Annotated in this window: 37 protein-coding genes and 4 tRNA genes (1 of these 41 running past the window's edge); 28 read left to right on the plus strand and 13 right to left on the minus strand. The window is 66.0% G+C overall.

Annotation, left to right across the window (positions count from 1 at the left end):
- From IG65_RS0118875 to IG65_RS0118905, 7 genes are all read right to left on the minus strand, one after another.
- A protein-coding gene (locus IG65_RS0118875; RefSeq protein ID WP_030516256.1) for a hypothetical protein crosses the window boundary here: on the minus strand, positions 1–1,175 show its 5' portion. Its footprint begins 928 nt before the window's first position; only the first 1,175 of its 2,103 coding nucleotides appear in the window; the start codon lies at positions 1,173–1,175; its stop codon lies off the left edge, out of view.
- Positions 1,175–3,166, minus strand: coding sequence for a type VII secretion target (locus IG65_RS36965; RefSeq protein ID WP_081879582.1), 1,992 nt, complete (start codon positions 3,164–3,166; stop codon positions 1,175–1,177). The genes IG65_RS0118875 and IG65_RS36965 overlap by 1 nt, the downstream gene beginning before the upstream one ends.
- 31 nt (positions 3,167–3,197) lie before the next feature.
- On the minus strand, positions 3,198–3,587 hold the full coding sequence (locus tag IG65_RS0118885; protein WP_063833662.1) for a YbaB/EbfC family nucleoid-associated protein: 390 nt from the start codon (positions 3,585–3,587) through the stop codon (positions 3,198–3,200).
- A gap of 220 nt (positions 3,588–3,807) precedes the next feature.
- Positions 3,808–8,085: a bifunctional nitrate reductase/sulfite reductase flavoprotein subunit alpha gene (locus IG65_RS0118890; RefSeq protein ID WP_030516259.1), complete on the minus strand. Its 4,278-nt coding sequence runs from the start codon at positions 8,083–8,085 to the stop codon at positions 3,808–3,810.
- A 161-nt stretch (positions 8,086–8,246) separates the two neighbouring features.
- On the minus strand, positions 8,247–8,951 hold the full coding sequence (locus IG65_RS0118895) for a demethylmenaquinone methyltransferase (protein WP_030516260.1): 705 nt from the start codon (positions 8,949–8,951) through the stop codon (positions 8,247–8,249).
- Positions 8,952–9,029: 78 nt separating this feature from the next.
- Entirely contained in the window at positions 9,030–9,722 is a 693-nt protein-coding gene (locus IG65_RS0118900) for an SGNH/GDSL hydrolase family protein (protein ID WP_030516261.1), read from the minus strand.
- A gap of 11 nt (positions 9,723–9,733) precedes the next feature.
- Positions 9,734–11,149, minus strand: coding sequence for an MFS transporter (locus tag IG65_RS0118905; protein WP_081879584.1), 1,416 nt, complete (start codon positions 11,147–11,149; stop codon positions 9,734–9,736).
- Between the two features lie 125 nt (positions 11,150–11,274).
- Here IG65_RS0118905 and IG65_RS0118910 point away from each other — a divergent pair, with 125 nt between their 5' ends.
- Complete coding sequence (locus tag IG65_RS0118910; RefSeq protein WP_030516263.1) at positions 11,275–11,904, plus strand: TetR/AcrR family transcriptional regulator; 630 nt, start codon at positions 11,275–11,277, stop codon at positions 11,902–11,904.
- A 48-nt stretch (positions 11,905–11,952) separates the two neighbouring features.
- On the opposite strand, the gene IG65_RS0118915 is transcribed toward IG65_RS0118910, so the two are convergent.
- Both IG65_RS0118915 and IG65_RS0118920 read right to left on the minus strand, forming a co-directional pair.
- The gene (locus IG65_RS0118915; protein WP_030516264.1) at positions 11,953–13,092 is read right to left on the minus strand and encodes a glycosyltransferase family 1 protein; all 1,140 of its coding nucleotides are present in this window, start codon (positions 13,090–13,092) and stop codon (positions 11,953–11,955) included.
- Positions 13,093–13,166: 74 nt separating this feature from the next.
- On the minus strand, positions 13,167–13,643 hold the full coding sequence (locus IG65_RS0118920; RefSeq protein WP_030516265.1) for a DUF3592 domain-containing protein: 477 nt from the start codon (positions 13,641–13,643) through the stop codon (positions 13,167–13,169).
- 40 nt (positions 13,644–13,683) lie between these two features.
- Here IG65_RS0118920 and IG65_RS0118925 point away from each other — a divergent pair, with 40 nt between their 5' ends.
- Positions 13,684–14,190, plus strand: a complete 507-nt coding sequence (locus tag IG65_RS0118925) for a DUF2505 domain-containing protein (protein ID WP_030516266.1) — start codon at positions 13,684–13,686, stop codon at positions 14,188–14,190.
- A gap of 63 nt (positions 14,191–14,253) precedes the next feature.
- On the opposite strand, the gene IG65_RS0118930 is transcribed toward IG65_RS0118925, so the two are convergent.
- The 3 genes from IG65_RS0118930 to IG65_RS0118940 all read right to left on the minus strand — a co-directional run bounded on the left by IG65_RS0118930 (position 14,254) and on the right by IG65_RS0118940 (position 16,553).
- On the minus strand, positions 14,254–14,703 hold the full coding sequence (locus IG65_RS0118930) for a VOC family protein (protein WP_030516267.1): 450 nt from the start codon (positions 14,701–14,703) through the stop codon (positions 14,254–14,256).
- 9 nt (positions 14,704–14,712) lie between these two features.
- On the minus strand, positions 14,713–15,174 hold the full coding sequence (locus IG65_RS0118935) for a helix-turn-helix transcriptional regulator (protein WP_030516268.1): 462 nt from the start codon (positions 15,172–15,174) through the stop codon (positions 14,713–14,715).
- A 98-nt stretch (positions 15,175–15,272) separates the two neighbouring features.
- Positions 15,273–16,553: a geranylgeranyl reductase family protein gene (locus IG65_RS0118940; RefSeq protein WP_030516269.1), complete on the minus strand. Its 1,281-nt coding sequence runs from the start codon at positions 16,551–16,553 to the stop codon at positions 15,273–15,275.
- Between the two features lie 374 nt (positions 16,554–16,927).
- Here IG65_RS0118940 and IG65_RS0118945 point away from each other — a divergent pair, with 374 nt between their 5' ends.
- Together IG65_RS0118945 and htpX are read left to right on the plus strand one after the other, a co-directional pair.
- Positions 16,928–17,950 (plus strand): polyprenyl synthetase family protein, encoded by a 1,023-nt coding sequence (locus tag IG65_RS0118945; protein ID WP_030516270.1) that lies wholly within the window; start codon positions 16,928–16,930, stop codon positions 17,948–17,950.
- 124 nt (positions 17,951–18,074) lie between these two features.
- Positions 18,075–18,953 carry a zinc metalloprotease HtpX gene (gene htpX / locus IG65_RS0118950; protein WP_030516271.1) on the plus strand — a complete coding sequence of 293 codons (879 nt, stop codon included), beginning with the start codon at positions 18,075–18,077 and terminating at the stop codon, positions 18,951–18,953.
- Here htpX and IG65_RS0118955 read toward each other — a convergent pair.
- Entirely contained in the window at positions 18,950–19,441 is a 492-nt protein-coding gene (locus IG65_RS0118955; protein ID WP_030516272.1) for a YajQ family cyclic di-GMP-binding protein, read from the minus strand. The two genes, htpX and IG65_RS0118955, sit on opposite strands and share 4 nt — an antisense overlap.
- A gap of 163 nt (positions 19,442–19,604) precedes the next feature.
- Here IG65_RS0118955 and IG65_RS0118960 point away from each other — a divergent pair.
- From IG65_RS0118960 to rpoB, 24 genes are all read left to right on the plus strand, one after another.
- Positions 19,605–19,685, plus strand: a tRNA-Tyr gene (locus tag IG65_RS0118960).
- A gap of 340 nt (positions 19,686–20,025) precedes the next feature.
- Positions 20,026–20,098 (plus strand) — tRNA-Thr (locus IG65_RS0118965).
- A 77-nt stretch (positions 20,099–20,175) separates the two neighbouring features.
- A tRNA-Met gene (locus tag IG65_RS0118970) sits at positions 20,176–20,248 on the plus strand.
- Between the two features lie 46 nt (positions 20,249–20,294).
- Positions 20,295–20,465, plus strand: a complete 171-nt coding sequence (gene rpmG / locus IG65_RS0118975) for a 50S ribosomal protein L33 (protein ID WP_011211653.1) — start codon at positions 20,295–20,297, stop codon at positions 20,463–20,465.
- Positions 20,466–20,684: 219 nt separating this feature from the next.
- A complete protein-coding gene (locus IG65_RS0118980; protein ID WP_030516273.1) occupies positions 20,685–21,755 on the plus strand; it encodes a fused (3R)-hydroxyacyl-ACP dehydratase subunits HadA/HadB in 1,071 nt (356 codons plus the stop codon).
- Positions 21,756–21,995: 240 nt separating this feature from the next.
- Positions 21,996–22,068, plus strand: a tRNA-Trp gene (locus IG65_RS0118985).
- 31 nt (positions 22,069–22,099) lie between these two features.
- Positions 22,100–22,516 (plus strand): preprotein translocase subunit SecE, encoded by a 417-nt coding sequence (secE, locus tag IG65_RS0118990; protein WP_030516274.1) that lies wholly within the window; start codon positions 22,100–22,102, stop codon positions 22,514–22,516.
- A gap of 141 nt (positions 22,517–22,657) precedes the next feature.
- A complete protein-coding gene (gene nusG, locus IG65_RS0118995) occupies positions 22,658–23,464 on the plus strand; it encodes a transcription termination/antitermination protein NusG (protein WP_030516275.1) in 807 nt (268 codons plus the stop codon).
- Between the two features lie 70 nt (positions 23,465–23,534).
- Complete coding sequence (gene rplK / locus IG65_RS0119000) at positions 23,535–23,969, plus strand: 50S ribosomal protein L11 (RefSeq protein WP_030516276.1); 435 nt, start codon at positions 23,535–23,537, stop codon at positions 23,967–23,969.
- 94 nt (positions 23,970–24,063) lie between these two features.
- Entirely contained in the window at positions 24,064–24,777 is a 714-nt protein-coding gene (gene rplA / locus IG65_RS0119005; RefSeq protein ID WP_030516277.1) for a 50S ribosomal protein L1, read from the plus strand.
- 428 nt (positions 24,778–25,205) lie between these two features.
- The gene (gene rplJ / locus IG65_RS0119010) at positions 25,206–25,760 is read left to right on the plus strand and encodes a 50S ribosomal protein L10 (protein ID WP_030516278.1); all 555 of its coding nucleotides are present in this window, start codon (positions 25,206–25,208) and stop codon (positions 25,758–25,760) included.
- 75 nt (positions 25,761–25,835) lie between these two features.
- The gene (gene rplL, locus IG65_RS0119015) at positions 25,836–26,222 is read left to right on the plus strand and encodes a 50S ribosomal protein L7/L12 (protein ID WP_030516279.1); all 387 of its coding nucleotides are present in this window, start codon (positions 25,836–25,838) and stop codon (positions 26,220–26,222) included.
- Between the two features lie 236 nt (positions 26,223–26,458).
- The gene (locus tag IG65_RS0119020) at positions 26,459–27,547 is read left to right on the plus strand and encodes an ABC transporter ATP-binding protein (RefSeq protein WP_051756448.1); all 1,089 of its coding nucleotides are present in this window, start codon (positions 26,459–26,461) and stop codon (positions 27,545–27,547) included.
- Between the two features lie 11 nt (positions 27,548–27,558).
- Positions 27,559–28,353 carry an ABC transporter permease gene (locus IG65_RS0119025; protein WP_051025193.1) on the plus strand — a complete coding sequence of 265 codons (795 nt, stop codon included), beginning with the start codon at positions 27,559–27,561 and terminating at the stop codon, positions 28,351–28,353.
- Between the two features lie 41 nt (positions 28,354–28,394).
- Positions 28,395–29,222, plus strand: coding sequence for an ABC transporter permease (locus IG65_RS0119030; RefSeq protein ID WP_086006975.1), 828 nt, complete (start codon positions 28,395–28,397; stop codon positions 29,220–29,222).
- 82 nt (positions 29,223–29,304) lie between these two features.
- The gene (locus IG65_RS0119035) at positions 29,305–30,660 is read left to right on the plus strand and encodes an MCE family protein (protein WP_030516283.1); all 1,356 of its coding nucleotides are present in this window, start codon (positions 29,305–29,307) and stop codon (positions 30,658–30,660) included.
- Positions 30,657–31,736: an MCE family protein gene (locus tag IG65_RS0119040; protein WP_030516284.1), complete on the plus strand. Its 1,080-nt coding sequence runs from the start codon at positions 30,657–30,659 to the stop codon at positions 31,734–31,736. Before IG65_RS0119035 ends, IG65_RS0119040 begins: the two co-directional genes overlap by 4 nt.
- A complete protein-coding gene (locus IG65_RS0119045; RefSeq protein WP_030516285.1) occupies positions 31,736–32,746 on the plus strand; it encodes an MCE family protein in 1,011 nt (336 codons plus the stop codon). Before IG65_RS0119040 ends, IG65_RS0119045 begins: the two co-directional genes overlap by 1 nt.
- On the plus strand, positions 32,746–34,032 hold the full coding sequence (locus IG65_RS0119050; RefSeq protein ID WP_081879585.1) for an MCE family protein: 1,287 nt from the start codon (positions 32,746–32,748) through the stop codon (positions 34,030–34,032). The genes IG65_RS0119045 and IG65_RS0119050 overlap by 1 nt, the downstream gene beginning before the upstream one ends.
- Positions 34,029–35,267 carry an MCE family protein gene (locus IG65_RS0119055; RefSeq protein ID WP_030516287.1) on the plus strand — a complete coding sequence of 413 codons (1,239 nt, stop codon included), beginning with the start codon at positions 34,029–34,031 and terminating at the stop codon, positions 35,265–35,267. The genes IG65_RS0119050 and IG65_RS0119055 overlap by 4 nt, the downstream gene beginning before the upstream one ends.
- The gene (locus tag IG65_RS0119060; protein ID WP_030516288.1) at positions 35,264–36,505 is read left to right on the plus strand and encodes an MCE family protein; all 1,242 of its coding nucleotides are present in this window, start codon (positions 35,264–35,266) and stop codon (positions 36,503–36,505) included. The genes IG65_RS0119055 and IG65_RS0119060 overlap by 4 nt, the downstream gene beginning before the upstream one ends.
- Positions 36,506–36,554: 49 nt before the next feature.
- A complete protein-coding gene (locus tag IG65_RS0119065) occupies positions 36,555–37,286 on the plus strand; it encodes a hypothetical protein (protein WP_156055681.1) in 732 nt (243 codons plus the stop codon).
- 13 nt (positions 37,287–37,299) lie between these two features.
- Positions 37,300–38,061 carry a hypothetical protein gene (locus tag IG65_RS0119070; RefSeq protein WP_030516290.1) on the plus strand — a complete coding sequence of 254 codons (762 nt, stop codon included), beginning with the start codon at positions 37,300–37,302 and terminating at the stop codon, positions 38,059–38,061.
- A gap of 508 nt (positions 38,062–38,569) precedes the next feature.
- On the plus strand, positions 38,570–40,771 hold a 2,202-nt coding region (gene rpoB, locus IG65_RS0119075), incomplete at its 3' end, for a DNA-directed RNA polymerase subunit beta (RefSeq protein WP_036525155.1).

Consider the following 40,771-nt stretch of genomic DNA (forward strand, 5'->3'; position numbering starts at 1 on the left):
TCTTTGAAGTCCTGCGGGGTGGCATCGGCCGCTGCGGGGGTCGGCGTCGGGGTGGGAGTCGGTGTCGGAGTGGGTGTGGGGGTTGGCGTGGGAGATGGCTTGGGCTTACCGCCAGGGCCGTCATCGCCGTCCTTGGGAGGCGGATCGGAGTGCACGCGAATGTTGAGAGCGTTCTTCTCGATCTCTTTTACTGCCGCATCGTACTTCGTCGACCAGTCCTCTTTCGCTGTGGTCAGGGCGACACGGTAACGATCCTCTGCGCTCGGGGTGAGATGATATAGTCCGTCTTTCCCCTTTTCGTACGCAACCGTGCCATTGTCTTTGGTTACATCGTCGCCATGCCAGTAGATCTTGCCGTCGACAGCTTTTCTATCTTTTCCCCCGTAGTTGAATGACAAATCATCCTTGAGCTTGTTGTATACTTCCTGTAGCGCCTTATATGTCTTCAAATTTTCGATCTTGGTGTTCACTGTTTTATCTTGAACTTCTGCATGCGCCTTTTCGTACTCGGTCTGACGCTTGTCCAGCAAGCTCTTCAGATCCTCGTAGTCGTCGACGGATTTCGCCCATCCGTCCGACGTGGTCACCTGCGTGCTGTCGAAAACTTTTGAGAAGTCGAGCTTGTCCTCGATATCCCCCACGCCTAAGGTGTCGAATCCCCACTGCATCGAGAACTCGGCATCTTTGATAAGCAGATCCAGTGACCTGCTGCAACCGTCGGGGCGAGGCAGGGATATGGGTTCGTGTCCCTTTTCATCGCCCCATTTCGAAGGCGGCTTGTCGCCGTTGTCCTTCGTAGGATCGTAGAATTTCGGGTCGGCGTCGTCGTTCTTCTTCTTGTCCCGCTCCTCCTTTGCCTGCACTATTTTGTCCGGATTCCCGGACATCAGCGCCTCGGCCATGTCGCTGTACTTCTTGTCCTTGTCGTCTCTGAAATCCCAGTCCGTACCAGCGTCGCTGCGGGCCATATCCTCTCTGGTGTCCGAGCTGAGCTTTCCGTAAACATACTTGAAGTCGGCGGCGCTCAGGCTGTCCAGTTTGTCAATGGATTTCTTGGCGTCGTCATAATTGAAGTAGTCGTTCCAGGACTTGCTGTGGGCATCGTTGATCTCCTTGACGACCTTGTCCAGGTCATTCAAATGCTCAACCGAGAAAGTCTGATCCGTATCGCCCATCAAGCTCTCCTCTGTTCATCGGACGCCTCGGGCGCCACCGGGGTCCTCATGAAGTTGATAACGGGGACCGACGCATTCTCGTGCTCGGCGGATACCGCACTCCGGAATGGCGAGCCCATGGTGTCGGTCTGTCCGATATTCCCTATTGCGACACCAGTGTCGAGCGCCTTCGTCGTAACGGTAGAGGTTTCCGCGGCCAGTGACGGATGCTCGACGATTTGACTGTAGCTGTAGAGCACATCGCGAAGTGTCTGTCGATCGGGCCGAGTCGCTGACGACAGCAGCAACAATTCATCGGCTCGCCGCTCGAACATTGCGGCGCGCAACGTCGTGGTCGCGGGTAGATCCACCCGGCTGCCGATCGGAATGCCGGACAGATCTATTCGCCGAGACGATACCGCCGTTGCTTGCATACCGACGGCCCCACGTATTTGATCCCACCAGTTCGAAGGGACGGATCGACCGGCATGGAGCGCATCGAAGATCTGTGCTCTCCACGCGCGGCGGGTGACGGTTTCCCGGTCTGCCATGGGGATTACCGTGCGGAGCCGAAGGTCTGCGGCGGTTGCCAGCCTGAGGCACTCAACCGCGATTCGGTCTTCTGGGATCGTTGTCGCTCGTCGGAGGAATTCGTCCGAGCCGGCCATCGCGAGCCGATCGACCAGCCCCCCATTCGGCTTGGTGAGGTCGATGGTCGATTCTTCGGAAGACACGCTTTCCGTGACGCCGACGTGCGCACCGAGTGCCGTGCGAATCTCATCCGAGACAGCTGTAGAAGACGCCAGCGCGGTGATTTCGAAATTTGCTCGTTGGGAAACCCTGGAACCGAACTCGACGAGGAACCGAGCCGGATCAAGGGTGCCTTCCAAGGCTGCAATAGCCCTTTGTCCGCCAGGGCCGAGGACGGAGTCGTGCTGCCACGGGATCATCACCTCGCGGGGCAAGAACAATCCGGGGGGTAGCCACCCACGTCCTTCGTTGGACGTCAGTGCGATAACGAGACGACCCTGTTTGCGCGGGTTTCGCGATATCGCCACCGCCCATTCCAGGCCTGGAGCAGACTTCGCTGCCGCCGCAAGCACACCCGCGAGCAAGGCACGGGCGAGCGCCAAGTCCTCAGGTACCGGCTCATCCGCAGCGTGTCGCCGTTTGGCGTCGGAGATCGCTGCCGCGAGGCCGTGGGGAAAGCCGGCCGAAGTACCACCGGGGGCTGCCTCCATTCCGCCAGCAGCAACTGTCGCCCCCGCCGGTGGCCCGAACGATATGCCGGGCGCCGTGCCGAGCGAGCCTGAGGAATCCGTGGGCGCGGAGTCCCAGGCCCCTGTGCCGGTCGCATCCACCCGGAAGACGCGTGGGTCGGCTTCGCTGGTCGAAGGAACCACGTCACCGACGGGAACACTCTCCTCCGGCATCACAGCTCCAGCGGGCGCCCCGCTCATTGCCGCCGTGGGAACCCCAGCAAAGGTCTGTGCCATCGTGGCGGCGGGCATCGGGCCGGCAGGACCGGGACGTTCGTTCGTGTCCGCCGCAGGAATCTCGGGGACGGTGGCCGGAGGCCGTCCGGGGCGAACCGGACTCTTGGACTCGGGGGGTATGCCGTTTCGGCTCGGCGTATCCCGACCCGAGCCCGCTGGAACTATCGGTGCGGGCTGAATCGGGCCCGTTCCAGCCGGCGCTCCGCCGCCGCCGACGCGATGGATATCGCCCCCACCGGTACGATCCCCCTCTTCGAGCGCCGCAGCCGTGGCAAGCAGTTCATCTCGGGTTCGCAGATGCTTACGGACGAGGAATTCGGCCTTCTCGTGCCGGTTCTGGTAATAGGTGTTCAGTTCGTGTCGGACCGGGTCGGCGATGGTGCCGTACTCCGACTGGAAGCGTTTGAGCCACCCCTCAGGGACTTTCCCCCACTCATGCAGCGACTTAGCCCACTGCTCGTGTTGCCAAGCCATCTTGCGCAGCTGATCGGGATCGATATCGAGGTAATTGGGCATGCTCAGTTGGTCCCTCCCCGGATCCCGGACTTTATGCCTCCCGCTTCCCGAAAACGGGAAGCGGTTGGTCCGGGGTACTACCGGCCTGCCATTCCCGAACGATCTCTTCCAGAGGCCGCGGCAAGCTGTCGGGATCGTTCATCGCGTTGTCGTGCTGCCGTCGTGCGTCCTCGGTGCTTTCGACAATGGCGGCCATGATCTCGGCACTCAGTTGCCCGCTGTCGAACCGATCGCAGGTTCCGGGTGCCAGATACAGGTCGGTCAATCGACCGCGCGCATCCACCTCGGGAATGACCAGTCCGCTCGGGGAAGGGCGGCGGGCCACGATCCGGTCCACCCGCTCACCCATTTCGGCGATGCGGTTCCCCAGCTCTCGGTTCAGCTCGAGCGCGATTCGCACGTTGGGGTGGATTTCAACCATCTGTCCTCGCTCATCCGCTGCCGAACGCTCACCTGCGCGATGGCGGCCCGGCCGACAGTTCCGCAGACACCTCGTCACCACACGTTTCGGTTACCCATTCTGCCAATGCGGGCATTGGGCAACTCCCCGCCGAATTCCCAGCAACGGGAAGTATCGGCCGCTGCGAGCATGCTCGATCACTCATCTCGTACGGCTCTATGACGAACTGTGAGTCGATGAGTCAGTACACGTCGCGCACGTACCGCTTCTCCGCGGTCAGCTGCTTCTTGAAGGCCAGCGCCGCATCCTCGTCGAGGTTGCCGTGGATGCGGGCGATCTTCAGGAGGGCGTCGTCGACGTCGCGGGCCATGCGCGCGGCGTCACCGCAGACGTACAGGTGGGCGCCGTCGCGCAACCACGCCCACAGCTCCGCGCCGTGCTCGATCATGCGGTGCTGCACGTAGATCCGCTCGCGCTGGTCCCGAGAGAAGGCGAGGTCGAGCCGGGTGAGGAAGCCCGAGCGGAACATGTCCTCGAGTTCGGTGCGGTAGTAGAAGTGGTCCTGGGCGTGCTGATCGCCGAAGAACAACCAGTTGCGGCCGCGGCATCCCAGCGCGCGGCGTTCGTGCAGGAACCCGCGGAACGGCGCGATGCCGGTGCCCGGGCCCACCATGATCATCGGCGCGTTCGGATCCAACGGCGGCCGGAAATGCGGTGCGCGCTGCAGGAATACGGGTACGCCACCGGTCTCGTCCCGGTCGGCGAGAAAGGTGGAGCAGACTCCGCCGCGCGGGTCCTCGGTCGCGCCGTAGCGCACCACGCCGACGGTGAGCTGCACCTCGCGCGGACTCACCAGCGGGCTCGACGAAATCGAATATTGCCGCGGTTGCAGCTTTTTCAGCACCGAGAGCCACTCCACCAGATCGGCCCGCACGGGAAAGTCGCGCAGGACGTCGACGGCGTGGCGATCCCACAGATAGCGGTCCAGTTCGTTGCGGTTGTCGCGGCGCAGCAGTTTCGCCAACTGCTGACCGGGATTGCGTGCGGCGATGAAGGACAACAGATCGGCACTGATCTTGGTGATGTCGAAATGCGTGCGCAGTGCCGATTCCAGCGGCATGTCGCGCCCGTCGATCTCCACCGGCCGGGCGCCGTCGAGCCCGGTCGCCGCCAGCCAATTCCGCACGGCGGCAACCCCGTTCGAGGGCCATATGCCGAGGCTGTCGCCGACCTCGTAGCCGGCGTCCAGACCGCGCAGGTCGAAACCGAACTGCCGCACCTCCTTGCCGGATCCGGGCCGCGACAGCAGTTCGTTGCGGACCAGCGGGGCCAGGACCGGAGCGTTGCGGGTGAACGGCGCGGGGATCGAGCGGGGGGCGCGGGTGGGCGCGGGGGAGCGGACCTCGACGCGGTCGAGCACGCGCACACCGAGCCCCGCGGGCGCGCCGGCACGACCGCCGCCGGTGGACGGCACCACACCCTCGGAGCCGCCGGACGTCTCGGCCACACCGCTGCCGCTGGGTGCGCCGGCACCATGGCCGTCGGTGGGCGCATTCCCGCGACCGTCACCCAGCGCGGCGAGGACCGCGGTGATCCACTCGTTCGACAGATCCTCGTGATCCGGTTCGCTGTCGACGCGATCCAGCAAGCGGACACCGCCCCGTTCGGACAGCAGCCGATCCACCTTGCGGCCGTAACCGCAGAAATCGTCGTAGGAGGAGTCGCCGAGGGCGAAGATGCCGTACCGCAGACCGTTGAACCGAATCCCACTGTCCTGCAGTCGGTCCCAGAAGTCGGCGGCATTGTCCGGTGGGCCGCCGTCACCGAAGGTACTGGTGACGAGCAGTACGTCGCCGGTCAGCTCGGGCAGATCGCACGCATTCATCTCGACCAGCCGGGGCGCGTGCCCGTGTTCGGCGAGCGCCGCCGCCACCGTCGCGGCCAATTCTTCGGCGGTACCGGTCTGGGAAGCCCACAGCACGGTCACCGGCCGTTGCTGTGAGCCGGCCGGCGCGGCGGGTGAGGGCGCTGACACTGTGGCGCCGGGCGGGGAGCCCGCCGCCCGCGAGTACATCCCCGCCAGCAGCCCGTCGATCCACCAGCGGCTGCGGTCGGACAGCGGCGCCGATTCCGGGAGGACGGGCTGCCCCTGAACCGGAAGCGATTGCAGCGCGGCCAGGTACCCGCCCAGATAGATCCGCTCCGCCTCGCTGAGCATGGGCGCGGGCGCGGAATCGAGTCCCAGCATGGCGGCGAGCGGATGCGATGCCGGCGCGCCGCCGGACGTGATCGGGCTGCCGCCCGCGGCGTCGACACGGTGGTCCGGTTCGGTGCCGCCCCGGTTGTCCTCGTCGATGCCGTCGCGGGTGTCCCGAGCGGGGCCGACGCGTCGCAGCGTCACCGCGCACACCTTGAATTCCGGTTGTAGCGAATCCTGATCCACAGCATCGTTGGTCACGGCATTGATCGTCAGATATTCGCCCTGCTCGTCGTTCCAGTGGAACGGTGCGAAACACGAACCCGGTCGCACCCGATCGGTGATCCGTACCGGCAGCACGGCTCGGCCACGGCGAGAAGCGATGTCGATCTGGTCGCCGGGACGCACATCCAGCGTGCGCGCATCGTCGGGATGCACTTCGAGAAACGGCGCCGGATTCAATTTGTTCAACTTCGCGACCCGGCCGGTTTTGGTCATCGTGTGCCATTGATGTTGGACGCGACCGGTGTTCAGGACGAAGGGATAGTCGTCGTCGGGCATTTCGGCGGCCGCCATATGCGGCCGCGGCCAGAACACGGCGCGGCCGCTCGCGGTGGGAAAGGCCGGCGCACCCGCATCGCCGGTGCGATAGCGAATCGGATTGCGGCGCTGCGCGGAATCGGCACAGGGCCACTGCATCGGCCCTTCGCGCAGTGCGGTGTAACTCATTCCGCTCAGGTCGTATCCGGTCGCCGGATTCGCGAAGTCACGGATTTCGTCGAAAATCTCGGCGCTGGAACGGTAGTCGAATCCGGCGAAGCCCATCGCCGTCGCGATCCGCGCGATCCATTCCCAATCCGGCAGCGCCGCGCCGAGCGGATCCACCGAATGCTGCAGGAGGGTGACAGTGCGTTCGGAATTGACCATCACGCCGTCGGATTCGGCCCACAGCGCCGCCGGCAGCAGCAGATCGGCGTAGGCATTGGTCGCGGTGTCGAGATAGGCGTCCTGGGTGATCACCAGTTCCGCCGCCTCCAGACCGGCGATGACGGTTTTGCGATTCGCCACCGAGGCCACCGGATTACTGCAGATGATCCAGCACGCCTTGATGGTGCCCTCGGCCAGTTCCCGGAACATCTCGATCGTGCCGCGTCCGGATTCGGCGCGAATCGTGCCGGGCGGCAGGTGCCATGCGGTTTCGACGAACCGGCGGTCGGCCTCCACAAGGGCACTGCGCTGGCCGGGCAAACCCGGACCCATGTAGCCCATTTCCCGCCCGCCCATGGCGTTCGGCTGCCCGGTCAGCGAGAACGGACCGCTGCCGGGCCGGCAGATGGCGCCGGTGGCCAGATGCAGATTGCAAACGGCATTGGTGTTCCACGTGCCGTGGGTGGACTGATTGAGTCCCATCGTCCACAGCGTCATCCAGTCACCGGCCGCGCCGATCCACGCGGCGGCGGTGCGAATATCGTCCTCGGCCAGCCCGGTGATCTCGGCGACGCGGTCCGGTGGATAGTCGGCGAGGAACTGCGGCATCGCCTCCCAGCCCTCGGTGTGCGCGGCGATGAATTCGGTGTCGATATCGCCGTTGCCGACCAGCATGTGCAGCAATCCGTTCAGCAGCGCCAGATCCGTGCCGGGTCTGATCTGCAGGAAGAGATCGGCCCGGGCGGCGGTGTCGGTCCGCCGCGGATCCACCACGATCAATTTGGCCCCGGCCTTGAGCCGATCGGCCATGCGCAGGAACAGAATCGGATGACAGTCGGCCATATTCGAGCCGATCACGAAGAACAGATCGGCTCGGTCGAGGTCGTCGTAGGAACCCGGCGGGCCGTCGGCGCCCAGCGATTGTTTGTATCCGGTGCCCGCGCCTGCCATGCACAGCCGTGAATTGGATTCGATATTGATCGTGCGCAGGTAGCCCTTTGCGAGTTTGTTCGCCAGATACTGCGCTTCCAGCGACATCTGCCCGGAGACGTAGAGCGCGACGGCATCGGGACCGTATTCGTCGACGATCGTGCGCAACCGCTGTGCCGCCTGCCGCACGGCCTCCTCGACGGCCAGTTCGACCGGTTCCCGTCCGCGCTGGGGCCGGTGCAGGGCGGTCGTCATCCGCCCGGGCGCACGCATCAATTCGAGGTGGGTGGCGCCTTTGGTGCACAGCCGCCCGGCGTTGACCGGATGCAGTTTGTCGCCGCTCACCTTCGCGATGACGGGTGCGCCGGCCGCGTTCCGCTCGGTCTGCACCGTGATGCCGCAGCCCACGCCGCAGTAGGAGCACGCGGTCCGGACGGTGCTCGTGGAGTTCTCGGCGCTCGACACATCCCCGATGATGGCGAGCCGCCGTTGCGACGGATTTACCGAACGTTATCGGCAGATGACGAAAATCCTCACCACTTCGGCATCTGCACGGTGAGATTTCCGGTTCACGCCCGGTCGGGCGCCGTTTCCGCGGGCGAGACCACGGCGTGCGGTGAGCTACTTCACCCCAGTTTGTAGCCGCGATGCAGTGCGACGATGCCGCCGGTCAGATTGCGCCACTGCACCGACGACCAGCCGGCATCGGCGATCCGCATCGCCAACTGCCGCTGATTGGGCCACGCCCGGATCGATTCGGCCAGGTAGACGTAGGCGTCCGGATTGCTGCTGACGGCCTCGGCGACCTTCGGCAGCACCTTCATCAGGTATTCCATGTAGATCGTGCGGAACGGCCCGAAGACCGGGGTGGAGAACTCCGCCACGACCAGGCGTCCGCCCGGTTTGGTGACGCGCAGCATCTCGCGCAGGGCGGCGTCCGGTTCGGACACGTTGCGCAGGCCGTAGGAGATGGCGACCGCGTCGAAGGAGTCGTCGGCGAACGGCAGGGCGGTGGCGTCGCCGTTCACCATCGGCACCCGGCGGAACCGCCCCGCCTCCAACATGCCCTTGGAGAAGTCCAGGGCCAGGCACCAGGCGCCCGACTTCGCGAATTCGGCGGTGGAGACGCCGGTTCCGGCCGCCAGGTCCAGCACCCGCTCCCCGGGCCGCAGGGCCAGCGCCCGGCGGGTGGCCCAGCGCCAATAGCGGTCCTGCCCGCCGGTGAGCACCGTATTGGTCAGGTCGTACCGCTTCGCGACCCCGTCGAACATGGACGCGACCTCATGCGGTTGCTTGTCCAACGAGGCCCGAAACGACTCTGTCTTCGCCACGGAAGTGACCCTAGCGTCCGCCGCCCGGGGCAAGGACGCGGGCCGGTGCGCGATCACGGGGAGGATTGGGCGCCTGCGCTATTCGCTCGTCCGGCTCGACAGTGCGTAGGCCAGATGCTTGACCATCTCGGTCGCCAGCACCGCCTGACCGGAGGTCGAGAAGTGGATGCGATCCGCGCTGAGCAGGTTGTCGCGATCGTTGACCGGGTGATCCCACATGTCGACGACGACCGCCCCGTAGTCGGCGGCGATTCGGCGGGTGAGATCGTTCATGGTGCGAATTCGCTCGGGCCAGTCGGGAAACGCCGGTACGACATAGGCGCTTGCGAGAGTGAACGTCGTCAGCAGGGCGCCGGTGCTCGCCGCGACGTCGTACATTCGCCGCATCGCTGTGTCGATCTCGTCGAAGTCGGGATCGCGCCGCGTGATGTCGTTCGGACCGCACGGCAGATGCAGCAGGTCCGGACGGAAGTCCACGATGCGGTCGAGTTGGCGGGCCGAGGTCTGCGCCGTGGTGGCCCCGACCTTCGCGGTGCAGAGATAGCGCAGGTCCGGGCGTACGCGCCGCAGTACTTTCACGAGTCGCTCGGGCCAGCCCGCGTTCGAGTAGCCCGGCGTGGGATCGCCGACGCCGGCCGACAGACTGTCGCCGGCCACGCCGAATCGTCGCCACGGCACATCGAACAGCAATGCGGCCGCGGTGGTCTCGGAGAGGCAGAGCGGATCGGATTCCTCGGCTGTGGCCGCGGAGGTGATCGGGGGATTCGACATGATGACCTGCTTCATTTCGATCGACGGGCACGAGGCGTGATCCCGAATGCCGTTGCCACGCCGACGACGGCTACGACCGCGATGAACAGCCAGCCGTGCCGGAAAGCGGTCACCATCCGGTCGGTGGTGTCCAGCGATCCGAGCAGCGCGATCAGCACCGCGACGCCCAGGACGTAGCCGAGTTGGCGGGCGGTGTTCACCACGGCGCTGCCGGTGGCCGACCGTTCCGGCGGCAGATCGACGGCGGCGGAGGCGATCATCGTGGGCAGGGCGAGACCGATGCCGATGCCGGAGATCACCCACCCCGGCAGAACCGCGGTCGCGTACTGCACCGGAGTGGCGGCCGCGAACAGCACCAGCAGGACGCCGGCCGCGAACAGCGCATTGCCCAGGGCCACAACGACTCCCGCTGGTATCCGCCGGATCAGTCGCTGGCTGACGGCGGCGAAGATCGGCACCATGATCGGGCCGGGGACGATGGCGAGCCCGGTTTCGATCGTGCCGAAACGGGCCGCGTTCTCGAGCCACAGCGTGATGCTCAGGAACCACGCCCCGAATGCCGTGCAGAAGGCCAGCACGGTGGCGTTGGCCCAGGCGAACGTCGGCACCCGGAACAGGTCCGGCGGCACCACCGGATCCGGATGCCGGCGCATCCGCAGCACGAACAGGACCACGCCGAGCACCGCCACGGCCGATGCCGTCCACGTCGCGCCGCCGGTCCACGCATCGCTTTCGACCAGCGCCAGCGACAGCGCCCCGATCGCCACGATCAACGCCACCACCCCGAGCGGATCGGGCACGCGGGCGGAGGTGCGCTGCGCGAGATTCGGCACCAGCCATACGGCCGCGAGCCCGGTCACCACACCCACCGGCAGATTGATCAGGAAGACCCAGCGCCAGGAGATCTCGACCAGCGCTCCGCCGACCACCGGGCCGCAGGCCGCGGCGAACGAACTCGTCGTGGCCCAGATCTTCACCGCGCCCGGCACCCGTGCCGGCGGCAGCACCGTGAGCAGCAACCCCAGGCCGGCCGGCGTCAGCGCCGCGGCGCCCACCGCCTGCAGCAGCCGGAACGCCACCAGCGCCCACAGCGTCGGAGCCGCGGCACAGGCCACGCTCGCCGCGGTGAAAAGGCCGAGGCCGGAAAGGAATCCGGCCTTGCGGCCGAAGCGATCGGAGAATCGGCCCGCCGGAATCAACAGGGCCGCGTAGACGATCGCGTAGCCGTTGAGCACCCAGCTCACATCGGCCAGTGACGATCCCCGGTAGGACTCGCCGATCTTCGTGAAGGCCACGTTCACCACGAAGACGTCGAGCATCGCCACGAATGCGGCCGAGCACAGGATCCACACGATCGCCGTCGAACGGTCCCGGACCGGCGTGGATTCGTCCGCGGTCACGGACTGTTCGGCTGTTACGCCATCCATCAGGCATCCCTTCTCGTCACCATCGGCGGTGCCGTCGCGCGCCGACGTGATCGAAAGAATACGGTCGACCGTATGTTTAAGGCAATAGATCGATTCGCGGCGATCGGTGACATACGATCGACCGTATGGTCGTATCCGAGGAGCGCGAGACAGCGGAAAGTGCCGATCAGCGGCTACGCCGCGGTGCGCGCTCGCGCCGCGCGGTGACCCGCCGTGCGATCGAGATCGCCTCGGTGGACGGACTCGACGGGCTGAGTTTCGGCCGGTTGGCCGAGGATCTCGAGGTCAGCAAGGCCGGCATCCAGACCCTGTTCCGAACCAAGGAGAAGCTGCAACTCGCGACCGTCGACGCGGCGCGGGAGGTGTTCGTGGAGACCGTCGTCCGCCCGGCGCGGGACGCCCCGGCGGGCATCGCGCGGCTTCGCGCCCTCGTCGACCGATGGATCGACTATGTCGAGCGCCCGGTATTTCCCGGCGGATGCTTCTTGGGCGCGAATCTGCCCATTTTCGACAGCCGGCCGGGGCCGGTCCGCGACGCATTGCGCGAACAGCAGCGCGACTGGGTCGCCGTTCTGGCAGCGCAGTTCCGGCGCGCGGTCGACGCCGGCGAGATCGCCGACGTGGATCCCGAGGCGGCCGGCTTCGAGGTCGCGGCTGTCCTGAATGCCGTCAACGTCGCGCTGCGCCTCGGCGACGGCGACAGCGTGGCCATGGCACGAGGGGTCATCGACCGTCTGCTCCGGAAGGCAGCCTGAACCGTCGGGCGCGCCGGGTCGGCTCGGGATCGCCTGCGATACGGCGCTTCACGCGCTGCGGTGCAGAGCTTCCTGCCCGCCGATCACTTCGTGATAGTGCCCCATCAGCTCGGTGCAGATCGCGGGCCAGGTGCGGTGCAACACCGATTTGCGTGCCGCGCCGGCGAATCGGGCTCGCAGCGCCGGATCACGCAGCGCCGCAACCGCACTCGGCAGCAGTTCCGCGAACCGGTCGACGGGAAGCAGATATCCGTTGCGGCAGTGGGCGATCAGATCGCGCGGACCGCCGGCATCGGGTCCGATCACGGGAGTGCCGCACGCCAGCGCCTCCTGCACGCCCTGGCAGAAGGTCTCGTGCTCGCCCGGGTGGACCATCAGGTCCAGGCTCGCATAGGCCTGGGCGAGTTCGGCGCCGCCGAGTTCGCCGGTGAAGACGGCCGCCGGCAGCAGGCGTTGCAGATGCGCTCGCTCCGGTCCGTCGCCGACCACGACCAGCCGGATATCGGGATCGTCCGCCAGCGCGGCGAGACGTTCGACATGTTTCTCCGGCGCCAACCGGCCGACGAATCCGACCACCAGCCGGTCACCGTCCGCCCACCGTGCGTGCACGTCGGCGTCGCGTGCGCCGGGTGTGAACCGCACGGCATCCACGCCACGGGCCCAGCGGTGCACGCGGGCGATTCCGTGCCGCTCGAGGTCGTCCATCGCCGCCGTCGAGGGCGCCAGGGTGCGCGCCGCGCGATTGTGGATGCGCCGCGTCCACGCCCATGCCGCCCGGTGTGCCGCGCTCAATCCGTAGCTGGCCGCGAATCCGGCGACATCGGTCTGATACACGGCCACGGCCGGCAGATCCAGGCGCAAGGCGGCCGCCGCACCGCCCGCACCGAGCAGGAAGGGTGAGGCCAGATGCACCACATCGGCATCGAAATCCTCGATCGCCGAGGTCAGCAGCGGTTGCGGCAGGCCCACCGGGAGTGAACTGACCCGGGGCACCATGACCGCCGGCATCCGGATCACCGGAAAGCGGCCGTACGAGCGAGGCGCCGCGGCCTGGCCGCGGGGAGTGTCCGGGGCGATGACGAGCGCATCGTGTCCGTTGCGGTCCAGGTGGGCCAGGACCTGCAGCACGGAGTTCACGACACCGTTCATATTCGGCAGAAACGATTCGGAGACGATCGCTACACGCACCCCTGCAGTGTGCGATGCGCGGCACGCCAGGACACCACACCCATATGACGGATGTGCGAAGTTCGGGCGAACAGCTAGCCGGAGGTGCGCACCGAACGGCGCTCGAAGCGGCGCACCACCAACAGCACCGGCAGCGCCACCACCCACACCACCACGATCACCGACAGCGCCGGAATGACCGCCACCCGGGCGTCGCGCCCGGCGACCCGGACCAATTCCGGATCGCTGCGGCTGTATTCGACATTGATCCGCTCGCCGGCGGTGAGTTTGGTGGGATACAGCACCCCCACCTTCGGATTGTGCGTCACACCGTCCGGCGTCACGTAGGTGACCGCGGACCGCAGCCGGCCCGCCGACAACACTTCCGCGCTGGTCACGCCCTTGTCGGAGCTGATCAACATGTCGTCGCGCCACGCCGCCAGCACCAGCAGTACGGCCAGCACGCTCACCGCGGTGGCGATCACCACGAGCGTGATCCGGGTCCGGCGCAGCCGAGGCGAACCGGCCTCGGCTCGGTGCTCGCGCGCAGCAGACTCGGTGGTTTCCGACACCGCAACAGGCTATTGCATGCTTCCGATAGCGTGTGCGGTCATGTCCCGAAACTTCCGCTTCACCGTGTCATACACCGTCCCGGTCGAGGAATTGCACCGGGCGCTCACCAGCGACGAATTCTGGCAGGCCCGCTTCGAGGGCGCCGAGACCGCGACCATCGAGCTGGCGCACCCGAACGGGCCCGGCACCATCCATCTGCGCATGACCGAGACGGCCCGCCAGGACAAGGTTCCCGCCATCGTCCGCAAGGTGCTCAAGGCCGAACTGGTGCTCGAACGCACCGACGACTGGGGTCCGCTGGAGGGCAATTCCGCCGCGGGCACCTTCTCGGCGACCTCCTCGGGCATTTCCTCCGAGATGACCGGCAAATACCTGCTGCGGGCCGCGGGCACCGGCTCCGAACTGGAGGTCAGCGGCAGCGTGAAGGTGAAGGTGCCGCTGGTCGGCGGGGCCATCGAGCCACTGGCCGAACAGTTGCAGCACCGGGTGGTGAACAGCGAGCGCAAATTCGTCGAGCAGTACTTCGCCGCCAAATCCGGGACATAGATCCGGCACATCGCGGAAAGTGGGTGCGAGCAGCGCGGCCGCTCGCACCCGTCGCACGATCGGCTACTGCGCCCCCGGACCGAAAGCGCCACCGTCGAATTCACGCTGTTCGACCAGGACGAGCCAATTGCCGGAGTTGTCGCGCATCACCGCTTCCACGCCGTACGGGCGCTCGGCGGGCGGCTGCACGAAGTCGACACCCTTGGCGGTGAGCTCCTCGTAGGCCTTCTGGCAGTTCTCGGTGCGCAACCCCAGCGCGCCCATGGTGCCGTTGCCGAGTGAGCGGCGGATCGCCTCGGCCATCGTCTCGTCGAGCGGCGGCCCCGGCACCATCAGCGTCACCTCGAGTTCGGGGTGATCCGGTTGGGCCACGGTGACCCAGCGGAAGCCGTTGTCGCCCATGGAGATATCGGCGGTTTCCACGAAGCCCAGCTTGTCGATGTACCACTGCTTGGCCGCGGACTGATCGGTCACATACACGGTGACCAGCGATACGTTGGTGATGGTCGTCATGAGCTCAGGCTATGAGCCCGCGGCGCCCGCCGGCTTCTCCGAAATTGCGCCACCGGGATCGGGCGCGGGCTCCGGCGGTTTCCGATCGGAGAGCCCGTGCATGAACACATAACACCCCGGAATGCGCGGGACTCCGTCCGCCGCGAATTTCGCCTGATAGGCCGACGGCGTCATCCCCACCAGTTCGGTGAATTTGCGGCTGAACGAGCCCAGGCTGGTGTACCCGACCAGCATGCACGCCTCGGTCACGGTGATGTTGGTGGCGCGCAACAGGTCCTGCGCGCGTTCGATGCGCCGCTCGGCCAGATACAGCGCGGGGGTGCGGCCGTAGGTGGCGGCGAAACAGCGCAGGAAATGATATTTCGACACCCCCGCGGTCGCGGCCAGCTCGTCCACGTCGAGGGGACGGGCGTATTCGCGATCCACCAGATCCCGCGCCCGGCGCAGATGCGGCAGCAGGTCCTCCGGCACCGACGGCGTTCGATCGCGACGCGGACGTGCCCCGCCGCGGTCGTTCTCGCTGCGACTGTCCACGCTGCCTCCTGCCCGCCCGTCGGCGCCGCGTATCGCTAGCTGAACGGCGCCGGATCGTCGAAACGCAGTGATGCCCGGCCAGCTGCCCGCCAGGCCCTGGCGGTGAGGTCGGCATCCTCCTCGTCGACGAGATTGCCCATCACCCGCACGGCCGTGCGCTGCAGCAGCGCCGAGCGCATCACCGGCGGTCCGCCGGTCGGCACCATCCGCGGGTGGGTGGCCAGCGCCGCGATCCGGCGGGCCACCGAGAAGGTGCGCCCGTAGCGGGCCCGCAGCAGATCCGGCCACACCGTGGTCAGATCCGGTTCGCCGAGCAGCCCGGACAGCAGATGCCCGCCCTCGAGCCCGTAGTCGATGCCCTCGCCGTTGAGCGGATTCACACATCCGGCGGCATCGCCCACCAGCACCCAGTTGCGGCCCGCGATATTCGACACCGCCCCGCCCATCGGCAACAGCGCCGAGGCGACGGCCCGCGCCTCGCCCTCGAACTGCCACTCCGGCCTGCGCAGCGAAACATAATGCTGCAGAAGCGGTTTCAACGCGATATGCGAAGGCCGGCGTTCGGTGGCCAGTGAGCCCACGCCGATGTTGACCTCGCCGTTGCCGAGCGGGAACACCCAGCCGTAGCCGGGCACCAGACCGCCCTCGGCATCACGCAATTCCAGATGCGACGTGATCCATTCGTCGTCGCTGCGGGCGGAGCGGATGTAGGCGCGTGCGGCCACGCCGTAGGCGAAGCGGCGATGCCAGACGCGGCCCAGCAACTTCCCGACCGGCGAGCGCACCCCGTCGGCGACGATGAGGATGTCGCAGCGGATCTCCCGCGCGCCCGATTCGGTCTGCACGGTGACACCGGTGACCCGATCGTCCGCGCGCGCCACATCGACCACCCGCACTCCGTCGACCATGCGGGCACCCCATTTGACCGCGGTCTCGCGCAGTTTGTCGTCGAGTTCGGTTCGGGGAACGGCACTTCCGTAGGTGGGAAAGGACCCGCCCGGCCAGGGCAGCAGTGCCTCCCGGCCGAATCCGGCCATCCGCAGGCCCCGGTTGACGGTATGCGCGCGCAGCCAATCGCCGAGCCCGAGCGCCTCCAGTTCCGCCGTGGCGCGCGGCGTCAATCCGTCGCCGCAAGTCTTGTCCCGGGGGAAGACCGCGGAATCGGTGAGCAACACCTCGCGCCCCGTGCGCGCCGCCCACGCCGCCGCCGCCGAACCGGCCGGTCCCGCACCCACCACCAGCACCTCGACGTGCTCGGGCAGGACCGTGCCGCCCTCCCGTTCCGGTGCTGTCGAACCGCCGTGAGCTGAACCCATAGCCCAATAGTGGCAGAGGTGCAGCTCCCGGTTCGCTCGGGCGGCTTTTGGGCCGAGCCGATCGGTAGGGGCCGGGAGACCGCTACCCGGGTGAGCGCTGAAGAGATTCCGTCGAACCAGGTAGCCGCTGCCGACTTCTGGGTATGCACTTCCGGGACGGTGCTCCAACCCAGTTTTCGGCCGCCTCGATTTTGGACCGACGGAGCGAGGGAGCGCAGCGACTGAGCGGAGGAGGGAAAAATCGAGGCCCAGGGGGCCGAAAACCCGCCGGAGCGAAGCGGAGGCCACAGGCAGAGTGACGGTGTTCATGGGAGCGGGGAGGGCAACACGCTAGGTTCTTCGGTGTGGGGACGGACGCGGCATTGGGAGAAGACATGAGTGCATCGGCTGTGAGCGATGAAAGCACCGTGGTTGCCGGGGTCGATCTCGGCGATCCCGAGCTCGCGGCGACCGTGCGCAACGGGCTCGACGAGGTGGAGAAGCTGCTGGTCAGCGAGCTCTCCGATGGGGAGGACTTCCTGCTGGAAGCCGCGCTGCACCTGGCGCGCGCCGGCGGTAAGCGGTTCCGGCCGCTGTTCACCATCCTCACCGGCCAGCTCGGCCCGCGCCCGACCGACCCCGATCTGATCACCGCCGGCACGGTGGTGGAACTGGTGCATCTGGCCACGCTCTACCACGACGACGTGATGGACGAGGCGTCCATGCGCCGCGGCGCCCCCAGTGTGAACTCCCGATGGGGCAACAGCATCGCCATCCTCTCCGGCGACTACCTCTTCGCACACGCCTCCCGGCTGGTGTCCACCCTCGGCCCGGACGCGGTACGCATCATCGCCGAGACCTTCGCCGAACTGGTCACCGGTCAGATGCGGGAAACCTTGGGCGCCAAGAAATCTCAGGATCCGGTCGAACACTATCTGCGGGTGGTGTGGGAGAAGACCGGCTCGCTGATCGCCGCGTCGGGGCGCTTCGGCGGCACCTTCTCCGGTGCGAGCCTCGACGACGTCGAGCGGCTGGCACGCCTGGGCGACGCCGTCGGCACCGCCTTCCAGATCTCCGACGACATCATCGACATCTCCTCGGTATCCGAGCAGTCCGGTAAGACGCCCGGCACCGACCTGCGCGAGGGTGTGCACACCCTGCCGGTGCTGTACGCGCTGCGCGACGAGGGCGCCGAGGGCGACCGGCTGCGCACGCTGCTGGCCCGGCCGCTGGAATCCGACGACGAGGTCGCCGAGGCGCTGGAACTGCTCTCGCGCTCGCGCGGCATGGTCCTGGCCAAGCAGAAGCTGCAGGGCTACGCCGATATCGCGCACGCCGAGCTCTCGGCCCTGCCGCAGGGCCCGGCCAACGACGCGTTGGAACGCCTGGTCCGATACACCATCGAGCGGGTCGGCTGAGCCTTCCGTCGCGGCGGCCGACGGGGTGCACGGACAGCCGGTTCGCGCTGGTGTGATCGATATCGCAGCGCGGAGAGCCGGACCGCGGGCGGAACCCGAGTTCGCCGCCGATCGTTGATCCGACATGCATGGTTACGCGAACGGTTTGAAGACCTTCGGGCTCATGGTGGGCCTGTCGGCACTGATCGTGTTCGCAGGTGCGATGTTCCGCAACCCCACGATTCTGATCATCGCCATCCTGCTGGCCGTGGGCATGAACGCCTACGCCTATTTCAGCAGCGACAAGCTGGCCCTGCGGGCCATGCACGCGCAGCCGGTATCCGAACTCGAAGCGCCCGTGATGTACAAGATCGTGCGCGAGCTGGCTACCACCGCGCGCCAGCCCATGCCGCGGCTGTACATCAGCCCGACGAACGCGCCCAACGCGTTCGCCACCGGTCGCAACCCGCGCCATGCGGCGGTGTGCTGTACCAGCGGCATCCTGCAGATCCTCGACGAACGGGAACTGCGCGCGGTGCTCGGCCACGAACTGTCGCACGTCTACAACCGCGACATCCTGATCTCCTCGGTGGCCGGCGCCCTTGCCGCGGTCATCTCCGGCCTCGCCAACCTGGCCTTCTTCGCGAGCATGTTCGGCGGCGGCAGTCGCGACGGTGAAGGCACGAACATCCTCGGCGTGTTGTTGGTCTCACTGCTGGGCCCGATCGCCGCCACCCTGATCAAACTCGCCGTCTCCCGGTCCCGCGAGTACCAGGCCGATCAGGACGGCGCCGAACTCACCGGCGACCCGCTGGCCCTGGCCTCGGCGCTGCGCAAACTCGAACGCGGCACGCAGGCCGCGCCGCTGCCGCCCGAGCCGCAGCTGACCGCGCAGTCACACCTGATGATCGCCAATCCCTTCCGGGCGGGCGACAAGATGGCGCGCTGGTTCTCCACCCACCCGCCGATGGGCGAGCGCATCCAGCGCCTCGAGCACATGGCCGGCGGGCCCCGCAGGTACTAGCGGTAGTTGACGAACTGCAGGGCCACGTCCAGGTCCGCACCCTTGAGCAGGGCGATGACGGCCTGCAGATCGTCGCGCTTCTTACCGCTGACCCGCAGTTCGTCGCCCTGGATCTGCGCCTTCACGCCCTTGGGGCCCTCGTCGCGGATCTTCTTGGCGATCTTCTTCGCGTTCTCCGGGGAGATGCCCTGGACCAGGGTGCCGGTGATCTTGTAGGTCTTGCCGGAGGCCGCCGGCTCGCCCGCGTCGAAGGCCTTCAGCGAGATGTCGCGGCGGATCAGCTTCTCCTTGAACACCTCCAGCGCCGCCTTCACCCGTTCCTCGGATTCGGCCGACAGCACGATCTTCTCTTCACCCGACCACTCGATGCTCGCACCCGTGCCGCGGAAGTCGTAGCGGGTGTTGAGCTCCTTGGCCGCCTGGTTGAGGGCGTTGTCGACCTCCTGCCGGTCGACCTTGCTGACGACATCGAATGACGAATCGGCCACGCTGCGCTCCTGTCTGACGGCTCACATTTCACCCGGAACTCCGGTAGGGAACTTTCTACCCCGGCCGCCGCGCAGCGGTCACGGCACCCCCGCTGGCCAGCCGGTTTGCATCCGGGCGCCCTGGTCGTTGTATTCTGCTCTGCGCGCTGGCAACAGTGCGAAAGGCGGATTGCCCGAGTGGCCAAAGGGAGCTGACTGTAAATCAGCCGCGCAAGCTTCGGAGGTTCGAATCCTTCATCCGCCACCCTCTCAGGGCTCCTCCTACTCGGGAGGAGCCCTCGTCATTTTCGAGGGTGATTTGTGGGGGCCCGGCCCCCACACCCCCACGCCGGGAGGGCTTCGCCCCCGGACCCCCCTTCCAGCTGGTGGCGTTTCTCGCGTCGGTTGCGTTCCCGAGCGGTCGTTCTCGGTCCTAACACCGTTCGGTGCAACCTCGGGGGATCGTTCGTTCGCGGCGGCGGAGCCGGTGCAGAAAATACGGCTCTTACCAGCTGGTTTGGTAACTATGCTGGGGAGTGTGTAACCTCGTTCAAGGCTTCAGCGCCCCGGGTTCGAGGATTCGAGTTCGGAGCGAATGTAGCCATGCCCCCTTAGCTCAGTCGGCAGAGCGTTTCCATGGTAAGGAAAAGGTCAACGGTTCGATTCCGTTAGGGGGCTCGCCGGATTGCCGGTGGTGACCGACTCGGCACTCCACACAGAGCCGAACCTGGTTCCGCCCGCATTGCCGCGCATATGGCGGTGTAGCTCAGGCGGTAGAGCAAACGACTCATAATCGTTGTGTCGCCGGTTCGAGTCCGGCCATCGCTACCCATACTGATTGACCCTCTAGGTTGACCGGAAAGAAGGCATAATCGTGGCCGCGAAGTCCACCGATGTCCGGCCAAAGATCACCTTGGCCTGCGAGCAGTGCAAGCATCGCAACTACATCACCAAGAAGAACCGGCGCAACGACCCGGATCGTCTGGAGCTGAAGAAGTTCTGCCCGAACTGCGGCACCCACCGGGCGCACCGCGAATCTCGCTAGATCTCATCGCGTGCACGCTGCCGCGCGCGAAGTCGGCGCCCGGATCCAGGGAGGTCTGTCGATGACCTTCCCGGATATTCGTGGACCGCGCCGACCCATGCAGCACTCCATGCCGGAGCAGGTTTCCCGACCCGCTCCGGCATTTGCTGTACATGCGGTAGTTTCACGCTCCGCAGACTCCCGGTAGCGGAGTCAGATAGGGACCTACTTTCCGTGACAATCAACACCGGAACCGATGCCGTGGACGCGCAGACCGCCGACAGTGAACCGTTCGACCCCTCGGCCCACGCCGCCGCCATGGTCGGGCACCACTACCGCGTCGACGACTACTACGAGGTCGGGCGCGAGAAGGTGCGCGAGTACGCACGCGCGGTGCAGGACTACCACCCCGTGCACTGGGACGAGAGCGTCGCCCGCGACTACGGCCACGACGGCCTGCTCGCACCGGTGACATTCATCTCCCTGGTCGGCATCCTGGCCCAGCGCAAGCTGTTCGAGCAGGTCGTCACGGGTTACGACCTGAGCCAGATCATGCAGACCGACCAGATCCTGGAATTCCACCGCCCGATCCGGGTCGGCGACCAGCTCACCTGCGACGTCTACCTGCACTCGTTCCGGCAGGCCTTCGGCGGCGACATCATCGTCACCAAGAACATCGTCACGGCGCAGAACGACGAGCTGGTGCTCACCACCTACACCACCCTGGTCGGCCGCAGCGGCGGTGACGTCGATCCCAACATCGCCGACGCGGTCCGCAACATCCTCATGCACGGCATGGGTGAGGCCCCCGACCGTCCCACCGCCGAGCCGCCCATCACCGCGCCCCCGGTGCCGGTGACCACCGTTCCCGAGGTCACCGTCAGCAGCCACACGCGCTCGTTCGACAGCGTGGCCGTCGGCGACGAGCTGCCGGCTCGCGTCGTCCGGCTCACCCGCGGCGATCTGGTGAACTACGCCGGCGTCTCCGGTGACGCGAACCCGATCCACTGGAGCGACGAGGTCGTGGCACTCGCCGGCCTGGACAACGTGGTCGCGCACGGCATGCTGACCATGGGCCTGGGCGGCGGATTCGTCACCTCCTGGCTCGGTGATCCGGGCGCGGTGAAGGAATACAACGTGCGGTTCACCAGCCCCGTCTACGTGCCCAGCGATCATCCGGCCGAGGTCGAATACACCGGCAAGGTGAAGTCGGTGGATCCGGAGAACCGCACCGCCGTGATCGCGATCGTCGCCAAATCCGGCGGCCGGAAGATCTTCGGACGTGCGACCGCGACGGTGCAGCTGGCATGATGGTCGGCGGGCCGGTAAGCCGCTTCGCGGTGGCGGACGGCCCGATTGGCTATCCGCCGGGGCGGTAACGTACACTCGGATTTCTGGGGTCGCCAGCCACTGCGCGCTGCTCTGAGGGGCTGGTTCCGGGCGGGTGACCGCCGGGGCCGGCACACCGGCGGAGCGGCGCGCGTGTTGTGTGGCCCCGGGTTGGCACAACTGAATAAGCACCGTGCTGGATGACATTGCGATTCCAGCCGAAGGGGCGTAGCTCAATTGGCAGAGCAGCGGTCTCCAAAACCGCAGGTTGCAGGTTCAAGTCCTGTCGCCCCTGCACTGGATGCCAGCGACGAGAGAGGGTTCACGTGAGCGACGAGCGGGACATTCGCCACGGCGCGCATGCCGCCGATGACGAAGACACCGCTGCGGTCAGCCGGCCGAGTGGTAAGCGGTCGACTCGCCGGGCTCGCGCCGGATCCTCCTCGGACACCGGCTCCGTCGCCACGATCGACCGTGGTGACAGCTCGGATTCGGCATCGCGTAAGGCGTCCAAGTCGGCGGGGAAGAAGAAGACCGCCGAACGCGGTCGGGGCAATCCCTTCAAGCGTCTGGTGAAGTTCCTGCGGGAAGTCATCGCGGAACTGCGCAAGGTGATCTGGCCCAACCGCAAGCAGATGGTCACCTATACAAGCGTTGTCCTGGTGTTCGTGATCTTCATGGTCGCGTACATCAGCGGGTTGGACCTGGCGTTCATCAAGGGTGTCAACTGGCTGTTCGGCTAGCTGACCGGGTGCGTCAGGAGCGGAGCCTGCGGAGCGACCCATGGGCGCTGCTAGCCGTCCGCCACGCGAGGACGGAAACCATCCGCCGGATTCACCGCCGGCGTAGTGGATGTACGTGACGACACAGGAAGCGAGTGCCCAGTGAGCACCCCGGAGAACGGCACAACCGACGAGTTCCCGGTCGACGACGAGGCGGCGGAGACGGCCGTCGACGAGGCGACCGTCTCGGACGGTACCGAGGCGTCCTCCGGCGAAGTCGCGGGCGACACCGATACCGACGTATCCGCGGAGCCCGCGGCACCGGAAGAGCCTGCCGACCCCGTCGCCGAGATGAAGGCCGCGCTGCGTCGCGCCCCCGGTGACTGGTACGTCATCCACTCCTACGCCGGTTACGAGAACAAGGTGAAGACCAACCTCGAGACCCGCGTGCAGAACCTGGGCCTCGAGGACTACATCTTCCAGGTCGAGGTGCCGACCGAGCAGGTCACCGAGATCAAGAACGGCCAGCGCAAGAACGTGCAGCGCAAGGTGCTGCCCGGTTACATCCTGGTCCGGATGGATCTCAACGACGAATCGTGGGGCGCGGTCCGCAACACCCCCGGCGTCACCGGCTTCGTCGGCGCCACCTCCCGCCCGTCGCCGCTGACGATCAACGACGTGGTCAAGTTCCTGGTCCCGGCCGAGCAGCAGCAGAAGAAGCCGGCCGCCGCCGCGGCGGGTGCCGCCGCGTCCACGTCGGAGACCGTCACCGAGGCCGCGGCCAAGCCGGCCATCGAGGTCGACTTCGAGGTCGGCGAGTCGGTCACCGTCATGGACGGCCCGTTCGCGACGCTGCCGGCCAGCATTTCCGAGGTCAACGCCGAACAGCAGAAGCTGAAGGTGCTGGTGTCGATCTTCGGTCGCGAGACCCCGGTCGAACTCGCCTTCACGCAGGTCGCGAAGATCTAAGACTTCCGGGGTTCCGCCCCCGGGACAGGCTTACGGAAGTCCGTAAGGAACCTAAACCAAGGAAAGAAAGATGCCCCCCAAGAAGAAGAAGGTCGCCGGGCTCATCAAGCTCCAGATCCAGGCCGGTGCGGCCAACCCGGCCCCGCCGGTGGGTCCCGCGCTGGGTCAGCACGGCGTCAACATCATGGAGTTCTGCAAGGCGTACAACGCCGCGACCGAGTCGCAGCGCGGCAACGTCATCCCGGTCGAGATCACGGTCTACGAAGACCGCTCGTTCGACTTCAAGCTGAAGACTCCGCCCGCCGCCAAGCTGCTGCTGAAGGCCGCCGGTGTGCAGAAGGGCTCCGCCGAGCCGCACCGCAACAAGGTCGCCACGGTCACCATGGACCAGGTCCGTGAGATCGCCAAGACCAAGCAGGAAGATCTGAACGCCAACGACATCGATCAGGCGGCCAAGATCATCGCGGGTACCGCTCGCTCGATGGGTATCACCGTCGCCGACTGACGGTCCCCGTCTCCGCCGGTGACCGGCGGGATGTGCGTGGGAGGGACGGCCAGTCCCGACAACCACTTCTGACTTACGAACAGGACAGAGAATCATGGCAAAACGAAGCAAGGCTTATCTCGAGGCGGCCGCCAAGGTCGACCGCTCCCAGCTCTACACTCCGCTGTCGGCCACCCGGCTGGCGAAGGAGACCGCGACCACGAAGACCGACGCGACCGTCGAGGTCGCCGTCCGTCTGGGCGTCGACCCCCGCAAGGCCGACCAGATGGTCCGCGGCACCGTCAACCTGCCGCACGGCACCGGTAAGACCGCGCGCGTCATCGTGTTCGCGGCCGGCGAGAAGGCCGCCGAGGCCGAGGCCGCCGGTGCCGACGCCGTGGGCGCCGAGGATCTGATCGAGCGCATCCAGGGCGGCTGGCTGGACTTCGACGCCGCGATCGCCACCCCGGACCAGATGGCCAAGGTCGGCCGCATCGCGCGTGTGCTGGGCCCCCGCGGCCTGATGCCGAACCCGAAGACGGGCACGGTCACCACCGATGTGACCAAGGCCGTCAACGACATCAAGGGCGGCAAGATCAACTTCCGCGTCGACAAGCAGGCCAACCTGCACTTCGTGATCGGCAAGGCCTCCTTCGACGAGAAGAAGCTGGTCGAGAACTACGGCGCCGCGCTGGAGGAGATCCTGCGTGTGAAGCCGTCGACCGCCAAGGGGCGCTACGTCAAGAAGGTGACGATTTCGACGAACACCGGACCGGGCATCCCGGTGGACCCGAACCGCACCCGCAACCTCACCGAAGAGGACGCGTAAGCGTAGGTAGCTTTCGAATCCGAAGGGCCGGTAGGGATTTCCCCGCCGGCCCTTCGGCATTTCGGGAATTGCGGCGGAGTAGAGGCCTGCAGAAACGGCCGATTTTGGGTTTCAGCTGCTCATCCGCTATTCTGTACTGCGGTCGCTGACCAGTTTGGCGATCACCCCCAATCGTTCTACCGAAGACCGTTGGTTGCTGCCGTCAGGCAGTCGAAGGTCCGGCGATATTGCCGGCGGCCCACGCAGGGAGAGCCGAGGTGAGGGACGACATATGGGCCGTGTGTTCATGTCGAGTTTCCTGTGCGCCCCGGGACCACTCTGCGTCCGGGGCGTTTGCTTTGTCGCCGGGTCGACGTAGCCTCCCCGGGCCCAGCCTCCGTGAGTCGGTAGTTCATCGCAGAACCGACCATCCAGAGAGGAGGCGAAGTATGGCGAAACCAGAGAAGGTCACCGCGGTCGCGGAGATCACCGAGCAGTTCAAGAGCGCTACGGCCACCGTGGTCACGGAATACCGTGGTCTGTCGGTCGGCAGCCTCACCCAGCTGCGTCGTGCGCTGGGCAGCAATGCCACCTACTCCGTCGCCAAGAACACCCTGGTCAAGCGTGCGGCCGCCGAGGCGGGCGTCGAAGGCCTGGATGACTTGTTCGTCGGTCCGACCGCGATCACCTTCATCACCGGTGAGCCGGTCGACGCCGCCAAGGCCCTCAAGACCTTCGCCAAGGACAACAAGGCGCTGGTCATCAAGGGTGGCTACATGGACGGCGCCCCGCTGTCGGTCTCCGAGGTCGAGCGCATCGCCGACCTGGAGTCGCGCGAGGTGCTGCTGGCCAAGCTGGCCGGCGCCATGAAGGGCAACCTGACCAAGGCGGCCGGCCTGTTCGCCGCGCCGGCCGGCCAGGTGGCTCGCCTGTTCGCCGCGCTCGAGGACAAGCAGCGCGCCGCGGGCGGTGCCGAGGCGGCTCCCGCCGCCGACGCCGAATAAGCCGACACGAACAAGTCGACAAACCAACTCTTATCTCCCCGCCGACGCGGGGATGAACTACCGAAAGGAAACACCATGGCCAACGTGGACGAGCTGCTCGAGACCATCGGCAACATGACCCTGCTGGAGCTCTCGGACTTCGTCAAGAAGTTCGAGGAGAAGTTCGAGGTCACCGCCGCCGCTCCGGTCGCGGTTGCCGCTGTCGCCGGTGGCGCTGCCGCCGGTGGCGCCGAGGCCGCCGAGGAGCAGGACGAGTTCGACGTCATCCTCGAGGGTGCCGGCGACAAGAAGATCCAGGTCATCAAGGTCGTGCGCGAGATCGTCTCCGGCCTGGGCCTGAAGGAAGCCAAGGACCTGGTCGAGGGCGCCCCGAAGCCGATCCTGGAGAAGGTCGCCAAGGACGCCGCCGAGGCCGCCAAGGCCAAGCTGGAAGACGCCGGCGCGAAGGTTTCCGTCAAGTAATTTGCGGTAATCGAGTCCGGAAAAGGGCGGTCCCGTTGCGGGGCCGCCCTTTTCGCATTTCCGTGGTGAATGTTGTGAACCGCCGCGACCAGCTCATTACCGTCGACATTTCTACCGACCAGTCAGGTAGGGTGTCCTGCACCAGCGGCATGCGATACAGTGGCCGCACCCCAGTGTGACGCGTCACACCGCGCTGAAATACGGTGACGCGGCCATGGGCGCTCGTCAGAAGAAATATGGAGGTCGGCGTGGGCGTCGAAGTCAGGACCGAAGGTGTTACGAAATCTTTCGGGTCCCAGCGGATTTGGCAGGATGTCACTCTGACTCTGCCCACGGGGGAAGTCAGCGCTCTGCTCGGCCCCTCCGGTACCGGTAAGTCGGTGTTCCTGAAGTCGCTGATCGGTCTGCTGCGCCCCGAGCGCGGCTCGATCTACATCGACGGCACCGACATCACCACCTGCTCCAACAAAGAGCTCTACGAGATCCGCAAGTTGTTCGGCGTTCTGTTCCAGGACGGCGCGCTGTTCGGTTCGATGAACCTGTTCGACAACGTGGCCTTCCCGCTGCGCGAGCACACCAAGAAGAGCGAATCCGAGATCAAGCAGATCGTGATGGAGAAGCTCGAGCTGACCGGTCTGCTCGGCGCCGAAGGCAAACTGCCCGGCGAGATCTCCGGTGGTATGCGCAAGCGTGCCGGCCTGGCCCGCGCGCTGGTGCTGGACCCGCAGATCATCCTCGTCGACGAGCCGGACTCCGGTCTGGACCCGGTGCGTACCACCTATCTGTCGCAGCTGCTGATCGACATCAATGCGCAGATCGACGCGACGATTCTGATCGTTACCCACAACATCAACCTGGCTCGTAGCGTGCCCGACAACATCGGCATGCTGTTCCGCCGCCAGTTGGTCATGTTCGGCCCGCGCGAGGTTCTGCTGACCTCCGAGGAGCCGGTGGTCAAGCAGTTCCTCAACGGCCGCATGGTCGGTCCGATCGGTATGTCGGAGGAGAAGGACGAGGCCCAGATGGCGCGCGAGCAGGCGCTCGCCGACGCCGGCCACTACGACAACGGCACCGAGGAAATCGAGGGCATCATCCCGCAGATGAAGGCCACCCCCGGTATGCCCGTGCGCCAGGCCGTGGAACGCCGTCGCCGCCGCGTACTCGAGATCATGCACACGCTGCCGCATCAGGCGCAGGTCGCGATCCGCGAGTCGATGGAGGAGAACGGCGATACACAAGTCCTGCCGGCCTACACGAGTAACGCTCCGCAATATCAGGGCGGCACGTACGACACCACCGTGCGACACGACACAACCAACGGGTAACATACGCAACCGTGAATCAACCCCTGGCACGGCTGCGCACTCCGGTCGAGTCGGGATTTGCGCAGGCCGGCAACATATTTGCGCTGCTCATTTCCGTGGCACGCAACACCCTGCGCAGGCCTTTCCAATGGCGTGAGTTCATCGAGCAGTCGTGGTTCATCGCGAGTGTCTCGATCCTGCCCGCCGCACTGGTGGCAATCCCGTTCGGCGCCGTTGTGGCATTGCAGACCGGTTCACTTATCAAGCAGCTCGGTGCTGAATCCTTCACCGGCGCAACCAGTGTGCTGGCAACCGTGCAGCAGGCCGCTCCCGTCGTCACCGCGCTGATCATCGCCGGTGCCGCGGGTTCGGCCGTCGCTGCCGACCTCGGCTCCCGCACCATTCGCGAAGAGATCGACGCGATGGAGGTGCTCGGCATCGATCCGGTGCAGCGCCTCGTCGTGCCGCGCGTCCTCGGCATGATGCTGGTGGCGCTGTTGCTCAACGGCCTGGTTTCGGTGGTCGGCATCTGCGGCGGATATTTCTTCAACGTGTTGCTGCAGGGCGGAACTCCGGGCGCCTACCTGGCGTCGTTCTCCGCGCTGGCGCAGCTCCCGGACCTCTGGATCGGTGAATTCAAGGCACTTATCTTCGGATTGCTCGCGGGCGTGATCGCCGCATACAAAGGTTTGAATCCCAAGGGGGGACCGAAAGGTGTTGGTGACGCGGTGAATCAATCCGTGGTGATCACCTTCCTGGTGCTCTTCTTCGTCAATCTGCTGCTGACGTTGGTGTACCTGCAGGTCGTCCCGGCCAAGGGTTCGTGACGATGGTTGTTTCCCAGCGTTCTCCGATCTTTTCGAGGCGGATGCGCCGAGTAGGCGCTGCGCTCAAGTCGCCGGTGAACGTCATCGATCGCGCGGGCGATCAGATGTCGTTCTATTCCAAGGCGATCGCGTGGATTCCGCGCACGGTCGTGCATTACCGCAAGGAGGTCATGCGGCTGCTGGCCGAGGTGACCTTCGGTTCGGGTGCACTCGCGGTCATCGGCGGCACCATCGGCGTCGTGGTGATGATGTCGGCCTCGGTCGGTGTGGTCGTCGGCCTGCAGGGCTTCAAAGCGCTCGACGCCCTGGGTAGTTCGGTGCTCACCGGCTTCCTGACCGGCTACATCAATACTCGCGAATTGGCGCCGCTGGTCGCGGCATTGGCATTGTCGGCGACGGTCGGCTGTGGTTTCACCGCGCAATTGGGTGCGATGCGAATTTCCGAGGAAATCGACGCGCTCGAGGTGATGGCGGTGCCCGGCGTTCCGTTCCTGGTGACCACGCGCGTGATCGCCGGATTCGTCGCGGTCATTCCGCTCTACATCGTCGGCCTGCTCGGCACGTTCATAGCGTCCAGGCAGATCAGCGTGTGGTTCAACGGGCAATCCACGGGATCGTACGACCACTATTTCGGTCTGTTCCTGCCACCCGAGGACGTGCTGTATTCGTTCGTGAAGGTGCTGGTGTTCGCCTTCGTGATCATCCTGATCCATTGCTATTACGGCTTCAACGCCACCGGCGGCCCGGCCGGCGTGGGCGTGGCCGTGGGCCGCGCGGTGCGTGCGTCGATCGTGCTGGTGAACATCCTCGACTTCTTCCTCAGCCTGGCGATCTGGGGTACGACGACAACAGTGCGGGTCGCGGGATGAGCGGACAGGGCCGCGGCGCGACCGACGGGTTCGGAGGCGGCAGCGTGCGTAACCACGCAGAACGGTCCCGAAAGGTGGGAGCATGAGCGCGCGCAGTGTGCAATTCTGGCGCTCTACCGAGAAACTCCGCATCCGCACGCTGGGCATCGTGTTCTTCGTGGTGATGGCGCTGTTTCTCGGTACGACGATCGCGTCCTACAACAAGGTGTGGGTCAAGGTCGTCAAGGTGGATCTGATCACCGATACCGTCGGAAACGCGTTGACCCGCAACGCGGATGTGAAAGTCCGCGGGGTCAATGTCGGCGAGGTGCGGTCCAGTGAATCCGCGAACGGCAAGGTGACGCTGCACCTGGCGATCGATCCGGACAAGGCCTCCAAGATCCCGTCAAATGTGACGGCTCGGCTGCTGCCGAAGACCCTGTTCGGTGAGCGTTATGTCGACCTGGTCTGGCCCGAGCAGCCCAGCCCCAAGCATCTGCAGGCGGGGATGACGCTGTACCAGGACGCCAGCGGCAACGCGGTCGAGGTGAGCCAGCTGCTGGATTCGATCATGCCGCTGCTGCAGGCGATTCCGCCGCAGTATCTGGCCTCGACGCTGGGCGCGCTCTCGCAGGCGCTGGGCGGTCAGGGTGAGGAACTGGGCCACACCATCGATCGGCTGGACGACATCTTCCGCGATATCAACGGCGTGATGCCGCAGCTGCAGGACGACATCCACACCTTCGCGACGGTCGCCGACACCTATTCGGATGCGTTGCCGCAGCTGGTGGATGCCTTCGACAATCTGCGCACGCTGAATGCCACCATCGTGCAGAAGCGTTCGCAGTTGGACACGCTGTACTCGGTCCTGACCCCGACGTCGTCGAAGACCGCCGATTTCCTGACGGCCAACCACGACAACATCATCGACATCGCGGCCGATTCGCGGGGCGCGCTGGAACTGCTGGCGACGTACTCGCCGGAATACGCCTGCACGATGAAGAACTTCGCGCAGCTGAAGCCGCGCATCGACAACATCTTCGGCAAGGGCACCGACACCCCGGGCTCGCGCGTGACGATCGAGATCACCAATCCGCGTGGTCGTTATCTGCCGAATCAGGACGAGCCGCGCTGGCTGGACACGAACCGGCCGCCGGCATGCTTCCCCGAATATCCGCTGGGCGTGGACCCCGGTCAGTACCCGACCGGATCGGCCAACGACGGCTCCTACCAGCCGCCGACCCGTAATCCAGGCGACCAGAACATCGGTCAGCTGCCCCCGGCACAGTTCTCGGTTTACGGCGCGCAGAGCGCGACGAGTATGGGTTCGCCCGCCGAACAGCACACCCTGGGTGCGATCTACGGTGCGGCGAACGGGGTTTCGCCCGATCAGGTGCCCGGCTGGGTGAGCCGGATCGGCGCCCCCGCGATGCGTGGAAGTGAGGTGAGTGTGCGATGAAGGCAAAGTTGCGTGGTCTGGGCGGGCCCCTGACCAAACTGGGCATCTTCGTGCTCGTGACAGTGCTCGCGACCGCGTTGCTGGCGCTCACCATCGCCAACTATTCCGGCGGCGGCACCGAGTTCAAGGCGCGGTTCAGTGATGTGACGTCGCTGAACAAGGGCGACGAGGTGCGCATCGCCGGTGTGCGGGTCGGCAAGGTGACCAAGGTGTCGGTCGTCGACCGCAACCTGGCGGAGGTGCATTTCCAGCTCACCGACCGGGATTGGCTGCCCGCCTCCACCACCGCGACCATCCGCTACCGCAACCTCGTGGGACAGCGGTACATCGCATTGGAGCAGGGCGCCGGACAGCAGGGCCGCAAGATCACCGAGGGCGCCACGATTCCGCTGGAGCGGACCAAGCCCGCGCTGAATCTCACCACCCTGTTCAACGGTTTCCGGCCGCTGTTCCAGACGCTGTCGGCCGAGGACGTGAACAAGCTGTCCTACGAGATCATCCAGGTCTTCCAGGGTGAATCGGGCACGATCACCGATCTGGTGCGCAACACCGCGAGCCTGACGAACAAGATCGCCGACAAGGATGCGGTGATCGGCGAGATCGTCAAGAACCTCAACCAGGTGCTGGATGCGGTCAACGCCCGCGACGGACAGCTCAACGATCTGATCGTCAATACCGAGGCGCTGGTCAGCGGGCTCAATGCCGAACGTGGCACGATCGGCTCGGCGGTGCAGTCGCTGGGCAATCTCGCCTCGGCGACCGCCGATCTGCTGGTTCCGACCCGGCCGACCCTGCAGGGTTCGATCGCCGGTCTGAACCAGTTGACCGGGACCCTGAACGATCGCTCCGGCGAGGTGAACCAGGCACTGGAGAATCTGCCGATCAAGATGGAGAAACTGGGTCGGGCGGCCAGCTACGGCTCGTGGTTCCAGTTCTATCTCTGCGGTATCGATATCGTCGCCGGCCCCGGGGTGCAGGATGCGCCGCAATTGAACCTGCCGGCCCAGATGCCGACAGTGAATCAGCCGGTCTACACCAACCCGGCTCCGCGCTGTCACGGGAAGGGTGGCCGCTGATGGAAGACCGGGTTCTCTTCGGCAGGCGCAGCCCGGCGTTCATGGGCGGGCTCGGCCTGTTCATGGTGTTGCTGGTCGCGCTGTCGGCGTTCTTCTTGGACAAGCTGCCGATCATCGGCGCGAGCACCAGCTACACCGCGGAATTCTCCGAGGCGGCGGGCCTGAAAAAGGGTAACGAGGTTCGCATCGCGGGCGTGAAGGTCGGCGATGTGTCCGACGTGCGCCTCGACGGCGACCGGGTGCTGGTCGACTTCCGGACCAAGGACGCGTGGATCGGCGATGCCACCACCGCGTCCATCCAGATCAAGACCCTGCTCGGGCAGAAGTATCTGGCGCTGGATCCCAAGGGTTCCGACCCGGCCGATCCGGACAAGCGAATCCCGTTGTCGCGCACGGTTTCTCCATACGATGTGGTCGAAGCCTTCACCGACGCCGCGTCGAGTATCGAGAAGACCGACACCGCGCAGCTGGCCACCAGCTTCCGGGTGCTCTCGGATGCGTTCTCCGGCACCCCGCCGGAGATCCGCGGCTCGATCGCCGGCGTCGCCCGGTTGTCGGAGACGCTGGCCAAGCGCGACGAAGAGCTCAAGCACCTGTTCAACGCGACCAACAAGACCACCAAGGTGCTCGCCGATCGCAACGAGCAGTTCGAGCGGTTGCTGGCCAACGGCGGTCAGCTGCTGGCCGAGTTGAACGTCCGCCAGCAGGCCATCTCGCAGCTGCTCAACGGAGCGAAAACCGTTGCCGCCGAATTGAGTGCGCTGGTGCACGACAACGAGCAGCAGATCGGTCCGGCGCTGACCAATCTGAAGAAGTCCATCGACATGCTCAACGACAATCAGCAAAACATCTCCAAGACGCTGAAGCTGGCGGCGCCGTTCTACGGCCTGTACGCCAACGTGCTGGGTAACGGGCGCTGGTTCGACGCGGTGATCGTCAACCTGATCCCGCCGGCGCTGCCGGAGATTCCGGGTAACCGCCCGCCGATCCGCACTCTGGGAGGCAACTGATGCAGGCTGCTCTCGGTAAGGGATCGCGCCGGGATCCGCTGACCGCGATCCGGGAATCCGGCCGCGGCACCAAGATCGCTCTCGCCCTCGGCACGGTTGCCGTGGTGGTCCTCGCCGGTGTGCTGTGGTGGGTGTTCAGCAGTTACAACACCACTAAGATCACCGCCTACTTCGACAAGTCGATCGGCATCTACGAGGGCTCCGAGGTGCGCATCCTCGGTGTCCCGGTGGGCAAGGTCGATTCGGTGACGCCGCAGGGTGATCAGGTGAAGGTCACCATGCACGTCGACCGGAAATACGACATTCCGGCCGACGCCAAGGCCGCTCAGATCACGCCGTCGGTGGTGTCGGACCGCTACATCCAGCTCACGCCCGTCTACAAGGGCGGGCCGAAGATGCCGCGCAACGCCACCATCCCGCGTGACCGCACGGCGACCCCGGTCGAGGTCGACCGGCTGTACAAGAGCATCCAGGAACTGTCGGATGCGTTGGGGCCCAACGGCGCCAACAAGGACGGCGCGGTGAACGAGCTGGTCCGCACCGGTGCGGCGAATCTGACCGGAAACGGCGACGCGCTGGCCAACAGCTTGACCCAGCTCTCGCACGCCGCCCGGTATCTGTCCGATGCCCGTGGTGACATCTTCGACACGATCAAGAATCTGCAGGTCTTCGTGCACACCCTGGCGGTCAACGACCAGCAGGTGCGCGAATTCAACACGCAGCTGGCGGATCTGGCCGGATTCCTCTCCGGTGAGCGGGAAAACCTCGGGCAGGCACTGAATCTGCTGTCGATCGCGCTCGGCGATGTCGCTCGGTTCATCGACAACAACCGGGATCTGGTGGCCGACAACGCCGACGCGCTGACCAAGCTGACCCAGACGCTGGCCGACCAGCGCCAGGATGTGGCGAACGCGCTGCCGGTGCTGCCGCTGGCGCTGAGCAACCTGATCAACATTCACAACGGTGAATCCGGCACGCTCGACATGCGCGCCAACTTCACCGATCTGCAGAACCCGTTCGGCGCCGTCTGCAAGATGCTCGACCTCGGCCAATTGCGGCCGGGCGACCCGAAATTCGATGCGATCAGCCGGCAGATGCGCCCGATTCTGGATCAGTGCAAGGTGATCACCGATCAGATCAAGGACGGTGTGCAGACACCGTCGCTGGTGTTGCCGTTCGGCATCCTCAGCGGTGAGAACATCCAGAAGACCCCGGCTCCCGGCAGCGTTCCGGGGACCCCGTCGGACCGGCAGCCGCCGTCGCAGCAGGAAGGTGGCCAGCGATGACGCCCTTCGCATTCCGCAGGACGGCCCGCGGACTGGGTGCCGTCGCGGTGGTCGGCGTGACCGCGGTGCTGGTGGGCTCGTGCTCGTCGGACGGTATCTACAGCGTGCCGCTGCCCGGCGGCGCCGATGTGGGTGACCACCCGATGCATATCGACGTGCGATTCGACGACGTCCTGGATCTGGTGCCGCAGTCGGCGGTCAAGGTCGAGGGTGTGCCGGTGGGCCGGGTGGAGTCCATCGACGTCGCCCCGGACGGCTGGACCGCCAGTGTGCACACGGTGGTCAACTCGTCGGTGAAGCTGCCCGCCAACGCGCACGCCGAGGTGCGGCAGTCCAATCTGCTCGGTGAGAAATTCGTCGAGCTGTCGGCGCCGAAGGACGAGGCCTCGCCCGATCGGTTGAAGGACGGCGCGGTCATCTCCGTCGACCGGACCCGGCACGCGGTGGAGATCGAACAGGTTCTCGGGGCGCTGTCGCTGCTGCTCAACGGCGGTGGCGTGGCGCAGCTGCAGCCCATCGTGGTGGAACTGAACAAGGCGCTGGCCGGCCGGGAGAACCGGGTGCGGTCGCTGCTGGATCAGGCCGACACCCTCATCGACGGCCTCAACCAGCAGGTTGCCGATATTCAGCACGCGCTCGACAGCCTGGGCACCTTGTCCAGCCGGGTGGGGCAGCAGTCCGATCAGATCGGCAAGATCCTCGACGAGCTGCCGGCTGGTATCAAGATTCTCGACGAGCAGCGGCCGCAGCTGATCGGTTTGCTGAAGCAGCTCGACCGGGTCGGTCAGGCCGGCGTCGACGTGCTGGACCGGTCCAAGGACAACCTGATCCGCGATCTGCAGTCGCTGCGACCGACGCTGCAGGAGCTGGGCCGGTCGGCGCCGGATCTGGTGACCGCCTTCCCGCTCATTCCGACTTACCCGTTCCCCGACGAGGCGATCAAATCGACCTTCGGTGGTTCGGTGAACACCTGGCTGTCGGTGGACACGCAGATCGGCGTCCTGATGTCGAATCTCGGTGTGGGCAAACCGGATCCGGTGTACATCCCGCCGAAGTACGGGCCGCCGGTGCCGGTGGATCCGACCAATCCGTATTACAACGGCAACGGCCCGCGGCCGGGCTGGCCGACGGTATCGCTGGTGCCGCTGCCGCCGACGGTGGTGGCGCCGGCCCCGGCCAAGCCGGGTGACCCGATCGGGTCGATTCTGGATCAGTTGGGAGTGAAGCCGCGATGAGTAGATTGGTGCGCTACCAGCTGGTCGCCTTCGCGGTGATCGCCGTGCTCGGCGTGGTTTTCGTCGGCGCGAAGTACATCCACCTCGACCACATGCTCGGCTTCGGCCAGTATCAGGTGAAGGTGAAGGCGAAGACCACCGCCAACCTGTCCAAGGGCGCCGAGGTGACCTATCGCGGTGTGCCGGTCGGGCGGGTGGACTCGCTCGATGTCACCCCCGACGGTGTGATGATCTATCTGGAGCTGGATTCCGGGAAGCCGAAGGTCCCGGCCAGCGCCAAGGCCGTGATCGCCAACCGCTCGGCGATCGGTGAGCAGTACATGGATCTGGTGCCGGATACGGCGAAGGGTCCCTACCTGCGCGACGGTTCGGTCATCGACGGCGCCGAGACCCCGATTCCGGTCGAGGATCTGCTCGCCAGCGTCAACCACTTCTCGAGCACGACGGATCTGACGGCGTTGAGCACGACCGTCACCGAACTCGGTAAGGCCTTCGACGGACAGGGCGACAACCTGCGCGTCCTCGTCGATTCGCTGAACAAGTTCTCCCAGACCGGCATCGGGGCGCTGCCGCAGACCGTGCAGCTGATTCGGGACGCTCAGACCGTGCTCGGCACCCAAGCCGATCAGTCTCCGGCGATCCGGACCTTCAGCGACGGCCTGGATCGGCTCGCGGTGCAGCTGCGGGCCAACGATCCCGATATCCGGCGGTTGATCGGCACGGGCGCCGACGCCGGCGACCAGATCGGCAAGCTGCTCGATCAGAGCGCGCAACCGCTGACCACGGATCTGTCGAACCTGCGGCTGCTGCTGCAGGCGGTGTCGCCGCAGACCTACACGCTGAAGCCGCTGCTGCAGATGCTGCCGCTGCTGTCGGTCGGTGGTTCGGCGACCGCGCCCGGCGACGGTACGACCCACTTCGGCCTGGTGCTGGAAACCAACAATCCACCGGCCTGTACCGTCGGGTACGAGGGAACTCAGCGCATTCTCGACCAGATGAAGGCGCAGAACCCCAATTTCGACGACACCCGTGACGATTTCCCGTTCAACACGGACGCGAAATGCACGGTGCCGTTCGGAAGTCCGACCGACGTCCGCGGCGGCGCGCGTGCGCAGTACGCCGATCCGAATGTCCCGCAGCCGTGGGATTCCAAGCCCAAGACCGATCCGGACAAGCTCAACCTGAGCCCCGTCGCCATCCAGCTGGCCACTCTCATCGGAGTGACCCCGAAGCGGTGAGGCGGGCACGGAGGCAAGTCCGGAAAACCGACGACGCTAGGGTGTCGCTGTGAGTTCTGATCTGCCCAACCCCTCCTCGCAACCTGCGGTGGCGCCGCCGGACGATGCCGAAAAGGCGGTAGCTGATCCGTCGCCGGCTGCCGCCCGGCCCGGCTCCTCGACGCTGCGCACGGTCGTGACCTCGGTCGCGGCGGTGTGGCTGGTGGCGGCGCTGGTGCTGGCGGCCTGGTTCGGCGCCGGCTGGGTGCGCGCGATGTGGTTCACCGACGGTCCGCGCGCCGATGCGCGCGATACCGCGCTGGATGCGGCCCGGCAGGCGGCGATCAACCTCACCTCGATGAATCCCAGCGATGTCGAGGGGTCGATCACCACCATGCGGTCCTCGATGACCGGCGACATGCTGACCCAGCTGAACGAGAACCACGACCGCATCAAGGATGCCGCCGAGAAGTCGAAGACCAAGATCGACAGCAAGGTGCTGGGCGCGGCGCTGAGCTCGCTGGACAGTGAGCGCGACAAGGCCTCGGCGATCGTGGTGCTGAAACTCACGCAGACCGCGCCCAACGTTCCGGTGCAGTCCTTCCGGGCCACCTGGACGCTGGATATGAAGAAGGACGGCGACACCTGGAAGGCCGAGCAGGCCAATTCGCTCGGCCAGCTGGTGTCGCTGGACACCCCCGGTCCCGCCGGGGCGGCACAGCCGCCCGCGAACGGAAACGCCGCGCCGGCGCCGGCGCCGGCGAATCCGTCCGAGGCGCCCGCCCCCCAGCCGGGATCGTAGGAGAGGTACACCGATGGCATCCCGTCCGCCGATCAACAAGGTTTCCCCCCGGCTCACGCCCGGCGATCGCTCGTCCGACGCCGCCGATCGCACGATCCGGCGTCGCGGCGCGGCCGATCGCGCCGCATCCGGCGGGAAGTCCGCCAAGCCCGCCGGTAAGTCCGCGAAAGCCAAATCACGCACCAAGACTGTGCGCGCGGGTGCCGCGGGCACTCGTCCGGCTCCGCCGGTGGCGTCGCGCCGGCCCCGGAAGTTGCCGCGTCCCGGCCGGCTGCCGCGTCCCGCGTTGGCCACCTGGGGTCTGGCCGCGGGACTGATCGTGGCGAGCCTGCTGCTGACGGCGTTCGCCGTCGTCGCGGCCTTCGAGCCGGGGGTGGACGACGGCAACAAGGCCTTCGTCGACACCAAGGCCACCCAGGAAGTGACCGCGGCGGCCGACAACGCGCTCAAAACGGTCTATTCCTACGACGTGAAGACCGTCGGCGGCTACAAGGACGCCGTGCACAAGGTCGTCACCGGCAAGATGCGCGGCGATTTCGACAAGTTCGCCGATACGACGATCTCCGCGATTCAGCAGGCGCAGTCGACCGCGCAGGCCACCCCGGATCCGATCGGTGTGACTTTGCTCACTGATGACCGGGCGGAACTGCTGGTGAATCTGACCGTGAGCGCGACCAAGAACGGCGCTCCGCAGGAGAGCGCATCGGGTCCGATTGTGTTGCACATGCAGAAGGTGGACGGTCACTGGCTGGCGAGCGAGATCGCCGACCGTTGAGTGGCCCAGACGGATTCGGAAGTATGTTCGAGCCCGTCACCTGCGGAATCTTCCCAGCTCAGCGGCGGATATTCGCCCGCGTGACGGTGTGATTCGCCAGCGCCACAGGGGATCTCGCAGTTATCGAGGTGGTCTCGCCACTTGACGACTTACGTCCGAACCGTCACGCTATTCACAACAGCGGCAGCTGTGACAGGGTCGAGTACCCAGGTCGAGGCGCCGCCGGAGACTCGAACGCAGCCAGCGGAAGCGGGTCCGGCGCGCCGAACATCCGGAACTCGGTTCGGATGGTACTTTGACACCCCTTCTTCGTGGGTGTAGGTTTGGACTTTGCGCTGGCTGCCTCCTGTCCATTCCTTGATCGCATCACGAAAGTTCCACCGTTGAGGTGTTACTTCCGTTGTTTGCTGTTCGGGTTTTGTCCGGGTTGTAACCAGCAGAACTCGTAGCAGACAAGCGACGGTCGCTTGGTGTCTTGTACGTACAGGCACCGGGCGACGCGCGTGAGGTGCTGGAAGGACGCATCTTGGCAGTCTCCACCCAGACCAAGGCCGGTATTCCCGGAGCCCCGAAGCGGGTGTCTTTCGCGAAGATTCGTGAGCCCTTGGAGGTTCCGGACCTTCTCGATCTACAAACCGAATCGTTCGCGTGGCTGGTCGGTGCCCCCGATTGGCGTGAGCGGGCCATCGCCCGGGGCGACGCCAGCCCGGTCGGTGGGCTGGAGGAGGTGCTCGAGGAGCTCTCGCCGATCGAGGACTTCTCCGGTTCGATGTCCCTGTCCTTCTCCGATCCGCGCTTCGAAGAGGTCAAGGCCTCGATCGATGAGTGCAAGGACAAGGACATGACCTACGCGGCACCGTTGTTCGTGACCGCGGAGTTCATCAACAACAACACCGGTGAGATCAAGTCGCAGACGGTCTTCATGGGTGATTTCCCGATGATGACCGACAAGGGCACGTTCATCATCAACGGCACCGAGCGCGTGGTCGTATCGCAGCTCGTGCGTTCGCCGGGTGTGTATTTCGACGAGTCCATCGACAAGGGCACCGAGAAGACGCTGCACAGCGTCCGTGTCATCCCGTCGCGCGGTGCGTGGCTGGAATTCGATGTCGACAAGCGCGACACCGTCGGTGTGCGTATCGACCGCAAGCGTCGTCAGCCGGTCACCGTGCTGCTGAAGGCGCTGGGCATGACCACCGAGGAGATCACCGAGCGTTTCGGTTTCTCCGAGATCATGCTGTCGACCCTGGAGAAGGACAACACCGCCGGCCAGGACGAGGCGCTGCTCGACATCTACCGCAAGCTGCGTCCGGGCGAGCCGCCGACCAAGGAGTCCGCGCAGACCCTGCTGGAGAACCTGTTCTTCAAGGAGAAGCGCTACGACCTGGCTCGTGTGGGCCGCTACAAGGTCAACAAGAAGCTGGGCGTCAACGCCGGCGAGCCGATCACCGGTTCGACGCTGACCCGCGAGGACATCGTCGCCACCATCGAGTACCTGGTGCGTCTGCACCAGGGCGACAACTCGATGACCGTGCCCGGCGGCGTCGAGGTCCCCGTCGACGTCGACGATATCGACCACTTCGGCAACCGTCGCCTGCGTACCGTCGGCGAGCTGATCCAGAACCAGCTGCGCGTCGGCCTCTCGCGTATGGAGCGGGTCGTGCGTGAGCGCATGACCACCCAGGACGTCGAGGCGATCACCCCGCAGACCCTGATCAACATCCGCCCGATCACGGCGGCGATCCGGGAGTTCTTCGGCACCTCGCAGCTGTCGCAGTTCATGGACCAGAACAACCCGCTGTCGGGCCTGACCCACAAGCGTCGTCTGTCGGCGCTGGGCCCGGGTGGTCTGTCCCGTGAGCGCGCCGGCCTGGAAGTCCGCGACGTGCACCCCTCGCACTACGGCCGCATGTGCCCGATCGAGACCCCGGAAGGCCCGAACATCGGCCTGATCGGTTCGCTGTCGGTGTACGCGCGGGTCAACCCGTTCGGCTTCATCGAGACCCCGTACCGCAAGGTGGAGAACGGCCGCGTCACCGACGAGGTCAAGTACCTGACCGCCGACGAGGAGGACCGGCACGTCCGGGCCCAGGCGAACTCGCCCGTCGACGCCGACGGCAACTTCCTCGACGACCGCGTGCTCGCCCGCCGCGGTAACGAGGAGATGGAATACGTCTCCCCGGCCGAGGTCGACTACATGGACGTCTCCCCGCGCCAGATGGTGTCGGTCGCGACCGCCATGATTCCGTTCCTCGAGCACGACGACGCCAACCGCGCCCTGATGGGTGCGAACATGCAGCGTCAGGCCGTGCCGCTGATCCGTTCCGAGTCGCCGCTGGTCGGCACCGGTATGGAGCTGCGTGCCGCGGTGGACGCCGGCGACGTGGTCGTCAACGAGAAGCCGGGTGTGGTGGAAGAGGTTTCGGCCGACTACATCACCGTCATGCACGACGACGGCACTCGTAAGAGCTACCGGATGCGGAAGTTCGCCCGCTCCAACCAGGGCACCTGCGCCAACCAGCGTCCGATCGTGGACGAGGGCCAGCGGGTCGAGCACGGCCAGGTTCTGGCCGACGGCCCGTGCACCGAGAACGGTGAGATGGCGTTGGGTAAGAACCTGTTGGTGGCGATCATGCCGTGGGAGGGTCACAACTACGAGGACGCGATCATCCTGTCGCAGCGTCTCGTGGAGGAGGACGTGCTGACCTCG

Source organism: Nocardia sp. NRRL WC-3656 (assembly GCF_000720265.1).
Classification (GTDB): Bacteria; Actinomycetota; Actinomycetes; order Mycobacteriales; family Mycobacteriaceae; genus Nocardia; species Nocardia nova.

Bases quoted from the DNA above. Each gene is read 5' to 3' on its own strand.
- IG65_RS36965 (WP_081879582.1), bottom strand. From the start codon at position 3,166: ATGCCCAATTACCTCGATATCGATCCCGATCAGCTGCGCAAGATGGCT.
- IG65_RS0118885 (WP_063833662.1), bottom strand. From the start codon at position 3,587: ATGGTTGAAATCCACCCCAACGTGCGAATCGCGCTCGAGCTGAACCGA.
- IG65_RS0118900 (WP_030516261.1), bottom strand. From the start codon at position 9,722: ATGTCGAATCCCCCGATCACCTCCGCGGCCACAGCCGAGGAATCCGAT.
- IG65_RS0118905 (WP_081879584.1), bottom strand. From the start codon at position 11,149: ATGGATGGCGTAACAGCCGAACAGTCCGTGACCGCGGACGAATCCACG.
- IG65_RS0118910 (WP_030516263.1), top strand. From the start codon at position 11,275: ATGGTCGTATCCGAGGAGCGCGAGACAGCGGAAAGTGCCGATCAGCGG.
- IG65_RS0118925 (WP_030516266.1), top strand. From the start codon at position 13,684: ATGTCCCGAAACTTCCGCTTCACCGTGTCATACACCGTCCCGGTCGAG.
- IG65_RS0118930 (WP_030516267.1), bottom strand. From the start codon at position 14,703: ATGACGACCATCACCAACGTATCGCTGGTCACCGTGTATGTGACCGAT.
- IG65_RS0118940 (WP_030516269.1), bottom strand. From the start codon at position 16,553: ATGGGTTCAGCTCACGGCGGTTCGACAGCACCGGAACGGGAGGGCGGC.
- IG65_RS0118945 (WP_030516270.1), top strand. From the start codon at position 16,928: ATGAGTGCATCGGCTGTGAGCGATGAAAGCACCGTGGTTGCCGGGGTC.
- htpX (WP_030516271.1), top strand. From the start codon at position 18,075: ATGCATGGTTACGCGAACGGTTTGAAGACCTTCGGGCTCATGGTGGGC.
- rplK (WP_030516276.1), top strand. From the start codon at position 23,535: ATGCCCCCCAAGAAGAAGAAGGTCGCCGGGCTCATCAAGCTCCAGATC.
- rplA (WP_030516277.1), top strand. From the start codon at position 24,064: ATGGCAAAACGAAGCAAGGCTTATCTCGAGGCGGCCGCCAAGGTCGAC.
- rplJ (WP_030516278.1), top strand. From the start codon at position 25,206: ATGGCGAAACCAGAGAAGGTCACCGCGGTCGCGGAGATCACCGAGCAG.
- rplL (WP_030516279.1), top strand. From the start codon at position 25,836: ATGGCCAACGTGGACGAGCTGCTCGAGACCATCGGCAACATGACCCTG.
- IG65_RS0119020 (WP_051756448.1), top strand. From the start codon at position 26,459: ATGGAGGTCGGCGTGGGCGTCGAAGTCAGGACCGAAGGTGTTACGAAA.
- IG65_RS0119030 (WP_086006975.1), top strand. From the start codon at position 28,395: ATGCGCCGAGTAGGCGCTGCGCTCAAGTCGCCGGTGAACGTCATCGAT.
- IG65_RS0119035 (WP_030516283.1), top strand. From the start codon at position 29,305: ATGAGCGCGCGCAGTGTGCAATTCTGGCGCTCTACCGAGAAACTCCGC.
- IG65_RS0119040 (WP_030516284.1), top strand. From the start codon at position 30,657: ATGAAGGCAAAGTTGCGTGGTCTGGGCGGGCCCCTGACCAAACTGGGC.
- IG65_RS0119045 (WP_030516285.1), top strand. From the start codon at position 31,736: ATGGAAGACCGGGTTCTCTTCGGCAGGCGCAGCCCGGCGTTCATGGGC.
- IG65_RS0119050 (WP_081879585.1), top strand. From the start codon at position 32,746: ATGCAGGCTGCTCTCGGTAAGGGATCGCGCCGGGATCCGCTGACCGCG.
- IG65_RS0119055 (WP_030516287.1), top strand. From the start codon at position 34,029: ATGACGCCCTTCGCATTCCGCAGGACGGCCCGCGGACTGGGTGCCGTC.
- IG65_RS0119060 (WP_030516288.1), top strand. From the start codon at position 35,264: ATGAGTAGATTGGTGCGCTACCAGCTGGTCGCCTTCGCGGTGATCGCC.
- IG65_RS0119070 (WP_030516290.1), top strand. From the start codon at position 37,300: ATGGCATCCCGTCCGCCGATCAACAAGGTTTCCCCCCGGCTCACGCCC.